Raw genomic sequence first — 57,671 nt, forward strand, 5'->3', positions numbered from 1 at the left:
TTCCTCAACAACGAAAACAACATCTGCACCTTTACCACCGTCGCCACCTGCTGGGCCACCTTTAGGTACATATTTCTCACGACGATACGCAACCATTCCGTTACCACCGTCGCCGCCTTTTACATATATCTTGACCTGATCTACAAACATTATTTCACCACACTTTTTTCAATTGGTTGTAATATAACTGAGACTTCTTCGTCTCGTACTGTATAAGAAATGGAATACCATTTATTGTTTTGGGTCGCAAGCCAATTCTGTAGTTCTTCTACACTCGTTAGCTTACCACGAAAATCAAAAAAGAAACGAGCATTCTCCGCGTCACATTCAATTGTGATACAAACATAATTTTCAACATATACGTCTAAACTATGCTGAAGCATTGAGAAAAATTGATTCGTCCATGTACATACAGTCTCATCTAAGTGAGATAAGTTATGTAATTTCCCTAATACTTCGTACTCCAATAAGCACGGCTGCTGTTTCCAATTATATGTTAAAATCCACTCTGAAAATAAAGGCATTGATAGCCCTATCAGATTGGATTCTTGTCTCGCTTCTTGGACAAAACGATCGATGAGACTATGAATCTCTTCCACTTTTCCAAGGGAAAGGTTTCCTTTCACCATCTGCATACGATTGAGCCAATCATGTCTTGAATGACGCAATGCATCTATAATTGTCCATTTTTCATTCATTTAGATACCCCTTAATATAGAAAAACTCTAACCTGCACTCAGGTTAGAGTTTTCCGTGAGTTCTTATGCTTCTTGAGCAACAGGATATACGCTCACTTGTTTGCGGTCACGGCCAAGACGCTCAAAGCGTACTACGCCGTCAACTTTCGCGTATAAAGTGTCATCGCCACCACGACCAACGTTAACACCTGGATAAATTTTTGTACCGCGTTGACGGTAAAGAATTGAACCACCTGAAACCGTTTGACCATCTGCGCGTTTAGCACCAAGACGTTTTGACTGAGAGTCACGACCGTTCTTTGTACTACCTACACCTTTCTTAGATGCGAAAAACTGAAGATCTAATCTTAACATACGTTACACCTCCTGCACTTTTTCTATTAAACGGATATACTTTCCGTAATCAAGTTCGATCGTCTTAAGCGAAACAACCAATCCTTCTAAAAGCGTTTGTGCTTTTTCTGCTGCATGAACGTCTAAATCATTAGGCAATTCATACGTTAAGAATCCGCCATCACTTCCGATTTCAATAGTTGCCTGCACATTACAAAGTTCTTCCACTGCATTTATAGAACCAAACACAACCGCTGTAGTTGCTGCACAGACAAGGTCTTGTCCATGTGGCGCATAATTGGCATGTCCAGTCATTTTAAATGATTGGATACTTCCTAATTTCGTGCGACTTATCGTAATTTTAATCATGTTAACCTGGATTAAGCGTTGATAGCTTCAACAACTAGCTTAGTGTAAGGTTGACGATGACCTTGTTTCTTACGATTGTTCTTTTTCGCTTTGTATTTGAAAACGATGATTTTCTTAGCGCGACCTTGTTTTTCAACTTTCGCAGTAACTGTTGCACCTTCTACAACTGGGCTACCAACTTTAACGTTTTCGCCACCAACGAAAAGAACTTTGTCAAAAGTAACAGTTTCACCAGCTTCAACATCTAATTTTTCAATGTAGATTGCTTGACCAGCTTCAACTTTAATTTGTTTTCCACCTGTTTCGATAATTGCGTACATACTTGCACCTCCTCTTAATTACTAAGACTCGCCAAAAACGAGGTAGACATAAATGTCTTTAGGGAACCTGTTTTGTGCGGTTGTAGCATATAGCCGTTTAGGTGCTATAAACTATAACATAAAGATGTTACCATAATTCATTGACTATTGTCAATGAAAGTTCTACTAACTATTTTTTCCGTTCTGCAATTTCTTTTTTACTTCCAAAACGGATAATAGCGTACTTTTCGATCATATCATCTTTGAAATAAATTTCAAATGGAATATTTTTTTGTAATTCTTTTCGCAAAAATTGTTTTTGTAATTCTTTAGGTGCAGCGATTAGTACTGCCTCATCCTCTATATCGCCATATGTAATTAGCTCTCTCTCTAACTCGTACGCAATTGTTTCATATGACATTACATATCCCGTTGCTTTGCACGGTACACACTCTTCTAGTAATACGTCGCGTAAAGAATGCTTCTTACGTTTACGTGTCATCTCCAAAATCCCTAACTCTGTAAAACCGAGCACCCTTGTATATGTGCGATCATTTTGCATAGCAGCCATGAGACATTCTCTTACCTTTTCTTTATCTTCTCTTCTTTTCATATTAATAAAATCAATTAATATCATACCACCGATATCACGCAATCTTAATTGACGTGCAATCTCTTCAGCTGCCGCCCCATTTGTACGAAGGACTGTATCTTGTAAATTTTGTTTTCCAGTAAACTTGCCCGTATTCACATCAATTACAGTCATCGTCTCCATTTGTTCCACAATTAAATAAGCACCATTCGGGAGCCACACAATTTTTTGAAGTGCTTTCTCAATCTCACGCTCTATTCCAAAATAGTTAAACATTGAAGATTTTTCATTATAAAAAGATACTTTTTCTTTTCCTACTTTTTCTTCTAATTCTTTCACTATACTTCTTGTATCTACAACTACTTTTTCAATCGTTTCAATTGGATTTTCTTGAAATACACGATCTAAAAAGGTGGCCGGTCGATGAAGTAACAACGGTGCCTTTCCCTGGCCCTCTTTTCTTTTTAACTCTTCATATAACTGCTGTAACCTTTGCATTTCAGCTTGTATTTCTTCAATTTCTCCTTTTTCAGAAGCAGAGCGGAAAATGTACCCTCCTGTCCCTTCTACCTCAATTTGGAGTAGCTGTTGCCTTCTTTTATTATTTTTTATCTTTCGAGAAACTGCACGCATTTCATCATATGGCATATACACGACATATTTCCCGGTAAATTCTATGTTTGCTGTCAATTTCGGCCCTTTCGTATCAATTGCCTCTTTCACAACTTGTACGAGTACCGCTTGCCCTTCATGTATACGATAGGAAGATGGTACATCATCATATGAAAGGTACGCATGTTTTTCTAAACCGATGTTTACAAATGCTGCGTTCATTCCAGCGATTGTTCTTACGATACGTCCGGCATAAATATGCCCAACAATCTCTTGTTCTTCATTTCGTTTCCATGAAAACTCAACAATTTTTTTCTTCTCTTCAATTGCAACGCGTTTTTCCGATCCTGCGTAGTTCATATATAACGTTTTCAAAATTCTTTCCTCACTTTATAATCTTCTTTGCTTTTACAATAATAAAAGGTTAGTGCTATCGTCAACACTAACCGATTAATTCTTCAACCGATGAAGTTGTTCGTTTTTCAGTAAAATACGCGTAGAGTAATTCATTTTCATCCAATGTGTAATGTTCTTTATATTTTCCATGGACGATAATAGAGTGCTTATACCCTCTACGAAATTTTGTGAAGATCGTATATAAACGATCTTCTGATTGCACTTCAATAGGTGCAATCTTTTCAATTCCTCTTTTGTTCCCATAATAACGTTCTAATAAAAAACGCATAAAGGCATACTGTTTTTGTTTCCACTCTTGATATAACGACACCGCTAAAAATATGAGTAGTACCCACATCATAATATTGTTACTATTCCAAAGTAACTGCCATATTAGTATTACACTAAAAAAAACACATGATAATTTCATCATCTTTTCATGTGCTTGTAAATAAGGAAAACGATATGATAATACGTTAAACAATACTTTCCCGCCATCAAGCGGCCAAATAGGCAGTAAATTAAATGCTAAAATAATTATATTATTCCACATAAAGAAATAATATAAATCCGCACCAAGCCAACCAGCTTCAAACACTATATAACCTACCGCCATCATCCAAATATGTTGTATAGGTCCTGCAATTACAACAACGAGTTCCTCTTTCAATGACTTATTCCCATGTTCCTCAAGCTCAGCCACACCACCAAACGGTAAAAGTTGAATCTTTTTAATACGCCAATTGTAGTGTGCCGCCGCAAAGGCATGCCCAAGTTCATGGATAAGAACGATACAAAATAACAGTAGTAACTCTTTAAAACGTGCTGTAAAAATACCAATGACAATAATAACCCAAAACAACGGATGCACTGAAATCTTCGTTAAAACTTCTCTATATTTAATCAAATGAAATCACCTGAATCGGGTCAATAAATTTTTCATTCTTTTTTATCGCGAAATAAAACTTACCATTTTTATTATCTGCATCATTATTCACCGTTCCAATTTTTTGTTTCTTTGAAACGTAATCATATAATTTCACTGACATGTCATTTAAATTCGCATACCACGATTCCGTTCCATCTGCATGCTGAATTTGAACTGTATTACCAAGTTCCTCTTTCTTTCCTGCAAAAACAACTAGCCCTTCATTCACTGACTCAACAGTTGCATTTGTAGCTGTTTGAACAAATACACCTTGGCCATTTTTTTGAAACCCTTGCATTACCTTTCCGGAAGCAGGAATTGCATAATCTTTTTGCTGAATGGTTCCTTCTTTTTTCTCAGTAGGTGAATAAAATACGAGCGGTTTTCCAAACTGCTTTTCGTACCATTTCGCTACAGTAGCAAACTGAAATTCTTCTTTCATCACTTTCTCTGTAACAGCTTTAGCACTATCGAAAGAAGAGGGTGCATTCTTATATAAAATAGCGATAGAAAGAACTAATATTGCTGATAACAAAACTTTGAAGAAAAATACTTCTTTTCGAAATAAAGGATGAATTTCTTTTTCTCCATCTTCAATAAATACTGTTTCACTATCAAAATTCCCTCCAGCAAAATATTGCTCTTCCTCCATCCTTTCTTGCTCTGCCTTCCTTTTCGCAATCCGTTTTTTAATTTCTTCTACACGTTTATTCTTCATACTGTCTCCTTTCTTTAAGCTAATTAAAATAGAAACAGTTGTATACAGTTTGTACATATGTATGAGCTAAGAAAGAAAGATATTCGTGTGAAGAAAAAAGAAAGCACTTCGCATATGCGCGAAGTGCTTTTAACGGATTCCAAAGAAGTTTTTCATCTTTGTAAATACCGATACCTTTTCTTGTTCAAATGCTTGCAATGGTACATTCTCACCCAACAAGCGTCTTGCAATATTACGATAAGCTAACGCTGCTTTTCCGCTCGGTTGCAACGCTACAGGTTCACCTGTATTTGTAGCACGAATAACTTCATCATCATCCTCGACAACACCAAGAAGCTCGATTGACAATGTACGTACGATTTCATCAACATCTAACATATCCTGCTCATGAAGCATATGACTACGCACACGATTAATAACAAGTTTTGGTGGTTCAATATCCTCTTTTTCTAAAAGCCCGATAATACGATCTGCATCGCGCATTGAGGATACTTCTGGCGTCGTAACAACGATTGCTTTATCCGCACCAGCTACCGCGTTTTTAAATCCCTGCTCAATCCCCGCAGGACAATCAATTAATATGTAATCATAATCTTGACGTAATACTTGTATTAATTCATCCATTTGTTCAGGTGTTACCGCTGATTTATCACTCGTTTGTGCTGCAGGTAATAAATAAAGATCATCAAAACGCTTATCTTTAATAAGCGCCTGAGGTAAACGGCAACGCCCTTCAACGACATCAACAAGATCAAATACAATACGATTTTCCAGCCCCATTACTACGTCTAAGTTTCGAAGACCGATATCTGTGTCAATTAAGCACACTTTCTTTCCAGATAACGCTAGGGCTGTACCAATGTTCGCAGACGTTGTAGTTTTACCTACTCCGCCTTTTCCAGATGTAATTACTATTGCCTCTCCCACAGCTATACAATTCCCCTTTCTAACTTTGTTAAATTAGGTCTAAGATGAGTGAGAAGTTGCAGTCGATCGACAACAATGTGATTGTTCTCATTAATATACGCACATTCTGCCGCCTCCGCTCCGTCTTCTTTCTCTTCCGGAGCCCGCATTGCCACATCACTAATTCGAAGTTGCATCGGGTTCATATCAGATGCAGCGATTACAGCATCCGAATCCCCATAATACCCAGCATGTGCAATTCCTCTTAATGATCCTACGACAAAAATATTCCCCCCAGCGATAACCGTTCCGCCTGGATTAACATCTCCAATTAACAATAAATTTCCTTTTACATGTAAAACTTGTCCAGAGCGAACAATTTTGGAAATAGGGACAATTTCTGTTTCTTCTTTCCAAGCTATTGCTTCTGCTTTCGTTATAACATCACTTTCAATTGAATCCACAACAAGATTCTTTTTATTACGAATTAACGTACGAATCTCTTCTTGTTGGACTTCTGTTAAATAACGATTTCCCACTTTCACATGCACTTCAATTAAAGAGCGCCCATCACCATCATAGTAATGTGTAGAAAGCTTTTCATCCAATTCCTCTAGTAATTCAGAGAATGAACAACAATCATCTAAATGAAGCGTTATTCCGTCTTTTGTCCCTTTTATTGTTACATTTTGTTGCTTTTTTTCTTCCACTAAAGTTCACCCCACCGATTCAATTCGACATAAAATTAGAAAATCCTTTTTTCTTTTTCTTCCATCGCTTTTGAAAGACGCACTAAATATCGTCTCAGTGGGAAACAAACTATCAATAAGAAAATTGCATTTAGCAATACAGTAGACAGGAGACGATCTGTGAAAAAGACATACGCTGACATATGAGTACGTCCTAACAAAGTTAAAAATCCATACACATAATACTCTAGTGCTACAATACCAGCTAGTACAATAGAAGCAACAATAAATAAATTTGATTGTAATACCTTCATCACACTATAAACTAAATAAGCTAAAATCGGATACGCAAAAATATATATACCGACAAGTTCTGTGTATACGGTATCAAATAAGAAACCAAATAAGAGTCCGTAATAAATCCCTTGGACCGGACTATAGTACACAGTAATAAAACATAACACAATTATAAAGAAATGAGGTGCTGCTATACTGTCTTTCCAAAAAACCTCTGTTGGAACGATAGTTGCAAACATATTTTCAAATAGAAAAACAAAAAGGAGCAAAAGAGGAAGAGCTGCTCTTTTTAAAATCTTCATCATCTCTTCTCCCCCTCCTATTCTAATGGCGCTGAAGGCGTTGCACGTTTAGCAACCACAATATGCTCTACGTCATTCAAGTCAGCGGCCGGTTTTACATAAGCTGTTTGTGTTAAGCCGTATGGATCTGGCTGCACATCAACGATTGTCCCAATTACAAGACCTTTCGGGAAAATATCACCAAGTCCAGATGTTACAACTAATTGATCTTTCGCTACCTTAGCATCAGAGCCAATCTTTGTGAAAAGAAGTAAGTGCTTTTCTTTGTCGTAACCTTCAATCAATCCGAAGATTTTCTCATCACCTTGTACGATAGCAGAAACACGATTTGTTCGGCTCATAGAGCTTAGCAATTCTACTGATGATGTAAACTGAGATACACTTTTCACTCGTCCAACTAGACCTTGTGAAGTTACTACAGCCATATCTTTTTTAATTCCTTGCTGTGCTCCTTTATCAATTCCGATTAAATCGTACCATTTATCTGGATTACGAGAAACAACAGTAGCTGGAATTTCAGTATATTGGCTATTTAACTCTTTTTTACCCGTTAACTCTTGTAACTTCTTGTTATCATCTTCTAATTGTTTTACTTTCCCTGATAAACCTGCATAATTATCTAATTTTGCTTTTAATTCTTTATTCTCTTCATACGTGCGCTTTACATCCTCTACATTTTCGAAGAATCCAGCTACGTATTTCGCTGGCTTTTGGAATACACGTTCTACAACACCGACAGTGTCTTTAACAAACTGCTCTGGCCATGTTAAACTGTTCCGTTCTTTCAATGAGATTCCAATCAATGCCACGAGAAGAATAATACTAACTAACAAAACAATTAATCTTTTGTTTAAGAAAAACTGTGGCACGTTCACACCCTCTTAATTTCATTGATTTTTATTTTGCAATATTATCGAGCAGCAGTTTTGAAAAGATCGATATTGTCTAATGCTTTACCCGTTCCAATTGCTACGCAATCTAATGGGTCTTCTGCAACAAGAACTGGCATATTTGTCTCTTCACTAATCACTTTATCTAAGTTACGTAGTAATGCTCCGCCACCTGTTAATACGATACCACGGTCCATAATGTCTGCCGCTAATTCAGGTGGAGTTTTCTCTAACGTATTTTTAACAGATTCTACAATTGCATCTACTGTATCTTTTAATGCATCTGCGATTTCTTCTGGCTGAATTAGTACTGTTTTTGGTAAACCACTTACTAAATCACGACCGCGAATTTCCATAGGCTCGATACCTTCTGGCTCGCCTGCAGAACCGATTTCTAATTTTAATGCTTCAGCTGTTCTTTCACCAATCATTAAGTTGTAGCTTTTCTTAATGTACTGAATGATTGAATCATCCATATCATCACCAGCAACACGAACTGATTGACTTGTTACAATACCACCTAAAGAAATGATTGCAACTTCTGTTGTACCACCACCGATATCAACAACCATACTACCAGTTGGTTCCCAAACAGGTAAGTTTGCACCAATTGCTGCTGCAAATGGTTCTTCAATCGGATAAGCATCACGAGCACCCGCTTGACGAGTCGCATCGATTACTGCACGTCTTTCTACAGCTGTAATACCAGACGGTACACATACCATTACGTATGGTTTACGTGAGAAGAATCCATTTGATTTTTGAGCTTGTTGAATGTAATATTTCATCATTGTTGCTGTCGTTTCGTAATCAGCAATTACACCGTCTTTCATCGGGCGAAGTGCCACAACGTTTCCTGGTGTACGACCAATCATTTGTTTTGCATCGCTACCTACAGCAACGATTTGTTTCGTATCAGTTTGTAATGCTACTACTGAAGGTTCACGTAAAACTACACCTTTTCCTTTTACATATACAAGCGTGTTCGCAGTTCCTAAATCTATTCCAAGATCGCGAGTAAAGCCACCAAATCCAAACATATTATTTATCTTCCTTTCTTGTTTTCACGGACTCATTTTTTCTTACTTTATATTATAAAAACAGTACGTTTTTTATATCTTTATCCTTCTTGTAGATAAATTTCTACAAAAAACTCATAAATCACATTATAAAACAAAATAAGTAAAAAGCATAGTCTTAAATATGACCTTTTTCCTTTAAACTCACGAATTTATGGTCACCTATTATAATATGGTCAAGCACTTCAATTCCGATAATCTGGCCACATTCTACTAAGCGTTTTGTTACTTCAATATCCTCTCGGCTCGGCGTGGGATCTCCTGAAGGGTGGTTATGAAGACATATGATAGAGGCTGCTGCACGGCGGAACGCTTCTTTAAAAACTTCCCTTGGATGTACAATTGATGTGTTTAAACTTCCAATGAAAATCGTTTGCCTATGTATAACTTGATTCTTTGTGTTCAAATATAAACATACAAAATGCTCCTGCTGCAGGAAGCGCATTTCTTCCATCATATATCTCGCACAATCTTCTGGGCTTCGAATGCTGTATCTATTTTGATATTCTAAACGTACCATTCTTCTACCAAGTTCAAAAGCAGCTATAAGCTGGGCTGCCTTTGCAATCCCAACACCATGTATACTGACAAGCTCTTCTAACGTTGCATCTTTCAACATACGTAAACCATCAAAGTGATGTAAAATTTTATCTGATAACTTTAAAACTGTTTCTTCTTTAGAACCTGTTCTGAGTAACACCGCAAGAAGCTCCCGATTCGATAAACTTCCTGCTCCTTCTAACAATAAACGCTCCCGTGGCTGTTCTTCTTTGACAACATCACGAATACCGTTCATTTCTCCACCCCTTTTATTTGTTCTCTCAAAGAAAATCCCATGCAATTTTACGCATGGGTTACATCAATATTGAATTGTTTTAATTCCCGAACAAGACGTGAAATCGGTAAACCAACTACACTATAATAGTCTCCTTGAATATGTTGAACAAAAATAGATCCTTTACCTTGAATTCCATAACTTCCTGCTTTATCAAGAGGCTCTTTTGATGCAACGTATGCGTCAATTTCCTCTTCTGTTAATTCCCAAAACGTAACTTCTGTACGCTCGTAAAAAGTGATTGTTTTGTCTTTTGTTATAATTGCAACCCCAGTATACACTTCATGTGTTTTCCCTGATAATAATTGCAACATTTCTTTCGCCTCAGCTTCATTAGAAGGCTTGCCAAGAATACGCGATTCATATGTAACAATTGTGTCTGCACCTAACACAATATGATCACTGTTATTTTCCGCTACCGCAGATGCTTTTTGCAGGGCTAGGGACATTACAATATCAGAAGGTGATGAATACGCACCAATCGTTTCTTCTACTTCACTTACAATGATTTCAAATGGTACATCCGCTAACTCAAGCAGTTCCTTCCTGCGAGGTGACCCTGATGCTAAAATAATTTTTCTCATATTTTCTCCTTCCTTTCTCACATGAAGCAGAATCATTTATATCAATCGTATCAAAGGAATAGTTTGTCCACAAATAAAAGAAATATTATTTTCTCTAAACAAAATAATACTTTTTCACTAAAATACGATTATATTCTTGCCATAGAGAAAGCACTTTGCTCTAAATTCAAAAGAAAAGAAAGAAGTACCTATACTTCTTCCTTCGTCATTTCATTATCCTATTATTTCACCTTTTGTGAAACAATTTTTTCATATGAAAGTATACCATCAATAATAACTTGATTTAATTTCGCCAAAGATTCCTTATCACCTTTTCCATCCTTCACTGTTTGCACAGCTACTGACGTATACATATACAATTTTTTTGCTTCTTCCTGCTTCATACTTTTTCCTTCTTTTTCAATTGCTTTCCACTCTTTTTCAATCGCACCTATATCTTTTGCATTACTTTTTCCACTAGCTTGTACGCTAGAAGCATATTTTGCTAAATGAGTATATAATGGCTGTACTTTTGTTAAAAATGCCCCAACTTCTTTATCATCTTTAAGTAACGCTTTATCTGTTATATCCCAGTTCTTTTTCAATACAGAGACATTATCATTTTTATACTGCGTCATTAATTGATTTATATCTTGTTCATCGCTAGCAATACCAACAACTAATGCATACTTATCACCGCTCGGTTTTAAAGCCGCTACGCCTCCATTACCTTTCCACTCTTCAAGAGCGGCCTGTCCCTTTTCTTCGGAAGAATAAATCCCTCCTTGAACAAAAAATAATTTCATTGGATCTAATGACGTTCCTGTCTGCGCTTTTTGTTTTTCCTCTTTTTGTGCTGGTGTTTGTTCTGACGTTCCACCCACCTTTGATTCTTCATTTTGCACCTGCTTCGAAGCTGTTACTTCACTTCCCCCTGTCGCTCCTTGCCCTTTAAGTAACTGTAACATTCCCATCCCAAATGCCGTACCAATAACAATCGCAGTTGCAACGATTGCAATTAACGTATTGCTCCACTTCTTTCGTTTTTTTTCCGTAGACACTAATTTCGCTTTTTGAAACGGAACAACGTTTTTCGGTCTTTCACTTTCTACTACCATCCATTCAAATTCATCTTTCTTCTTCTCTTCATACTTCGCTTCTGTTCCATTCACTTTCACTGAGATCGTTCGTGATTGCTTGTCCATACACTCACACCTCACCTCTTATCGTTGTCCGCATCATATCATATTCCTTTCACAAAAAAACGAGATATTTGTCAGAGGAATTCGCCAAATAACCCTATATATTTATCTTATATGTATGCATTTGACTTCATTTGTAGAACAAAAAAACTAGATAGCAAAGACTATCTAGTTTTTTTCGCGAATATATTTTCGAACTTCCGAAATGAAATAAAGAGAACCTGTTATGATAAAAACATCGTTTTCTCCAATCATTTTAACCTTCGTATCAATTGCCTCTTTCCAATTTTCAAAAACTAGTTTTGACTCTTTCTTTGCATACGATGCAAGAGTATCGGCAGAAATAGCTCGATCAAAGGCGAATGTTGTAAAAATAATTTCATCGGCAATTGTTTCTAATTGACCTACCATATTATGCAACTGTTTATCACCAAGGGCAGTAAATAAAACTATTACATTTTTATCTTTGTAATGTGATTCTACTGTTTTCACAAGACTTTCGATACCTTCTGGATTATGGGCGCCATCTATAATAACATCTGGATTACTTTGCAGTTTTTCAAATCGCCCAATCCAATACGCTTCCTGTAATCCAGTTCTTATTTCTTCTTCCTCAATTAAAAATGATAAGTATGTTTTGACATACATCACTGCCATAAGTGCAAGTGCTGCGTTTCCTACTTGGTGACTACCTTTCATTGAGATTCGCACATCTGCAAAAGTGGCGAAAGGACAAGTGAAATCGAACTGTTCTCCATCTTTGCTAGACTGTTTATGTAACGCTGTAAAATGGTTGCCTATCTCGTATAAGTTTGCATGATTTTCCTTTGCAACCTTTTGAATGACTTGCAATGCTTCCTCATCTTGTACACCAGTAATAACCGGAACACCAGACTTAATGATCCCCGCCTTCTCATATGCAATTTCTCCTAGTGTATTCCCTAAAATATGCATATGATCGTGGCCAATATTTGTAATAATTGTGAGAACAGGATGAATAACATTCGTAGAATCAAAGCGCCCTCCAAGCCCTGTTTCAAATAAAACAACATCACAGAAATTAACTTTACCGAAATAACAAATTGCCATAACAGTAATAATTTCAAACTCAGTTGCTTCCCCTAAATCCGTCTCATCTAGTTTTTCAACGACTGGCTTTACCATCTTTACAAGTTCAGTAATCTCTTCATCTGTAATTGGTGTTCCGTTCACACTAATACGTTCGTTAAATGTTTCAATATAAGGAGAGGTAAATGTTCCTACCTTATATTTTGCATCTTCTAACATGTAGCGCATATATGTTAACGTTGAACCTTTTCCATTTGTACCAGCAAGATGAACACATTTTATGTGACGCTCTGGATTTCCGAGCTCTTCTAGCATCCATCTCATTCTTTCTAATCCTGGTTTAATACCAAACTTCAATCGGCTATGAATCCACCCTATCGCTTCTTCGTATGTATGTATCACGTATGCTTTCCCCTTTCAAAAGACAACTTTCATACTCCTATTATACGCAAAGAAAAGAGACTCACCAATATAGTGAGTCTCTAAAAAATATTTTACTTTTCAAGATCTGCTAGACGTTGGCGAACTGCTTCACGTTTTTCTAGGTAGTCTTGCTCTTTCGCACGCTCTCCGTCAATAACTGCTGCAGGAGCTTTCGCTACGAAACCTTGGTTTGAAAGTTTCTTCTGTACACGTTCTACTTCTTTGTCAAACTTCTCAAGTTCTTTCTCAAGACGCGCTTTCTCTTCATCAAGATTGATAAGATCAGCTAACGGTAAGAATAACTCTGCACCTGATACGATTGCAGTCATTGCTTTTTCTGGCGCTTGTAAATCCGTTTGAATTGTTAATTCGCTTGGGTTACAGAAACGCTCAATGTAAGAGCTGTTTTTCGTAAGTTGAGCAAGTACAGCCTCATCTTTTGCTTTAATTTGCATTTGAACTTTTTTGCTCATTGGCGTATTAACTTCTGCACGGATGTTACGAACAGAGCGAATGATATCAACTAGAAGGTGCATTTCTGCTGCCGCTTCTTTATCTTGTAAATCTTCGCGAACTGTTGGCCACGCTGCTACTGTAATAGACTCGCCTTCATGCGGTAAATGTTGCCAAATTTTCTCTGTTACGAATGGCATGAATGGGTGTAATAGACGCATTGTTTGGTCTAATACGTAAGCTAAAATAGAACGAGTTGTTTTCTTAGCTGCTTCATCTTCACCGTATAAAGGAAGCTTTGCCATCTCAATGTACCAGTCACAGAAATCGTCCCAAATGAAGTTGTATAATGAACGACCAGCTTCACCGAACTCATATTTATCCATGTTACGTGTTACGCTTTCGATTGTTTCGTTTAAGCGAGTTAAAATCCACTTATCCGCAACTGATTTTTCACCAGTTAAATCGATTTCTTCATACTTCATATCATCCATGTTCATTAATACGAAACGTGATGCATTCCAAATTTTATTAATGAAGTTCCAAGTAGATTCTACTTTCTCCATGCTGAAACGTAAATCTTGACCTGGTGCACTTCCTGTTGATAAGAAATAGCGCATTGCATCTGCACCGTACTTCTCGATAACATCCATTGGATCAATACCGTTACCAAGAGATTTACTCATTTTACGTCCTTGCTCATCACGAACTAAACCGTGAATTAATACATCTTTAAATGGACGCTCGCCTGTAAACTCTAAACCTTGGAAAATCATACGAGATACCCAGAAGAAGATGATGTCATAACCCGTTACTAGTGCATCTGTTGAATAGTGACGTTTGAAGTCTGCTGCATCTTCATTTGGCCAACCAAGTGTTGAGAATGGCCATAGCGCTGAACTGAACCACGTATCAAGTACGTCGTTATCTTGATTCCAGTTTTCAAGGTCTGCTGGTGCTTCTGTACCTACGTATACTTCACCAGTTTCTTTATGATACCAAGCTGGAATGCGGTGTCCCCACCATAATTGACGAGAAATACACCAGTCGTGAATGTTCTCCATCCAGCGTAAATATGTGTTTTCGAAACGCTCTGGTACGAACGTTACTTTCTCTTCTTCTTTTTGTTGAAGCGCTACTGCCTTCTCAGCAAGTGGAGCCATTTTTACGAACCATTGTGTTGATAAGTAAGGCTCAACAACTGCACCACTACGCTCACTGTGACCTACTGAATGCATATGAGGCTCGATTTCTACTAATACGCCCGCTTCTTGTAAGTCTTTTACTAACGCTTTACGACATTCGAAACGATCCATGCCGTTATACTTACCAGCTTTTTCGTTCATCGATCCATCTTCGTTCATTACTAAGATACGTGGTAAGTCATGACGGTTACCTACTTCAAAGTCATTCGGGTCATGAGCTGGTGTAATTTTTACAACGCCTGTTCCGAAATCTTTTTCTACGTACTCATCAGCAATAATCGGAATCTCACGGCCTACGATTGGAAGTGTAACTGTTTTTCCGATTAAATGCTTGTAACGATCGTCTTCTGGATGAACCGCTACCGCTGTATCACCAAGCATCGTTTCTGGACGAGTTGTTGCAAGACGAATATGACCAGAACCATCTGTTAATGGGTAGTTCATATGGTAGAATGCACCTTGAACTTCTTTGTGAATTACTTCAATATCAGAAAGGGCTGTGCGTGTTGCTGGGTCCCAGTTGATAATATATTCACCACGGTAAATTAAGCCTTTTTCATATAATTGAACGAATACTTTATTAACTGCATCAGATAAACCTTCGTCTAATGTGAAACGTTCGCGAGAATAGTCTAGTCCTAAACCAACTTTCCCCCATTGTTGACGAATGTGAGACGCGTATTCTTCTTTCCACTCCCAAGCTTTTTCAAGGAACTTCTCACGGCCAAGATCGTAACGTGAAATACCTTCTTCACGAAGTTTTCCTTCTACTTTCGCTTGTGTTGCGATACCCGCATGGTCCATTCCTGGAAGCCATAATACATCGTATCCTTGCATACGCTTCGTACGAGTTAAAATATCTTGAAGAGTTGTATCCCAAGCATGACCTAAGTGTAACTTACCAGTTACGTTCGGAGGTGGAATTACAATTGTATACGGTTGTTTCTTCTCGTCTCCTGTTGCTTCAAAATATTTGCCTTCTAACCACCACTGATAAAGGCCTTCTTCAACGGACATATGATCATATTTAGTTGGTAAATTCTTTTCCGTGTTTGACATTATTTTCCCTCCTTAAAATAAAAAATGCCCCTCATCCAAAAAAGGACGAGGGACATCGCGGTACCACCTTTATTTACAAACAAATTCAGAATTTGCTTATACTCTTAATTTGATAACGGACAAATCCGTCTTTTCCTAATGAGAACTATTCCGTTCAGAAAAGATGCTCCAGGGCTACCTTCTAACATAACTATCTAGAGAATCTCCCAGCTAATGATTCTCCTCTCTGAAGACGTTTCTTGTTATACTCTTCCCCTTCAAGGCATTTATATGATTGTTAATTATTATATACAATAGTGTAAAAAACGAAACCCTATTCGTCAAGATAAATTTAAGACTACGAATTTTTTGATGCACAAAAAAGATAAGTAGAGGATGCTACTTATCTTTTTATCCGTTCCCTTGCTGGGCAGCTTGTAATTGCGAAAGGAAATATTCTATATTGCTAACGAGCCAATGCGATTGTTGCAAGCTCTTTACTCCAAGAAGTTCATTTTCCTCATTACGACTCTCTCTTCTTTTCTTATAAGACTGGATTTGCCGAATAAATTGTGATGGATACGTCATATACGCAAACATGAGTAGTTGCTCTTCTTTCGTAAAAGGAAAATTTTTTTGGTACATTTGATACCATTCAAACCGATCACTTCGCGCAATTGGATATGTGTTTAACGACCTAGAATAAAACCCTACTATATCTTGCACCGGTGTTGCAAACTTCGATTTTTCTAAACTAATAAAATAGCCGTTCCGTTCATAATCAAATAAAAAATGATTAAGTGATACGTTACCATGCACAAAAGTAATACGTGTTTTTTCTTTTTCTTTCATCGCATCGTTCCACTCATTTAATTGCTTCGTTGCGAACTCACGCGCCCTCATTACATGATGATAATACGTACAATATTGCAATTCAAACGGAGACATATACCATTTCGCTTCAGATTCTACAAGAAACTCTTCTAACATCTCACCATCATTTTCCCAACGATCGGATATATTTGTATAATGTTTCTCTAAATCTTCTTCTGTATACGTTTCTTCTTTTACCGTTTTTTGATGTAACGCTCCGAGAGTCTGGAACATTTTATGGTATTGATCATTATCCTCGCCGTTCCCTTCCGCACGTTCTAACCAAGGCATTAAATAATAATTATACGTACCGTCATTTAAAATATAATTTCCATCCGTCGCATGGTATATAGGTACATAATTCGAAAAACCTTTCTCCTTCAAATATTGAATATGATGCAGAAAGTTATTCCGCTCTAACTTTCTGCCTTCTATTTTCTTGAGTGCATATGGACCTTGATTCGTGTAAATTTTCATTACACTTCCGTGCTCTTCCATATGCTGCGTATCCAATCTATATTGCCTTACAATGGGTTCATAGCGATTTCGTAATTCCATATCCATACGAATAACCCTTTCTATTCAAAACATAGCCTTTAGAAAAATAAGTGAGTGAAAGCACTCACTTATTTCGCTTTTGCTCTTGAAACAGGAATATAAATAATTTGCCCTGCAGTTAAATATATATCTTCTGTTTGATTGACACGATATAAGTTTTGTACAGACGTTTCATAACGATCTGCAACAGATTCGATTGTATCTCCTTCTTGCACGAAATACATTCTTAACTTTGTAAATTCTTCTTCTGGTTCTTTCGTAAATATTTTCGTTAAATAAAGCGCATTTTCATCTCGCTGTGAGTAGGCTTCTTCTTCTTCTTGCTCTTCTTGCTTTTTCTTTTTCTCTTTTTCTTTCTTAAAATCTTTTCGTCCGAACAATTCAAATTGCGGCGTTGTTTCTTTCTCTTCTTCACGCTCTACAAATTCATGTTCTTCTATTTCCGCTTCCTCTACTTCCTGCTCTTTTCTTTCTTCTAGTTGGAACGGTTCAAATGCGTAATCTTCCCACTCATCTGATTCCTTATAAGCTGGTTCTTCTACGTGCGGCGTTGGTCTAGTTTCATACTCTTGTGCTGCATCATCCTCTAACTCAGCATACGCCGTTTCTTCCTCTTCATCTTCAATTCTTTCTTCATCACATAAACCTGTAATAGATATATCCGCTAATAATTGTAAGCAACCATTTTCCTTTAATTCATAATCAAATTCCTCGATAGATACATATAGTTCTTCAATTACTTTCACACGGTTTCTCGGAATTGATATTTCAAGCGGAAAGGAATGAACAAGTTCATTAACCCCATCTTCTCTTGTTTCTACATAATCAATTGACTTTGCTGGTGATAGATCTCTCAATGAATAAGCCGAATCATCTTGCCTTGCAACATACTCTCCCGTTAAATCTAATTGCCCTCTCACGATAACTTCATGATCAAGCTCTTCTATCTCAACGTCTGGATCTAACGAAATTGACAAAAGTTCTTCGACTTCCTGTCCTTTTTGGAACCAAACAGATTCTTTTAATGAAAAACGTAATGAATGATCTGTTGCCACTTCTTTTCCCCCTCCCAAACTATATGTCATTACAGATTTATGTACGGAAAGCTGACTTTATGAATAAAAAAAATCGCCCCCCTTATGGAGAGCGATTTTCTTTATTCAATTAAGCTTTTAATTTTGACATGGCAATCTCAGCAGCTGCAATTGTCGCTTCAATATCTGCATCACTATGCGCTGTCGATAAGAATAAGCCTTCAAATTGAGATGGCGGCAAGAATACACCTTGCTCTACCATTTCACGATAGTAAGCTGCAAAGAATTCTAAGTTTGAAGATTTTGCTGCATCGTAATTAATAACTTGTTCATCTGTAAAGAAGATACCAATCATAGAACCCGTACGGTTAATATGATGCGGAATGCCATGTTTTTCAGCCGCTTTACGTAAGCCAGCTTCTAACATTTCAGCTTTACGCTCGAATTCTACATATGATTCTGGCGTTAACTGTACTAACGTTTCATAACCTGCTGCCATTGCAAGTGGGTTACCTGATAAAGTACCTGCTTGGTAAATCGGTCCGCTCGGTGCAACTTGTCGCATAATTTCTGCTTTACCACCATATGCTCCTACTGGTAAACCGCCACCGATTACTTTACCTAAACAAGTTAAATCAGGTGTTACACCGTAATAACCTTGCCCACAATTATAAGCAACTCGGAATCCTGTCATGACTTCATCAAAAATAAGTAATGCACCGTTTTGCTCTGTTACTTCACGAAGACCTTCTAAAAATCCTGGTTGTGGAGGAACAACACCCATATTCCCTGCTACTGGTTCTACGATGACACAAGCAATATCATCACCGAATTGTTCGAAAGCGTATTTCACACTTTCTAAATCGTTATACGCTACTGTAATTGTATTTTTCGCTACACCTTCTGGTACACCAGGACTATCTGGTAAACCTAACGTCGCCACACCAGAACCCGCTTTAATTAATAACGAATCACCATGACCGTGGTAACAACCGATGAATTTCAAAATTTTGTTACGGCCTGTATAACCACGAGCTAAACGTAGCGCACTCATTGTCGCTTCTGTTCCTGAGTTAACCATACGTACAATCTCAATTGATGGTACGCGCTCAATAACAAGTTTCGCTAATTCATTCTCAATTTCCGTTGGAGCACCGAAGCTTGTCCCTCTTTCAGCAACAGATTTTAACGCTTCCACAACACGGTGGTTTGCATGACCATGAATTAAAGGACCCCATGATAATACGTAATCGATGTATTCATTCCCATCGATATCGTATACTTTAGAGCCTTTTCCACGCTCCATAAACAACGGATTCATACCGACAGACTTAAAGGCACGAACAGGGCTATTTACGCCTCCAGGCATTAAATCTTGCGCCTCTTCAAACGCCGCAATCGACTTATCAAACTTTTTCATTATTTAGCGCCTCCTTCTTGTAACCATCTTGCTGCATCTTTCGCATGATACGTAATAATTAAATCTGCTCCTGCACGTTTCATACTAATTAATTTTTCAAGTACAACTTCTTTTTCATTAATCCAACCATTTTGCGCTGCCGCTTTAATCATCGAATATTCACCACTTACGTTATAAGCAACGACTGGTAAATTAAAGTTATTTTTCACATCACGAACAATATCTAAGTAAGAAAGAGCTGGCTTTACAATTAAAAAATCTGCCCCTTCCATTACATCTGATTCTGCTTCACGGAATGCTTCCATACGGTTCGCTGGGTCCATTTGATATGTTTTACGGTCACCAAATTGTGGTGCACCATGCGCCGCATCACGGAACGGCCCGTAAAATGCTGATGAATATTTCACAGCGTAAGACATAACTGGTACATGCCCAAAACCATTTTCATCTAATGCGTGGCGAATCGCTGTTACAAATCCGTCCATCATGTTTGATGGCGCAATAATGTCCGCTCCCGCTTTCGCTTGGCTTACAGCTGTTTTCGCAAGAACTGCAAGAGACTCGTCATTTAAAATAATACCATCTTCGATTACACCGCAATGACCATGGCTTGTGAATTGACATAAACATGTATCCGCAACTACTACTAACTCAGGGAATTCACCTTTAATTTGCTGAATTGCACGTTGCACAATTCCATGATCACAATATGCTGATGATCCAACTTCATCTTTTTCAGCAGGTAAACCAAATACAATAACAGAACGGATACCTAAATCAACAACCTCTTGCATTTCAGCTTGCAATAAATCTAAAGACATTTGATATACACCTGGCATAGAAGGCACTTCATTACGAACATTTTCTCCTTCTAATACAAAAATAGGGTAAATAAAATCTTCCGTATGTAAAAACGTTTCACGCACAAGCGCACGCATATTACCACTTTGTCTTAAGCGACGATGACGATTAAATTGTAAAGAGTTCATAGATTTCTATCCCCATTCTTTTATTTTATCCCGCTATTTGCGGGCAGTAAGACCCTACTAATTAAAGTTTCACTTTATAGATTCACAAATACATTGTAGTAATGCTTCTACAGTGTACTCTTTCGGCATAATAATATGCGGAAAATAAAGGCTCGCCTCTTTTTCCGTAATAGGCCCTATACAAGCAATTGTACATTTTTTTGTCCATTCTCTCCAGTTTGTACCCTCAAGTAAACGAACAAAACTAGTAACAGTGGAAGGGCTCGTAAATGTAATAACGTCTACTTTCCCTACTTCTAACGCTTCTATCAGCTCTCGCTTTTTCTCTACATTTTCTTTCGTACCATATACGATTAGCTCATCTAGAGAAACACCAATTTGGCGAAGTGCAACTGGAATTACATCTCTTGCTAAATTCCCTTTCGGAAATAAAATGCATTCGTTTCCACTTAGTCTTTTTACAAACTCTTCTGCAAATACTTCTGCAACAAATGAAGTTGGAACAAAGTCCACTTTATAGCCCCGTTTTTCTAACTCTAACCTTGTCTTCACGCCTACTGCAGCAATTTTAGTCGTTACAGGGAGCTTCTTTCTCAAACGATCTAGAAAAAAAGCTACCCCATTTTTACTCGTAAAAATAACCCAGTCATACGAATGTAGTTGCCCTGCTATATGCTGAATCTGTCTATGAGACATACCTTCCATACGCAAAAGCGGAATTTCCAATGGAATTCCGCTCTTTTCTTTCACCGCTACACTCATTTGTTTTGCTTGATGCTGGGCACGTGTAATCAATACCGTTTTGCCAGCGAGAGCGTTCATATTTATTGTTGCCCCTTATTTGCAGCAAGAATGAGTTCTTTTGCGCCTTGTTTAATTAAACGGTCCGCAGCCTCTAATCCTACTTCCGCTGGATTAGTTCCTACTACTGTCTCTTTCAATAAAACAGAACCGTCCATAGAACCGACAAGAGCTGTTAATTCGATTGCATCGTTTTCTGTAAGGGTTGCATATCCAGCGATTGGAACTTGGCATCCACCTTCAAGTTTATGAAGAAATACTCGCTCTGCTGCCACTGTTTTTTCTGTTACTGCATCATTCATATGCGCTAACAGCTGTAGTAAATCCTTATCATCCTCACGGCACTCAATCGCTAATGCACCTTGTCCTACAGCAGGTACACATAACGTCTCATCTAAATGTTCTGTAATAACTTCATTATCCCAGCCCATTCTTTGTAATCCAGCTGTCGCTAAAATGATTGCATCGTAATCTTCTTCTTGTAATTTACGTAAACGTGTATCGATATTTCCACGAATCCACTTCACTTGTAAATCTGGTCTTGCAGCTAATAATTGTGCACTGCGTCTTAAACTACTTGTACCTAAAATAGCGCCTTCTGCTAACTCTTTAAACGATGCTCCGCTTTTTGAGATAAAAGCATCGCGAGGATCAACACGCTTCGGTGTACAACCAATCATTAATCCTTCTGGAAGTACGGCCGGCATATCTTTCATACTATGTACAGCCATATCAATTTCTTTCGTAAGTAACGCATGTTCAATCTCTTTCACAAACAAGCCTTTTCCGCCTACTTTTGAAAGAGTAACATCTAAAATAACATCACCTTTTGTGACGATTTCTTTCACTTCAAATTCATATGGTAAACCTAGCGCTTTTAACTGATCAATAAACCAGTTTGTTTGCGTTAATGCTAATTTACTCTTTCGTGACCCTACAATAATTTTGCGCATAATTCTCTCTCCTCATTATAAATACCAAAAGTGGAAGTTGGATAAACTGCTTAATAGAAAAATATTGATTAGCATTACGAGAAATGCTCCGATGTTCCACTGTACGATTTTCTTTCCTTGCAACACATCTGCCACTCGTAAATATAGGCCAGCACAATATACAAATAGAACGACAAAAGATCCGATCACTTTCGTATCATACCAATGGAAATTGTCCAATTTCGTATATCCCCATATGCATCCTAATAAAATAGCTAGTAAGAAAAATGGAACAGAAAATAAATTTAATCCGTAAGACATCGATTCTAGCTTCGGTAAATTCCCTAACCTTCTTAATCTCGCATTCCATTTTTTCTTTTTTAATAGGCGATATTGTAATAAATACATGATAGAAAAAATGAACGATACAGTGAAAGTTGCATAAGAAATAATAGCCATACCGACGTGTACATATACCAGTTCCGAAACTAATTGCTCCGCAAGTACCGGCGACATCTTTCCGAGCGGTGTAAAAATAGAAAAAGCGCTTACGCCAAATGCGACAACATTTGTAAAAAAGACTAGAAAGTCGATTCTCATAAATCGATTAATGACTAACGACATCGTAATCAATAACCAAACATAAAAATAAATCCCTGATAGTAAAGTTAATATAGGGTTCGTTTCTGAATCTGTAGCCCGAAGTAACATGAAGATAGACTGCAGAACCCATACAATCGAAAGTAACCAAAAAGCAAATCGGTTCGCCTTTCGGTTACTTTGGAAATAATCTATAAAATATAAACTAATGCTACAAGCATATAAAATAATTGCAATATGATAAATAATACTGTTATTTAAAAAACTCATCCGATCATCCTTCCAAATTATAAAGATGGAACGGATGGTGTCCACGCTCTTTTATGTTCTACTTCTTCCGCACTACTCTCTACGTCTTCCATTTCTAAATCGAAAATCTTTGCAAATAACGCTAATTTTTCGTCTGCTCCCTCTTCAGCAGCTATTTCTTTCGCTACTAAAATTGGGTCTTTTAATAATTGATTAATAATACTTTTCGTATGCTTACTAATTACCTTTCTCTCACGATCACTAAGATTCGGTATTTTGCGTTCCAAACTTTCCATCGTTTCACTTTGGATAGCAAGTGCCTTATCACGAAGAGCTGCTATTAACGGAACAACACCTAGTGTACTTAACCACGTTTTAAATAAAACAATTTCCTCTTCAATCATAAATTGAATTTTCTCTGCTTCTTTCAAACGCTCAGCACGATTTGCTTCCACTACTCCTTGCAAATCATCAATGTCATATAAGAAAGAACCTTCTAGTTCATCAATTGCTGGATCAATATCACGCGGCACTGCAATATCCACCATAAATAACGGACGACCAGAGCGCATTTTCTCTACCTTTGTCATCATCTCTTTCGTAATGACATACTCAGATGCACCAGTTGAACTAATTAAAATATCTGCTTCTAATAATGCACATTGCAATTCACTTAAAGGCTTTGCATGTCCCATATATTTCTCAGCCATTACTTCCGCTTTCGTAAACGTCCTATTCATGACTGTTACTTTTCGAGCACCGCTTCCATATAAGTTTTGCAGTGCCAGTTCACCCATTTTTCCAGCACCAAGAATAAGTACGTGACAATCTGTTAGCTCGCCGAATATTTTCTTCCCAAGCTCGACAGCAGCATAACTAACAGACATCGCACTTTCACCAATTGTCGTTTCTGAGTGCGCGCGTTTCGCTAACGTCACCACTTGCTTAAACAATTCATTAAAAATTGTACCTGTTGCTTTTACTTGTTGCGCTTCTAAAAAGCTATCTTTTATTTGACCTAAAATCTGCGTTTCTCCAACTACCATAGAATCTAAACCGCACGTTACGCGGAATAAATGATCTATTGCACCATCTTGTTCAAAAATAGTTAAGTATGGTGCGACTTCTTCTATTTCAAGCTGAAACCAATCAGCTAAAAACTTCTTAATATAATACCGTCCCGTGTGTAATTGATCGACAACAGCGTAAATCTCAGTGCGATTACAAGTGGATACAATGACATTCTCTAACACGCTCTTTTGATTTTGTAATGTAGTCATTGCTTGCTCTAGCTCTGCTGCCTGAAATGTGAGTTTCTCACGAAATTCTACAGGGGCTGTTCGATAATTTACACTAACAACAAGAATATGCACGCAGCATGTCCCCCTTCACCCGTTTTATCACTTTATCTACTATCATAATACAACTTTCCTCTTATGAATCTGACAATCGTGTGAACAACCGATTATTTTTTATTTATTCTCCGTATGTAATAAAGGAGATTCAGTAAAATTAATAAAGACTTTCTACTTTATAATGATTATAAATTAATAACTCTATTTGTACGTTACCAAAAAAAGCACTCATAATCAAGTGATGGAAACTATTCCATATGAATTATAACATCATCTTTCCTATCTTCTTTCATCATGAAGGAAAATATGTATGATTGTTCCAAATTGTAGCACAAACTTTTTCAATACAATGTATTTGACATTGTATTTCTTTTTCGTTATATTGATTTTACAAAATTAAATTGTGCACAACTTAATCAGAGGGGAGTTATGTATGACAGAGAATTCTTTACATCTAGATAATCAACTTTGTTTCTCCATTTACGCCTGTTCTAAAGAAGTAACCCGCTTTTATCGACCATATTTAGAAGAGATGGGTATTACGTATCCCCAGTACATTACTTTACTCGTACTATGGGAGCAAGATGGACTAACAGTAAAAGAAATTGGAGAACGTCTATTTTTAGATTCCGGTACGTTAACACCTATGTTAAAACGAATGGAATCATTAAATCTTGTAATACGCGTTCGTTCTAAAGAAGATGAGCGCAAAGTTTGTATTGAATTAACAGAACAAGGTAAAAATTTAAAAGAAAAGGCTTGTTCATTGCCGACAACAATGGCAACAAATTTAGGAATTACAGAACAAGAGTATCGTTCTTTATTAATTCAATTAAATAAACTAATGGAAACAATGAAAACAATAAATGATAGAAAAGGGGAATAAACATGGATAAATTATATACTGCTTCAGTAACTGCTACAGGTGGAAGAAACGGAAAAGTAGTTTCAGATGATGGCATATTAAATCTTGATGTAAAAATGCCGAAAGCACTAGGTGGTGCAGGCGGAGAGGCAACGAATCCAGAACAACTATTTGCTGCTGGTTATGCCGCTTGTTTTGATAGTGCATTACAACTTGTCATTCGTACAAAACGTGTGAAAGTAGAAAGTACAGAAGTAACTGCTCACGTTTCTATCGGAAAAGATACAGATGGTGGTTTTGGCCTATCTGCTGTACTTGATGTACACGTTGCTGGCGTTTCTCACGCTGAAGCACAAGAACTTGTAGAAGCTGCTCACGGTGTATGTCCTTATTCGAAAGCAACAAGAGGAAATATTGAGGTTACATTAAACGTAAAATAAAAAAATGTAGTAAATAAAAAAAACGCGCGACATTCGTCACGCGTTTTTTGTTTTTGTCATTTTATGAATTGCCTTCCACGCTTCTTCTTTTCCAAGTCCTGTTTCAGAAGAGAATAGAACAATTTCATCGCCAATTTCAACAGCAAGCGTTTCTTTTACAACTTTTAAATGCTTTTGCCATTTCCCTTTCGGAATTTTATCGGCTTTCGTCGCAATAATAATTGTTGGGATTTCATAATGCTTTAAGAAATCATACATCATCACGTCATCGTTTGTTGGTTGGTGACGTAAATCAACTACTAATACAGCTGCGTCTAATTGCTCACGCGTTGTAAAGTATGTTTCAATCATCTTGCCCCATGCTGCGCGCTCTGATTTAGATACTTTCGCATATCCATAACCTGGAACGTCAACAAAATGCATCATCTCATTGATTAAGAAAAAGTTCAGCGTTTGCGTTTTCCCTGGTTTAGAAGAAATACGTACTAACTTTTTACGATTTAAAATTTTATTAATAAAGGAAGACTTCCCGACATTTGAACGACCTGCTAATGCAATTTCTGGTAAATCACTGTCTGGATATTGTTCTGGTTTAACAGCACTAATTACAATATCTGCTTTTGTTACTTTCATTGTTTCACTCCTACTAATGCGTGCTCCAATACTTCATCTAAATGAGATGCAAGCACAAACGTAAGGTTTTCTTTTACGCTTTCTGGAATATCATCTAAATCTTTCTCGTTTTCTGCTGGCAAAATAATTTTTGTTAAGCCTGCGCGGTGAGCACTTAATGTTTTTTCTTTTAAACCACCAATTGGTAATACACGACCACGAAGTGTAATTTCACCTGTCATCCCCACTTCTTTACTTACAGGAATACCTGTTAGTGCAGAAATAAGTGCCGTTGCCATCGTAATACCTGCCGACGGTCCATCTTTTGGAACTGCTCCTTCTGGAACATGAATATGAATATCATTTTTCTCATGGAAATTCGGATCAATCTGAAGTTCTTCTGCACGAGAACGAATATAGCTAAACGCTGCTTGTGCGGATTCTTTCATAACATCCCCAAGTTTCCCTGTTAAAATTAATTTCCCTTTACCTGGCGCTACAGACACTTCAATCGCTAGTGTATCGCCGCCTGCTGCTGTATACGCTAACCCTGTCGCCATACCAACTTGGTCTGTTTTTTCAGCTTGCCCATAACGGAATATGTGCTTACCAAGTAAATCAACAATGTTTTTCTCTGTTACTACAATACGCTTGCGTTCTGCTGTAACGATAATTTTTGCTGCTTTACGACAAACTTTTGCAATTTGGCGCTCTAGTGTACGAACACCAGCCTCACGTGTATAATAACGAATAATTTCAAGAAGCGCTTCATCACGTACTTGTAAATTACCTTTTCGTAAGCCATGCTCTTTTAATTGTTTCGGCAATAAATGTTCACGGGCAATGTGAACTTTTTCAAGTTCAGTATAACCAGCAATCGAAATAATTTCCATACGGTCAAGCAATGGACCTGGAATACTTGAAAGTGTATTCGCAGTGGCTACAAACATAACTTTCGATAAATCATATGGTTCTTCAATGTAATGATCACTAAAGTTATGATTTTGTTCTGGGTCTAACACTTCAAGTAATGCTGCTGATGGATCTCCACGGAAATCGTTAGACATTTTATCAATCTCATCTAATAAAAAGACTGGATTAACTGTTTTCGCCTTTTTCATACCTTGAATAATGCGTCCTGGCATCGCTCCAACATACGTACGACGGTGACCACGGATTTCAGATTCATCACGTACACCACCAAGGGATACACGGACAAAATTACGATTTAATGATGTTGCAATTGAACGCGCTAACGAAGTTTTCCCGACTCCAGGAGGTCCTACTAAGCAAAGGATAGGTCCTTTTAATGAATTCGTTAACTTCTGTACAGCTAAATATTCAAGTACGCGCTCTTTCACTTTCTCAAGACCGTAATGATCTTTGTTCAAAATCTCTTCAGAATGAGCAAGATCAATCATATCTTCTGTTGCTTCTGTCCACGGCAGAGCTAATAACCAGTCCATATAATTACGAATAACACCGCTCTCAGCAGAACTTGCTGGTAATTTTTCATAACGGTCTAATTCTTTCAGTGCAGCCTTCATTGTTTCTTCCGGCATTCCCGACTGTTCAATCTTCTCACGAAGTTCTTCAACTTCCCCGCCCTTACCTTCTTTATCGCCAAGTTCAGTTTGAATCGCCTTCATTTGCTCACGTAAGAAATATTCTTTTTGCGTGCGCTCCATTGAACGTTTCACTTTTTGTCCAATTTTCTTTTCTAAACTAAGTAACTCTTGTTCATCTTGAATAATTGAAATAAGTGTATGTAATCGTTCCTTCACAGATACAATCTCTAAGATTTCTTGTTTCTGCTTCGTTTTAATTGGCAAGTGAGAAGCAATTAAATCAGATAATCTTCCTGGCTCTTCTACATCAGCTACCGTTGCAAATGTTTCATTTGAAACTTTTTTCGAAACTTTAATATATTGTTCGAAATGCTCCAGTAATGTGCGCATAAGAGCTTTCTCTTCTAGATCATCTTCCACTTCTTCCGTTACCGTTTTGATGGAAACTTGCACTATATTTTCTTCTTCGATAAACTCTACTACTTCAGCTCTATGTAAACCTTCTACAAGGACACGAAGCGTACCGTTCGGCAATTTTAACATTTGCTTCACTTTCGCCACTGTACCTACACTATATATGTCATCTTCTTTCGGATCATCGATATTCATTTCTTTTTGCATCGCTAAAAAGATGATATTTTCATCCATTGCCGCCTGCTCTAGTGCTTGTATCGATTTATCACGTCCTACATCAAGATGCAGAACCATCGTTGGATATACGAGAACGCCTCTTAATGGTAGGAGGGGTACGATTCTTTCATTCGTATTCATACTAGACATAGCACCTCCATAATAAATTAAACTCCTGTTCAACTATTTTATATTACAATACATCTAGATGCAATTGCAGAGATTTTCCGCAATTGTAAATCCCTCGTTTTTCTCCCTGTTAAAAAGGAAAAAAGACTCCGCTTAAGCATACAAACTTAAACGAAGTCTGGCAAATTTTATTATCGTTCATTCTCACATGGATTGTGCATCTGTTTCATCTACAGTAGTATGTATATCAATGTCTCGATGCATATTTTCCTGCATAAATGTTAACTCAAATACTTCTTTTAACTTACGAACAGGAATGATTTCAATTCCTTTTATTGTGTACAAAAACGGTTGCATGTTTTCAGCAGGAATAATAACTTTCTTCGCACCTGCTTTTTTCGCAGCTTTTATTTTTGCGTACACACCACCAATAGGTTTCACTTCACCGTGTATACTTATTTCACCGGTCATCGCTACTTCATTATTCACATACGTACGATGCACTGCTGAATATACACCCGTTGCCATAGCAATACCTGCAGAAGGCCCATCAATTGGGATACCACCTGGAAAATTAATATGTATATCGTATCCTTCTGGCAACACATCTAGAGAACGAAGTACCGTTAATACATTATCTACAGAACCTTTCGCCATACTTTTACGGCGAATGGATTTCGTTTGACTACCAATACTTTCCTCTTCAACAATTCCGGTAACATTTACCGATCCTTTATCTTTCGCCTTGATTGCTGTTACTTCAATTTCTAATAACGCGCCTGTATTTGGTCCGTATACAGCAAGTCCATTTACAAGGCCGATTCTTGGAATAGGATAAATACGTTTTTCATATTTTGGTGTAAGTTGGCTAGAGTGAACAACCCACTCTATATCTTCATCTTTAATGAAAGAACGTTCTTCATTTATTGCCATTCCAGCAGAAATTTGCACAAGATTAATCGCTTCTCGTCCATTTCTTGCATACATCCCAATCATTTCAATACCATTTTCGCCCATTTGCATTTCCACTTTGTCAGCTGCATTCTTCGCTACTTTTTGAATCTCTTCTGTATCTAACTCACGGAAAAATACTTCTAAGCAGCGTGACCGAATAGCAGGAGGAATCTCCTCCGGCGAACGTGTCGTCGCCCCAACTAAGCGAAAATCAGCTGGTAAACCTTTTTGAAAAATGTCATGAATATATGTTGGAATCATCGTATTCTCTTCACTATAGTATGCACTTTCCAAAAACACTTTCCGGTCTTCTAGCACCTTTAACATTTTGTTCATTTGAATCGGGTGTAGTTCACCAATCTCATCAATAAACAAAATACCACCATGTGCATCTGTTACCGCACCTTTTTTCGGTTGCGGAATACCCGCTTGCCCCATTGCACCAGCACCTTGATAAATCGGATCATGTACCGAACCGATTAAAGGGTCTGCAATACCACGTTCATCAAACCTAGCTGTCGTCGCATCCAGTTCAATAAATGTTGCATTCGTGCGAAATGGAGATTTTGGATTTCGTTTTGCTTCCTCTAAAACAAGACGTGCTGCCGCTGTCTTCCCAACACCTGGTGGACCATATATAATCACATGTTGCGGGTTCGGGCCACAAAGAGCCGCTTTTAACGACTTAATCCCGTCCTCTTGCCCTACAATATCTAAAAAGGATGTAGGACGCACCTTTTCCGCAAGCGGCTCTGTTAAAGAAATCTCGCGCATTTTACGAAGCTGTTCTAATTCTTTTTTCGATTCTCGATCAATTGAAACTTTTTGTGTTCGCTGATTTCGAAGTAAATGCCAAAAATACAATCCGACAATTACACCAAAAACAAGTTGAACAAGTAAAAATATATTTGTCCAGCTCATCATTTATTTCCTCCCGCAATGTTTTATCTCTTAGTATTTCCGCGGAGGAACATAGCTAAACATAAAGAAAAACAGCAATTATAAAAATTGCTGTTTCTCCTTCGCACTATGCAGATGTTTTTGTATCAAGTACAGTACCGTCTTGTAACACCAATTTTGGTGGTGCATTATCAGCTACTGTTTCTTTCGTAAGAATACACTTCTCAATATCTTTGCGAGATGGAAGTTCGAACATTACATCCAGCATTAAGCCTTCAATAATAGAACGAAGTCCACGAGCACCTGTTTTACGTTCAATTGCTTTTTTCGCAATTTCAATTAGTGCGCCTTCTTCAAACTCTAACTCAACATCGTCAAGCTCCAATAGTTTTTGGAATTGCTTAACAAGTGCATTTTTCGGTTTCGTTAAAATATCAACAAGAGCATCTTCATCAAGCGGCTCTAGGTTCGCAATAACTGGAAGACGACCGATAAACTCTGGAATTAAACCAAATCTTAAAAGGTCTTCTGGTAATACGTGAGATAAAACATGCTTCTCATTTACATCAGCATTTTTCTTCTCAGCACCAAATCCAATTACTTTTTCACCAAGACGACGTTTAATAATTGGCTCGATGCCATCAAACGCTCCACCACAGATGAATAAGATATTCGTTGTATCAATTTGAATAAACTCTTGGTGCGGATGCTTACGACCACCTTGAGGTGGAACACTTGCTACAGTACCTTCTAAAATTTTCAGAAGCGCCTGCTGCACACCTTCACCAGATACATCACGTGTAATTGATGGATTTTCGGACTTACGTGCCACTTTATCAATCTCATCAATATAAATGATTCCTTTTTCCGCTTTTTCTACATCATAATCAGCTGCTTGGATTAATTTTAGTAAGATGTTTTCTACATCTTCCCCAACATATCCAGCTTCTGTTAAAGATGTTGCGTCCGCGATCGCAAATGGAACATTTAAAATACGCGCTAATGTTTGTGCCAATAATGTTTTACCACTACCAGTTGGCCCAATAAGTGAAATATTACTCTTCGCTAATTCTACATCATCAATTTTGCTGTTAGAATTAATGCGTTTGTAATGGTTATATACCGCTACCGCTAGTGCTTTTTTCGCGTTATCTTGTCCGATGACATACTCATCTAAGATTTCACGAATTTCTACCGGTTTCGGTACATCTTTGAATTCTACTTCTTCGTCCTTCGCAAGCTCCTCTTGTACAATTTCAGTACAAAGTTCGATACACTCGTCACAAATGTAAACACCTGGACCTGCAACTAACTTTCGAACTTGCGTTTGTGTTTTACCACAGAAAGAACATTTTAATTGACCTTTTTCATCATTAAATTTAAACATATTTTCACACCCCTTACAAAGTGCTAACCTCTTGCCTTCGTATGTACACGATAAATGTATCGTATGTAAATACATATTATGTCACTACGTGGCGAGAAATACAAATAATATGACTAGTTATGTACAAATAAAAAAATTTTAAAACTTTTGAAATATGTATATTCGACTTGTAAAGGAAGTTTTCCTTCTTCATCGAAAAGTTTTATAAATATATTTCTATATTTATAAAACAAGGCACGATTAAAATCGTGCCTTGTTATTTTATTATGCAGCGTTTTCTACTAAGAAATCTACAGCTTTACGCACTTTAAGATCTTCAGCTAAAGCGTCTACACTTCCAAGAGCTTGCTTGATAGCGTCTACTGGCATACCGTACATTTCAGCCATTTTTTCAACTTCTGCAGTTACTTCTTCTTCAGTAACTTCGATGTTTTCAGCTTCAATGATAGCTTCAAGAACAAGGTTGATTCTTACGCGTTTTTGAGCGTCTTCTTTCATTTGCTCTTTTAACTTGTCAGCGTCAGTACCTGTGAATTGGTAGTAAAGCTCAAGGTTCATACCTTGTTGGCTTAAACGTTGCTCGAATTCACGAACCATACGATCTAACTCAGTGTCGATCATAGCTTCTGGAATTTCGATTTCAGCGTTAGCAGCAGCTAATTCTACTACTTCGTCACGTACTTTGTGCTCAGCTTCGTGCTTTTTGCCTTCTTCTAAGTTTGTACGAAGTTTTGTTTTTAATTCATCAAGAGTTGCAACTTCTTCGTCAGCTTCTTTAGCGAACTCGTCGTTTAACTCAGGAAGTTCTTTTGTTTTGATTTCGTGAATTGTTACTTTGAATGTAGCTGGTTTACCAGCTAATTCAGCAGCGTGGTACTCTTCTGGGAATGATACTTCAACTTCTTTAGAATCACCAGATTTAAGACCAATTACTTGCTCTTCGAAACCTGGGATGAATGTACCAGAACCGATTGCAAGAGAGTAGTTTTCGCCTTTTCCGCCTTCAAATGCTTCGCCATCAACGAAACCTTCGAAGTCGATTACAGCTGTATCACCGTTTTCAACAGTTCCTTCTTCTTTAACAACTAGTTCAGCTTGACGCTCTTGTAAAGATTTTAATTCGTTCTCTACATCTTCGTCAGTTACAGTTGTTTCAACTTTTTCTACTGCTAAACCTTTGTACTCACCTAATTTAACTTCAGGTTTCACTGTAACTTTTGCAGTGAAGATAAGGTTAGCATTTTTTTCGAACTTCTCGATGTTGATTTCAGGATGATCAACTGGGAAGATACCAGCTTCATCAATCGCTTCACCGTATGCTTTTGGTAAGATGATATCTATAGCATCTTGATATAAAGATTCGATACCAAAGCGTTGTTCGAATAACGGACGAGGCATTTTTCCTTTACGGAAACCTGGTACGTTGATTGTTTGTACTACTTTTTTGAATGCAGCGTCGATAGAGTTGTTTACTTCTTTAGCATCAACTTCGATTGTTAAAACGCCTACGTTACCTTCTAATTTTTCCCATTTTGTAGCCATTTATTCTTTCCCTCCAACTATAATAATGTATGCACATACCTCTATAGATTAAAATCTTCATTATCTCTTTTTTGAAATAACAAAAGTACAAATAATCCTCTAGCAAAAGCTTTCAGATATAATGTTCCAATCTACTAATTGTCTAAAAGACAACTACGGTATATTTTGTTCGAGAATAATATGAAACATATTAAGTAAGAGAATTACACTTCTCTTCTCTTACAAACAGGCAGATTTCTGCCTTTTGCAACCCTTACATTATAACATAGAATATGCTCGTTTCAAGAACCGAACGATTCTTTTTCATAATTATACGGGCAAATATCCTTCTCTTTCAACACGTAATAACCATTGATAGGCAATATGAAACTCTTCTAATTCAATATTATACGCTGTCATAAGCTCTTCTTCATTAATAGTCAACCCGAAACGCTTTCTTCCAATTCTCTCTAAAACAGCAGCCCAAATCTCTACTTTATCCATTAATAGAGCGAATGGAAAAATGCTAATTCGCAATTCTTTCCAATATGTAACCATCGCTTCAAATATATCGGGATAATTTTGCTCTAATCGGCTTGATAATGTATGTATAATGTTATCGGATTGCTCCTCATTATGACCTGTAAATGCTGGAATCACCTTCATCGTATTTCCAAACTTTTCTACCTCTATTTCTTCTTCTATTTGATTTTCTATCATTTTATACAAAATAGAAGTTTTCAAATAAGGGTGTTGTTTTTCGTCTATTAAAAATTTCTTTAAAATAGGTAATGCAAGATCCAAGTCTTTTAACGAAAGTTGCTGAATTGCTCTTAGCTTTTGTCCAAAGTTTTCTCCAAACATTTCATTAGTAAACTCATCTAATTCAAAATTCGAATCGACTAGTGACGTATCTACTTCATTTAACATACCTTCTGCAAATAAAGCGAGCTGTGCTAATTTTTCCTTTTGCTCAGGCATTATATCTTTCGTTTGCAAAACTTTTTCGACGGTTTCAATAACACCTTCATAATCATTTGTTTGAACTAAAATCGTCACATATGTTTCAAGAATATCACCAAATAATACAGCTCCTGTTTCAAGTAACTGTTCACATTTGTCTTTCGCTTCTTCCATATGCTTTAATTCTAACAAACAAATAACAGAAGCAAGTTCCGTTTGTTCCGTTTCTGCATTATACTGACGTAATATTTCAAAGCAGCGCAATGCATCTTCGAATTTCCGCTCTTTCAGTGCTAAAAAACCTTCATCAATATATCGCTCTGATAGCTGCGGAAACAATACGACCGTATTTTCTTTTTTATCCATACGTCCGCCTCTTTTTCTAGATTTTAATTATCTTTAAAGTAAATATATCAAATGAGTAATGAGAACACAACATCCCAAAACCCTTTGTTTGAAATATGAAAATATTTAATTTTCATATTTCAATATAAACAAATCCTTACTAAAAATTAAAAATGTGCAAACAAAAATCCTCAGCAATTCAGGCAGAGGATTCATCATTAATGGAAAGCTTTTATAATAGTGGGGTATATAACAAGGGTAATAATTTGGAGAACAATAATTGCCATAACAATCATGCTAAAATAGAAGATTGGTTTACTTCGCTTCATTAAAAACATAATAATAAGCATCGTACACGCAAACAAACTTAAGAAGAACAAACTCGTTGTCGAACTAAGTATACCACTCGGGACAAAGAACAATAACACTACACTACAAGTACCTATAATTCCAAATAACCATTCCATTCATTCACTCATTCCCTTTCCCTCTCATGGCAGTTTTTTGACTAAGCGATTAAATGTTTTACAACATCAACTACATACGTTAATTTCTCATACGCTACAAATCCAAAAGCAACTGTTAAACCCGTTACGATTAATCCCTTCATCATTTCTTCCTCCTCGTTTTATCGTTGTTACCTTTATTATAGAGGATTAGCAATTTGTTACCATCGAACTTCCTTACAGTTACCTTACAGAATTGTAAGATTTACAAAGTGTATAAAAAAACACCTCATATCACTTGAGGAGCTTTCACGGAATTTCTCTATACTCACTTGCAAAATCAACTTTTCTCTCAGCACCTTTTTACATATTTTCAAAATAATATTCATTACTGTCTTTCACTTACCTTCAAATATTTTTAATTATAAGAAAACACTTCATTAAAATCGTGTTAATATATTTTTGTACAATTAAGAACTTAAAAGGGGGATTATATATATGTTTAAAAAAATGGCTGCAGATGTATTAGGACTAAGCGATGTAGGATCTGTCATCACACCGAAAGATTACGATAAAGTTGATGCTGATGATTATGTGATGCATGAAGACGGGGAAAAAATTTATTTTCTAATTAAATCAAAATCAGATGAATATTGTTTTACAAACAAAGGATTACTCCACTTAGATGGTACAAGCGCAACGAGTAAAAAACGCACACTACGCCGCTTTAGCTATAGTAAATATCAAATTAAAAACGTAGCACTTGAAACTGCCGGAACAATTGATTTAGATATAGAAATTAAGTTCCAAATGGGAGATGAGCATTATTCAATTGATGTTCATAAAAAACATATTGAAGAATTAAAAGATTTATATAAAGCTTTACTTAAAATAGAAGAAATCGCATACGACAACGATATTACATTGCAGTATGCACATAAAAGTCTAGATATGGCATCTAACGCTTTCAGCCGTATTTCAAACGCACAAGTAAATTTAGCAGAGCAGTTTAAAGAAATGAATGAAATCGCCTTTAACTGGCTCGTTGATACGAAGAAACAATATCACTTGAAAGATTATGGTTTTGTATTTGAGAAGTTTATTAATAACTAAACAAAAACCCTTGTTATCAAAAGATAACAAGGGTTTCTTGGCGCCCCAGGAGAGATTCGAACTCCTGAGCACCCATTTCCGTACTATTTTATATATTTTGATCGCAGTCTTAATATATCTTCGCCTTCGCGAATGCCTGCCGATCCCTTCCTCACATTTTTTACGACAGTCCAATCCGGGTTAGTTTCATCACCGATGTTCTGTACTGTAAAGTTGCCATCACCATATTTTCGGTGACCTTCTGCCAATTTCTCCGTTAAATCATTCTCATTTGATCTCGCCATCTTTGCGCCATCTCCCTTTTTTATACAACCTTCTTAAACTGTCCAACCCATCACACGTCCAGTCAATTGGAGATTCTCGCTTTCCGCTTCTATTAATTGTAACACACTGTCGGGGATAAGTTTCGATCACAGCTGCTCAATCGTACTAGAATTGTAAAAAGTTTTATAACATTCTAAGTGATTAATTAGGGGAATCTGGATATGAATTCGAGTTCCATCATAAACCTATTGATTCTTTAAATTAAATATGAGGAACAGGGCGCATAAACGGCGCTCTTTTTAATGCACTTTAATCTGTTGTATATAATAATTATCATATGTTACGTTATATTTTTTACACTTCTTGCACATACATCAATTTTTAGACAAACAAAAAACCTTGTTATCAAAAGATAACAAGGTTTTTTGTTAGCGTCCCAGGAGAGATTCGAACTCCCGACCGTACGCTTAGAAGGCGTATGCTCTATCCGGCTGAGCTACTGGGACATGGAGCGGGTGAAGAGAATCGAACTCTCGACCAGAGCTTGGAAGGCTCTTGTTTTACCACTAAACTACACCCGCATATGTTATTTTGTTTTTCTTCGTTAGCGCTGTTGCCCTATCGACAATATTTATTATATGTATAACCATACATAAAGTCAACACCTTTTTTAAAAGAGGATAATTTTTCTTATCCTCTTTTAAAAACTGCTTGTTCAACTAGTTGTCCGTCTAATGTTTCAAAACGAACTTCCATTTGATTTTCATCCATTTCTAATAAAGCAAATGTCTTTTCTACACGCTGACGTGGTAATAAAACACTGCCTGGATTAATAAATAAAACGCCGTCAATTAATTCTGCACCTAATACGTGAGAGTGTCCGAAGCATGCAACTTGCGCCCCTACCTCTTCTGCGTGGTACGCTAATGTTTGTAATGTCATTTTCACGTTATGACGATGTCCGTGCACAACTACGAAACGAATGCCATCTACATCAGTTACAATTTCATCTTGAAAGTTAGCATAATCACAGTTCCCTTTTACAACATGGAAACCTTGCAGCTCTTCATGAGCAGGCGTTAGCTCTGAATCACCGCAATGAATCATGATATCTACTTTCCCTTCATATTTCTCTTTTAACTGCTGTAATTCCTTCACAGAGCTATGACTATCGCTTACGATTAAAGCTTTCATCAATCTCTCTCCCTTATTCTCCTAAAAACCATTCAGGGATTTTTTCTTCTAGCTTACGAAGAGCACGTCCGCGGTGACTAATGGCATTTTTCTCATCTGAGCTTAGTTCCGCCATCGCTTTTTTATATTCTTCTACATAAAAAATCGGATCATATCCAAAGCCGTTGTCTCCGCGGCGCTGTTCTAAAATATACCCTTCACACGTCCCATTTACAATGACAGGCTTTTTATCACCTTCAGGGAAAGCCACTGCTAATGCGCAGTAGAAGCGAGCTTTACGCTTATCAAACGCTATCTCATTTAATTCTTGTAACACTTTATCAATATTCGCTTGATCATCCTTCGGCTCTCCAGCAAAACGAGCTGAATACACACCTGGCTTTCCATTTAAGGCATCTACAATAAGACCTGAATCATCCGCAATTACAATCGCATTCAGCTGTTTGCTCAGACTATCCGCTTTTAAGATTGCATTTTCTTCAAATGTTTCACCAGTTTCTTCGACTTCTTCAATATGAGGAAAATCGTGTAATGATTTTACTTCTAAATCAAATCGCTCAAATAACTCAGCAAATTCACGCACTTTCCCCATATTTTTTGTCGCTACAACAACTTGTTTCATACTTTCCACCTCTACTCTATATGAGATACGATGTCGCCTAACGCTTCTTTTTGCATGTCAATCAGTTGGAAAATACCTTGTTCCGCAGCATCAAGTAATTCATTTAACTGTGCTCTGCTAAACGTCGCTTCTTCTCCAGTTCCTTGCACTTCAACAAACTGACCTTTTCCAGTCATAATTACGTTCATATCCACATCTGCTTTAGAATCTTCTGCGTAGTTTAAATCTAAAACAACACCTTGTTCTTCAACAATCCCTACTGACGTTGCTGCTAAATAATCTTTTACTGGAATTTTAGATACTTTTTCTGCTTGTAATAACTTCTCAAACGCTAATACCATTGCTACATATGCACCTGTAATAGAAGCAGTTCTCGTTCCGCCATCCGCTTGAATAACATCACAATCAATCCAAACTGTTCTTTCACCAAGTGCTTCTAGGTCAACTACCGCACGTAAAGCTCGTCCAATTAAGCGCTGGATTTCCATTGTACGTCCTGTTACTTTCCCTTTACTTGACTCCCTAATTGTACGTTGTTCTGTTGCACGTGGAATCATCGCATATTCAGCTGTTACCCAGCCCTTTCCTTCTCCACGCATAAACGGAGGGACACGCTCTTCAATTGTCGCTGAGCAAATTACCTTTGTATCCCCAACCTCAATTAATACTGATCCCTCTGGATTTTTTAAATAATTCGTATGAATAAGTATATGGCGTAATTCTGTTTTCTCTCTACCATCTACTCGCATAAAAATAACCTCCTCATAACTACTTGTTAGTATAGCCAAATTTAAATGTATGATATGTATACAATAAAAGAAGGGGAACTCAAAAAGCAATTCCCCTTTCTTACTTAAGTATATCAAATTATTGACGATTAAAAACTACCTGTATTCACGTTTTCTGGACGATCTACAGGTTTTATTAACTTTCCGCCCTTTTCATCTATAAGATTTGCTTTACCATTTACTTCAATAGAAACACTTTTCACGCCTTTCTTTTCTGTTAAAGATAAAACTAACGACTTCAATACGTAATTTGAAACCATATTTTTATCTGGGTTTATAAATATATTTTCGTTAAAGTTTAATGTAAGATTTCCATCTTGTAATTTCGGGTTCGTAATAAGCTTAACTCCTGGATTAAAATCATTTAAAAGTGACTGATGAATCGGTCCTTTTACAAGCTCATCTATAATTGCTGCGTAATCATTTTCTTTTCCTTCTACAACGCGGCGTGTTACGGGTACGTAGTATTGCTGTTTATTATTATTTTGTGCCATAAAATAAAGTGTAACTGGTTTTGTATTTGTTACATCCGCTACTTGCTCGTCATCGAAGTTGATACCGTTAGCACGGCTCACCCCTTCACCAAGCGGGGTACCACCAACAGGCATCTTCGCCAATTTCTCACCATTTATTTGGAACTGCACTTGTTTTACTTCTTTAAATTGCGTCAACGTCCACGCTATTGACTCAACAATTTGACGTTCTTCTTCTTTTGCATAGTTTTTCATTTCATTAGAGAAATCAATGACTGCCGTCCCATCTTTTTTCAAATCCAAGGTCATCGATGTATTTGCTGGAATAACTGCACGGAACCCATTCGGTAATAAATTCGTTACCGGTCCATCTTTCACAAGGTACTCTAACGTTTGCTGAATAACCTCATTTGCTTTCGGAGTAGGTACAGCTAACGTTTGTGGTACAACATAACCATTTTTATCAACAAGGTATAGTTCTCTATTCACCATTTGTCCTTGCTTATCTTTCTTAGCTACTTCTTTCTTTCCACCCTCTGTATACGTAACTTGTTTTGGCGGATCAATTTGTTCCGTTGCTTTCTCCTGATTTATAAAGCCACACCCTGTTAGTAAAACAGCGCTTACAGTAGCACCAACAACCCATTTAAAAGTGGATTTAGGCATGCCATTCCCCCCTAAAATCTAAGTTTGTACTATTATGTATACGAGCTGTTTCATGTTTTAGAACAAGCTGTGCTTCTTCTAAACAAAAAACTCCTGATTTCTCAGGAGTTCACTTATATGAATTCTACTATTATTCTTTTTCTAAATAAATATGTTTCACATTTTCAATCGGTTGACCGAACCATTTTGATGCAATTTCTTTAAATAGACCTATTTTTCCTGTTGTTAAGAAGAGATGATCACTTTGTTCCTCTCCCTCATTCAACATTTTACTATGGTATAAAATTGTACTTACTTCGCGTGCTGTTTCATCACCTGAACTAATGAGTTGCACTTTATCTCCCATTACTTTTTTAATAACAGGACCTAAAATCGGATAATGTGTACAACCTAAAATAAGTGTATCAATATCAGTATTTTTCAGCGGTTGCAACGTTTCTCTTACAACTTCATATGCCATTTCACTTTCAAAATTGCCACTCTCTACAAGCTCAACGAAAGGTGGACATGCTAAACTTTCTACCATAACACGGTTATTAATAGACTTTAACGCTTCTTCGTATGCACCACTTTTCACCGTTCCAATCGTTCCAATAATCCCAACATGATACGTGTTTGTCACTTTTAAAGCTGTACGTGATCCTGGGTGAATAACTCCTACCACTGGAATTGGTAATTGTTTCTGCATCTCTTCTAATACAACCGCAGTTGCTGTATTACACGCAATAACTAACATTTTGATATTCAAATCTAGTAAATGCTCCGTCATTTCCCACGTAAATTGACGCACTTCTTCTCGAGAACGTGGACCATAAGGGCAACGTGCTGTATCCCCTAAATATATAATGCGCTCTTTCGGCAACTGACGAATTAATTCCTTCGCTACTGTTAAACCGCCAACTCCTGAATCGATAACACCGATTGCTCTATTCAACTTCATCACCCGTTTTCTCATTCATCATCTTATTTTATCATTATATTTTACACACTTTAAGTTCGCTCACTTAAAGTGCTTCTGTATGAAAATTTTCATTTGTACCTGTATAGACTAGGACCTTTTTTATTTTGCTCCTTTTTTTCATAATTTGCAAGACAGAAAAATAACCGACCTTCTATACGAAAGTCGGTTTCTTCTATAATAAAGTACGTATTTATTGCTCCATCTTTTTTTGAAAAGAAGACATTCCTATTAATAAGAAGAAATGAGCAGAAATTAACATGACAATTAAAATAAAATTCAAACGATAACTATTTGTAGATTCCATAATTTTGCTCGCTACAGCTGGTCCAAATGCCATACCGAAAAAGTTAATTAAATTGTATAAACCAAGACCGACTCCAACTTTAGCTGGATGTAATGTTTTCGGTATAAATGTGTTTACTGATACTTGAATAGCTGAATAACTCATAAACGTTAAAATAATCGCCAATACAATAACAGCAATGTTCCCGTTTGGAATAAGCCCTAAAATTAAAAAGCCAACGATCATAATGGCAGACGCTACATAAATCATATTCACATTTCCAAACGAAGGGACAATCTTTCCAGTAAGAAAACTAGATACAATACCAAAGAGTGATGCAACAAACAGTGCAATTCCGATAACGAATGGAGATAATCCGTGCTCTCTTCCTAACAATAATGGTAATAATAATAAACTAGCACATAGCGCCACATTCATTATAAATCCGACCGCTATTAAACGAAGAAATGGTTTATTTGTAAACAACTCAATATCAATAAATGGATGTTCCGCGTTCTTCATACGAACCGTGAATAAAAATAAGAAAGCAGCCGATAACACAAATAGCCAACTATTAATATTTACCCCTAATAAAACAGTCGTAATGAATGCAAATAATAACGCCGCTCCGGTGTAATCAAAATGAAACGCTCCATCCGTATGCTGCGCTTCTTCCGGCATAAATTTTAAAAGCAAGAAAATCCCCACTACTGAAATAACCATAAATAAAAATAAATATGGCCACCCCAATGTGTTCGTAATAGCCCCGCCAACTAAAGGACCAATACCTATTGCTAATGCAATAGAAGAACTAATCATCGCTAACGCACCAGGCTTCTTAGCAGGAACAACTAATTTCGCCACTGCAATCATACTAAGTGCAATAAACGCCGCTCCTCCACTCGCCTGCACTAACCTTGCAAGAATGGTAATCGTATAAGATTGATTCACAAATCCAATAATAGAACCCGCTACAAATATGATAATTGAAATAATTAATAGTTTTTTCACGCTATAACGATCAGCCAGCTTCCCATATATCATCGAGCCGATACCGACAACTAAGGAATACCCTACTACAACCCAACTTACCTTCGATTGGCTAATGGATAAATCACGAGCCATATCCTCTAACGCTACATTAAATAAAACTGCATTCATCGGTCCTAATAAAACGATAAAACATAATGTGAAAACAAACCATTTTGAATGGTTACTTATATCTTTCCCCATGTGTAACACCTCTCCTGATTGTAGTAACTGTAAATAAAAATGAAAAATAAAGTTGTTTAGCTCCTCTATTACCACTAAACAACTTCATCAAATGTATATATTCATCGCGCGACAAACTGAATTTGAAACGAAACATGTACGTTGTTCGATATTCATGGAACTATCATAATTTCAGCATTACAGTTTGTCAACGAAAAATATACAAAGTAAACTAATTAAGTGTTTTTAGTTTACTTTGTATAAAAATTGTTATACACTAATTTCGAATCCGATATAAGGAGGACTGACATGTTTATGCAAGTTTGCAATTTCTAACTCAATAAAACCAAATAAAAAACTTTTATATAGAAGAAACATTACAGGAGGATTATGATGAAGAAAAAAATGTTAGTCGTATTAACGAGCGTAGAAAAATATCCAAATTTAAATCGAGCTACTGGTCTTTGGCTTGGTGAAGCTGTCCATTTCGTTAAAAAGGTAGAAGACGCTGGTTACGAAGTAGATTATGTCAGCCCACAAGGTGGCTATACACCGATTGATCCGCATAGCTTAGCAATGGCGGAGAGCATCGATTGGGAATGGTATCAAAAGAAAGAATTTATGAATCGTCTCGGTTCTACAATGAAGCCGAGTGAAGTAAATCCAGAAGACTACGCTGTTATTTATTACGCAGGCGGTCACGGTGTAATTTGGGACTTCCCAGAAAATAAAGAACTTCAAATGATTAGCCGCAACATTTATGAAAATGGCGGAATTGTTTCCTCTGTTTGTCACGGAGCTGCTGGTTTATTTCATATCACATTAAGTAATGGAGAACGTTTAATTAGCGGCAAAAAAGTAACAGGATTTTCAAATGAAGAAGAAAAGCTAGCTGAATTAGATCAATTCGTTCCATTTTTAACAGAAGATGAACTCATTAAAAATGGAGGGCTTTACGAAAAAGCTACGCAGCCTTGGGAAGCTTACGCTGTAGAAGATACTCGTGTTATCACTGGTCAAAACCCAGCTTCAGGTGGCCCAGTAGCTGAATTAGTATTACAACACGTAAACAAATAACAGGTAATAAAAAAAGCAGGTTTTCCATTACTATAGGAAAACCTGCTTTTTTACGAAATCATTTGCAAAATAGCAATAACTTCTTTTTCAACTTCCGAATCATCAATTGCTTCTATATACTCTGGTTTAAACAGTTGATACTTCTTTAGTTGATAAAAATCAAGTATCGCTTTTTTTAACGTAATATCGTACTGAATACAAAAAGAATGATCTATAATACGTCTTAACATCACGTCATCTTGCACCATAAATAATTGTGCGTTCATTTTATTAAAGTAGCCTTGTTCCATACCAGCTTCAAAAAACATTTGCAAATTATGATTACGATTTTGTTGTGCAGCGACTAACTGATCAGATAAGTGCGGATATGCCTCTTTCAAATCTTGTAAAAAAACATCAGAAATATATGTCACACATTTTAAAGAGTGGATAAACGTCTTTTGGAAACGTTCTGCAAAAGACATACTTTCATCTTGATTATCCGCATCTCCTTCAAGAAGATAGTTCATAAAATCTTCTACCACAGCTTCAATAATCTCATCTTTTGAAGAAAAACGTTTATATAAAGTAGCTTTACTAATATCCATATATTTCGCAATTTCATCTATTTTCAATTGGCTAAAACTCGTTCTTCTAATAACGGGCTTTATTTTATTAATATAAGTGTTTGCACACGCAACTTTTCTCATGAAAAGAGCCTCCCCTTTTGTCCATACAAAATAGTATAGCAAATTCACGATTAATTATAAATGAAGTCACTATACGCAATACATCTTTTTAGTTTAAGGAGTCATTTATACTATAGAAAAAATGCCCGCTACCTTTATGAGTAACGAGCACTTTTTCTATACTTTATTTACAGCTCTTCTTATAGCTTTCCCTATTTCCATACTAGACTGCGGATTTTGCCCTGTAATTAAACGCCCATCTACTACGACATGTGGCGTGAATTTTGGAGCAACATAAAACAAAGCCCCTTCTTCTTTCAATTTACTTTCTAATAAAAACGGCACTCGCTTTTCTAAATGTACAGCTTTTTCCTCATCATTCGTATAACCTGTTATACGCTTACCGGCAACAAAAAACGAGCCATCTTTATTTTTCACACCGACTAAAGAGCTTACGCCGTGACAAACAGCCGCTACAATCCTGTTATTGTTGTACATATTCTCAATTAAATTTGCAACATACGGATTACCTGGAAAATCTACAATTGCCCCGTGCCCACCACCAAACAAAACTGCATCATAATCCGAAAAATGAACCTTTGAGATCGGCTTCGTATTTTGCAATAAAGAGGCAACATGCTTAAACTCACGAGGTATCCCGTTCGGAATCGACACTCTATCAATAGGTACTCTACCACCCTTTATCGACACAATATCAACATCGAAATTAGCCTTTTTAAATACATGATAAGGAGCTGCGAGCTCTTCCAGCCACAAACCAGTCGGGTGTCCATTCATATCATGAGCGCTTGTTGAAACTAACAATATCCTTTTCAACATATCCCCTCCTTACTACCTATTTATGTATAGAGTGTTCTTATCATTCTTATAGAACAAGAAACAGACAGAAAAATAGCCGACTCTTCATATAAAAGTCGGCTTTCTTTTTATAGTTCGAGCTCTCCCATGCGAAGAAGCTCAACAACTGCTTGTGAACGTCCTTTAACTCCTAGCTTTTGCATTGCGTTTGAGATGCGTAACTTTTGCGCAAAACGAAACAACCTATATATCAACTTCGATTCCTTCGACTAACTTGCATAATTGCATTTCCTAAATCATTAGATCTAATTTGCTGATTTGTCATTGAAAAACTTAGCCCTGGTGATGAATTATATTCACTATTTTTGTTTCAATAACCCCTTCCCATCCAAAGCTAGCCATTCCTAAATACGATGCGAAAGTAAACAGTGGGCCTAGAACTGCTTGTGCTGCTCCGTATCCAGCTAAAGTGTAAATATCCACACAGGTATTTCTACAACTAATCCTTTTAATTTAGCCATATTAATTTCTTCAGTAGCTTTTTTATCATTATCTTTCAAAAGAAAGAAGTGAGCACTAGCACCAGCTAATAACAAAACAACAGTTAATATAAGAATTATTTTTAAGAGAGTGCCCTCTTTCTTAAACACATATGCATACAGTATAAAACATCTCTAAAAATTCAAATTTTCATCCCCCCCAAAAAAACAGGATAGACAACTCCAAGGAAAATAACAAGCACGAGTGCGGTATAATGCCACACTCGTGCTTAAGAAATGTATAGGACGAAAATCTTACCGATTCTATGTACGAATTTCCAAATAAATTTTTACTATTAAAAAAACAAAAGTGCTAATTTACATGTTCAGCTTCATAGAGCGCTAAGCATTCCTTAAACGACATGGTCCCGTGTTCTTCCAAATATCCATCAAAAATCTCTAACCATTCTAATGTAAGGTATTTTTCTGGAACATTGGTATTCGCTATTCCCTCGTCGAGGTCTGCTTGCAGAGACTTCAACCAATCATTCTTTTTCACAAGAGCTTTTTCAATAATAGCTTTATTTTCAGAATGACGACTGATTTCTTTCGTAAACGTTGTGATATATTCATTGTATTTTCTTCCATATTTAATCCGATTTAAAAAGGAAGATTTCAAGTCAGCTATAAAACCTTCATATTCTTTTATTTTATTGCATTCAGATTCTAAGTCACTTTCTAAACTGTCTATTTCTTTTTTGGCTTTGACAATGTACCCCAAATCAGTATACATCGCTCTAATATTCAGATAATCAAAGTGTTCTTCTTTTAATTCTTTTTTATCCAATGCTTGCTGTGAGTTATCTGACAAAAAGTTGTCCCCCTAAAAACTATTCAATAACGAAAAATTACTTCATTCTATAAATCTCTTCCGCAGTTTTCACATGTTTCGTGCGTATCCCAATTTAATGTCCCACACTCACGGCATGTAGTCACACCCGCGAAACGAACAAACAATTTCTTTAACATCTTCATAAAAATCACCTCCCGATAGCATTATATACAAATAACCTTACATTTGAATAGTTATATTTAAAAATTGTTTTTTTCATAAAGAATTTTGTTGAGTTTCTCTAAAATACTTTTTTGAAAAACCTAACGGCCTGTCCTAATGGTACTTTAATGGAAGAGATTGCATAAAGTGTTTATTAGAAAATAAGACTTATCTGTATAGAGAGTATACGGATAAGTTATTTTTTTATATAGAAGTTGTTTTTTCATTATATGTCTGAAAATGTTGGATATGAAAAGTTGCTTTAACTATTATTTGGAGCGTATAAACTGAACAATAGCAAAAGAACGTTTCTGCCGAGAAAGTATATTTATGGATAGTGAGTTCTATCGCTGCGACCTCCACATATTTTTTCATTCCAACGTACCATGTTTCCTTTCCTTTTACAAAATTTTTCTTAAATTAAAATTTCTTATAACAGATTGTGTTGTTTTGTATGATTCAATTCACCCCTTTCACCCTTTCTTCGTTTGAAATATGATAACTAAAAAAATAGATATTTGTTAAAAAAAGGAATAAATTCCATGTCCAGCAAGCTAAGAGCTCAGAGTTCACCTTAAAATAAAAATATTACTATATCTATTTATTAAATAGTTCAAAATGCAAGAATATTAATGTATACTTATTCGGGTGCAAATTATAATACATATTTCAAAAGGAGAATAACTTTGAACAAAACAAACAGTGATTCTATTTCATTAGAGAATCAAGACATTATCTGTGACATCAATGAATTATTACCAAAACTCGAGGAACTGCAACAGGAATATGAAGAAGATGAACGTCAAAAAGAACTAGAGGATGAAGCTTGGGAGAAACGTTACAATAAGGCGGAAGCTGAATTCAACAAGAGAAGCGAAGACATGCTGGGTATGGTTAAACCTTTTGATGTTGATAAACACGTCGCTTTACTAAGTGTTGGGGTTTTATTTTTAATGTGTGTCATCAGCCCATTCTCCTTTTTTGTAAATGCCCTACTGGCGTTTTTAATATGGGGCTTCTTTATGTTTATTGGAATGCCTGTTACTTCAATACTTGATAAAAAAGCTGAACGACGTAAAGAGCAAATTAGAAAAGAGTTACAAGAAATTAAATACCGAGAATATCGCATTCTATTTCAACAAAAGCCAAGTCATGGTTATTGGAACGTACAATACGATTACACTAGACAAGTGCACAAACGATTAAAAGAACAACACCCTCAATTCGAATCCATGCTATTCAAGGATTACGCTGGCGGATTTTCGAAAACGATTGATATATTCAAAGAAGTCCGCTATTTGTTAAAAAGCGGACAAGCGCAAACATACGAAGATGCAACAAGAATGATGTGGGATTACCTCGATGAAAAGTGGGACCTAGAGTTAGAATATGGGAAAACCAGTGGATATGTTGAAGAAAAGGGTCCAGCCCGTGTATACCAAGAAAATCGAGAAGAATCAGCGAGTGAGATGTATACAAAACAAAGCGCAGCAGAATCTGATGTACTGCACGAAGAATGGCTAAAAGAGCACTATAAAAAAGGACAAGAAAACTTAGATAGAGAAATCAGAGGGCAACTAGAGCATGACGCTATCCATGCACGTCAGTGGGGAAGTGATCGCCAAACAGTGCGGCACTATGACGATCAACTGGGCCGTGGTTATCATGAACGCCTAGAAGAAGATCGAAAATATGGATATGGAGAAGATGATAAGATGTCGGATGTAGGTGGAGATCTCAAATAAGGTCAGAAGAGGCGAATGAGAACAAAGTAAATATCCAGCGAACTATATATCTTTATATAAAGAAAAAACAGATTAAAAGGCGGGAGAAATTTGAAAAAATTCTTGATGAGTATTTCTATTTTATTAATCGCAACCTTATTATTCGGTTGCAGTAACGAAACATTCGATAAAGCGGTAGAGCAGGGAAAATTAGCACTGGCGAATAAAGAGTACGAAAATGCAAGCGCTTCATTTGAAATTGCATTAAAAGAAAAAAAGGACGAGGAAGTTCAAACCTTACAAAAGCAAGCATCCAAAATGGCAGTAGCGCTGGCCGAAAAAGAGAAACTCGACATCGACAATGCAATCAAGTTATTCGATCAAGTTGCAACCATGAAAGATGGTTTAGAGACGGTAAAAAACGAAGCGAAGAAGGAGAAAGAAACACTCACTCAATATAAGGATAAACGTGAGAATTATAATAAAGAACTACAAACAGCGCAAGACCTTCTAAGCGAAAAGAAATTTGATGAATCAAAGGTAATATTGACAAAAATACAACAAGAAACAACTTCAGATAAGATTTTAAAAGAACAAAATCAAAAGGTAACGGAACAGTTAGAGAAGCTTGAAAAAGAGAAAAATGCAGCTGTGGAAGAAGAAAAACGACAAGAAAAGCAGAAAAAAGCAGCGGAGCAAAAGAAGCAACAGCAAGCAAAAGAGCAACAAACAAAAGAACAACAACAAGCAAAAGAGCAACAAGTAAAAGAGCAGCAAGTAAAAGAGCAGCAAGTAAAAGAGCAGCAAGTAAAAGAGCAGCAAAAGCAAACCGCTCAAAGCAGCAAACAAAAACTCTCGCCTAAAGATGCAGAAAACAAAGTTAGAGCTAGTTTAAACTTGTCCAACAATTCTAAAGTTTACTGCGAATACGATGGCGATAAAGCTGAAGCTGAAGAGTATGTCATACATGTATATACAAATGTGCAATACGAAGACGACGAAGAAGGCGGACATACAGTAACTTATGGTTGGTTCAATGTGAATGCTAATACTGGTGAAGTTCATAAAATGGAATTTTGAAATGATTAAAATTCCCCTTGTAACTTCAATATAATAAAGAAATCCTGTTCTATCCAGAGCAGGATTTCTTTATTGGTCCTGTACTAGCATTCTTGCAATCAAGAGGCAAAGCAGCTTAAATTTAGGGTTTCGCCGCATCGCCATCTAGTTAAAAATTCATCGTACTTCAAAATCTTAGCTTGATGGAAATAGGGATAAACTCCAAAACAAAAAACATAAAGTATTGCTGCGCATTGAATTCGGCAGTACCTTATGTCTTCTCAAAAATATACACAATACCTACTGTTCCACCCTGATGAATAGTAATCGTTTCAATTAATGTTTAAAACACACCAGAAATAAAAAAGCTACCTCCATGCAATACTAATCCATTAAAATCTAAACCATTTACAGTTTTAAGAAACTTGTCATATCCACTTAGTAAATCAGCATTAAACTTTTCTTTCACCTATTCTCTTAACCTTTAAAATTTTGCATCTGTTACTAGTCTCTTCACATAATAGTTATTCAGATTTATTCATTATGAAGCGCATATAATTTCTTGTCATCGTGACGGATTCTCTCCCTTACTTCCTTAAGCTCAAGAACCTTTACGCACTTCAAAATATAAACAGAAAAATAGCCGACTCTTCATTTAAAAGTCGGCTTTCTTTTTATAGTTCGAGCTCTCCCATGCGAAGAAGCTCAACAACTGCTTGTGAACGTCCTTTAACTCCTAGCTTTTGCATTGCGTTTGAGATGTGGTTGCGTACTGTTTTTTCACTGATAAAAAGTTCACCTGCAATTTCCTTCGTTGTTTTATCTTGAACCAGTAATTCAAATACTTCTCTCTCTCTCTTTGTGAGTAACGGTTTAGATTGATACGCTTTTTCCTTCAACTGGTATAACCCTCCTTGCTTAAGCCAGAGCCGTGTATGTGTAAGTTGGGTGTTTATTTAGTCAAGATATTGTATGAACGAAATGTGCAGGTGGTGAATGAAAATGGGCTTTATTTCACATGTTATTTTAGACTTTTATACAGTGCGCACACTGTTTGTATCCACTCACTTTTCTGTACGCCATATTTGTTCTAGTAATATGCTGACAACAGTACCTACGAATAAACCATTTCCGAATATATATTGCATAACAGACGGCAATGATTGAAGTGCTCCAGACGGTAAAAACATAACACCGCTTCCAAATAATACAGCAACTCCTAAAATCGTTACATTCCTTTCACTCATCGGCACTTGTTTTATATTATGAAATCCAATTCCAATTAGCTGTACGAACGAAGCCATTAAAACCGCAGATGCGACAGCGGATGGCAATGATGCTAAGTAACGAATAATACTCGGACACAGCGACATTACGACTAGTAACATACACGCTAGTAAGAACGATCGTATATATTTCTGTTTTGTTAAACGTATAAACCCTGCCGTTGCTGGTAATGGCACGACACCTACAGTTGAAAATACAGAAGAAATGATATGCGAAATCCCTCCAACCCACGTTCCATCCTTCAACTGTTTCTGTTCAATAGTCCCTTTTTGAATGGTAGCTTGATTAATTGCTATAATAGCTGCCACTGTATTAGAAACTAAAATACATACCATAACGAAACTTGATACAGCCATACCTGTATTCCACTTTGGAAGTCCCCAAGCAAATATTTGTGGAAGTTGCACAAAATGAGTTACTTGAGATGGAATCGTCACTTTTCCTGCAATTAGAAAAAGAATCCACCCACTAATTAATCCGATTAAAACCGCATAACTTTTGACAAAACCTTTTCCGAAGGTAGATAGTATAATAACGAAAAGAAATATGCTAAATGCAATTATCGCTGTAAATCCATCGATTTGAGAAACAGTAGCAGTAATTCCTAGCATCCCTTTTAGGAATACACCACTTAATTGTAAACATAATAAAAGTAAAAACGTCCCTGTCACAAGCGGCGTAAATAAAAATAAAATACGTCCTATAAAACCAGTTACTCCTAATCCTATTAAAATAACACCGGAAATTATCATTCCTAATTCTAAAATTTGCAACGTACTATGTAATTGTTCTTGTCCGGCCGTTGCGTAAGCAAGTACGGTAAATACTCCAACCCAAGATCCAGCTGGTCCATCCGCAATTGGTAGTCTATGTCCAAGCCAGCCTTGTAAAAAAGAAGAAATACCAACTACAAAGAATGTACGCTGCATTAAATAAAATATTTCTTCCGTCGTAAGATGAAATAATCCGCCAACGACAATTGGTAATGCGATTGAATTCGCTAATAAAAATATAAACCATTGCAAAGTTCCCATAATATGATTTTGATTATGTTGATTGTCCAATTTTTTCATCCTTCCTAGCTAACCTATAAGAAATATATTGTAAGCATAAAAAAGAAGGGTTCTACACTCACAATTAGAACCCTCATCAAAACATTCAAACGATTCTTTTACACAAGATTATTTAATTCCACCTCACTTAAATTTCCAACAACAACATTCCCTTTATGCACCACTAAACGCTTCTCTGTTTGACGTGCCACCGCTTCAGCAGTACATGTTGCATTCGTCAAAACAAAACTCGCTTCATCTCCTACATTCGGCCATGCTCGCTTCCCTTCATTGTTTAACGTTTCTTTTCCTCCCGCAATAAAGCGAAGTGCTTTTCCTAAAGACCTTTCATCACTCCATCCAAAACGTTCCGCTAATCGATTTGCCTTTTGCAGCATATCACCCGTTCCAAACGGTGACCAATGATCTGTAATACTATCATTTCCTAATGAAACTTTCACACCTTTTTTATCTAATAACGGAATTGGGATTACTTGTTTCCCAATTGGCACCGTTGAAGTAATATCAATGTTTAAAGCAGCTAGTCTTTCCGCCACTTCTTCAGCTTCTTTATCCGTAACACCACCAAGTCCAAGCGCATGACTAATCGTTACGCGCCCTTGCCATCCCGCTTCTTCTGTTAGACTTGCTAATCTCTTCATCGTAAACGTTCCAAGATTATTCGCATCATGCAGATGAATATCAACATCCGCATTAAATTCTACTGCGATATCCATAATAGTATGTAATGATTTTTCAATATCTTTATCCACTGTAGCTGGATCTACTCCACCGACTAGATTCGCACCCATACGCATCGCATCTTTCACAAGTTGCACAGAATTACTACGCAATAATCCATGTTGCGGAAAAGCAACAATTCTACCAGAAACCTGATTTTTATATGTTTCCAATGCCGCTAACGTCGCCTCCAAATTACCAAGTCCAATTACCGGATCCACATTACAATGCGTTCTTATATTCGTTGCACCATTTCGGAGCAATAACGTTAACATATTTTCCGCCCTATCTTGAGCAGTTGCTAATTGCTTCGGCAAAATTTCCTCTTCTTCATTAAAACGTGTGAAAATATTCTCTGCTGGCATACATGCCTTCCAAGGACCACTATAATAGGTTTTATCAATATGAATATGCATCTCTTCGAAAGCAGGCAAAATCAATAAACGATTGGCATCAAAAATTGATACCCCTTCCTCTTGAACAGCCCCTACTATTATTTTTTTAATTCGTCCATCTTCAATGAGTAAACTACATAACTCTGTTTCTGTTTGGGAAATTCTCCCCTCTTCATATGTATACCCTGATTCAAGCATTACATTAGTCAACCAATATACTGTCATCTCTATTCCCCCACCCTTTATTAAAAGTTACCTCATACCTCTTACTATAATTTTAATATCAACTGAAAATTAAGACAATTAATACGACTGTTTCCTAAAAAAATTGTAATACAACCGCATAGTCTTCTCATAAATTTCCATATAGAATAGAAGTATATAGTTTGCTAAAAAAGGAGTGAATTGGAAGATGTCAAAAAGATTATATAAATCCGAAACTGATAAAATGCTATTTGGTATATGCGGTGGTTTAGGGGAATATTTTGATATTAGCTCTACCCTCATTCGCATACTTTGGGTCATTGCTGTTTTATGTTTTGGGACTGGTTTTTTAGTTTATTTTATTTGTTTATTACTTATGCCACGTTCGTACTAGTGGCATCCTGCATATACTTAATCGAAATATAAAAAATCACCTATAGAATTCTATAGGTGATTTTTTTATGAAGAATATTTCATCGTTAAATGCAATACTGCAACTTCATCTTCTTCATTTCTATAACTATGTTTTTTGTTCGCTTCAAATTGAATAGAGTCAAACTCATTCAATTCGTATACATCGTTTTCCACTTGAATCGATACTTTCCCTTTCATTACCGTTACAAGCTCAATAGCACCTTCATGATGAGCTTCTGGTTCATATATACTATTCGCCCTTAAACAAGCACGATGCATTTCCATTCCTGTTTCTTTCGTATAACGGAACATCGTTTCTAAATGCCATGCTTGTCCCACATCTACTGCAAATCCTTCTCCGCAGCGTGCAACAGCTACAGGTTCTCCAACAACCATCAATCTGGATAAAGGAATCGATAACCCTTTCGTTATTTTCCAAATGACAGCTAACGTCGGATTTGTTTCTCCTCTTTCAATCTTTCCTAATGTTAATTTACTAACTCCTGTTTTTTGGGCTAATTCTTCTAAACTTAATTTTTGTTCATTTCGAATTTGTCTTAATAACTGACCTACTTGCTGAATGACCTCTTTCGTTTGCATATCCTCATGTTCTTTCATCTATAAAACCACCTTAAAGTATAAAATAGTTTACTTTTATTATTTTTAAGTATATCATACTATACATAATCATCAATTTCCGAAAGGAGTGCTACACTTCATGCGCGCAATTTTATTAGGCCTTTTATCATCAGCCTTTTTTTCCGCAACCTTTATTATTAATAGAGCAATGAATGTATCTGGAACGAGCTGGGCTTGGACAGCTTCCTTCCGTTTTTTATTCGCTCTCCCTATTTTATTCCTTATCGTTTTATTTCGCAAAAACTTAAGGGGTTTATGGGAAGAATTAAAGAAACATCCATTAGCGTGGATCGGATGGGGTTCCGTTGCTGGTATTGGTTTCTATTCTTTATTAAGTTTCGCAGCTGTCTTTTCTCCAGCTTGGCTCGTTGCGGGAACTTGGCAAGTTACGATATTCGCAGGCTTACTCTTATCACCATTATTTTTCGTTAAAATAGAAACGAAATCAGGAACAAAACTTGTACGCGGAAAAATTCCACTTCGTAGTTTATATGTTGCATTATTTATTTTACTTGGTGTAATTTGTATGCAAGCGACTGCAGCAGGTCATATTACAATGACTCAGTTTATTTCAGGATTTTTACCTGTAGTGGTAGCTGCTTTCTTATATCCATTCGGCAACCGAAAAATGATGGAGCTTGTTGGCGGCCGTCTCGATACGTTCCAACGCGTATTAGGAATGGCAATAGGCAGTCTTCCTATAACAATTTTACTTGGTATATATGGATTTTCTACTACCGGTATTCCAACATCAAGCCAAATGCTGCAAGGATTTTTGTTAGCATTATGTTCTGGCGTAATTGCAACGATGACATTTTTCTTTGCAACTGACTTAGCAAAAGATAACCTCGCCCTACTTGGAGCTGTTGAAGCAACGCAAGCTGGAACGATGGTCTTTACCGTGCTTGGCGAAATTGTTTTCTTGAATGGTTCATTCCCTGGTGGGCTTTCCCTACTTGGAATGATTATTATTATGTTAGGAATGGTTGCAAATAGCATTTTAAATCGATCTGTTCCAATCGTTAAGCAGAAAAAACAGCATAAAAAGGAGTATGGTTCTATCCCAAAGAACCATACTCCTTTTTTATTGTCCCCCTATTTCGCCTTATCAGAATAGTATTTCATTAGCTGTTTATACTAAAACCTATGTTATAATACGTTTCATGCGCAATATTAGGAGGTAAATTATGTTAAAAAAAGCAATCGCTGAATTTATTGGTACATTTGTACTTGTATTATTCGGAACTGGAGTAGCTGTCATTGGCGGCGGAATTGAAGGAATTGGAACATTAGGAATCGCTATGGCTTTCGGTCTATCTATTGTGGCTATGGCATATAGCATCGGAACAATTTCTGGATGTCACATTAACCCAGCAGTATCAGTAGCTATGTTCATCAACAAAAGAATGAACGCTATGGAACTTTGTTATTATGTATTAGCTCAAATTTTAGGTGGTTTATTAGGAACTGCAACGTTAGTAACGATTTTACGCTCTGCTAAAACACCTTTAGATAATTTAGGACAAAATGGTTTTGGAACTCTTGGTTTATCTGGAGCATTTCTAGTTGAATTCATTTTAACTTTCGTATTCATTTTAGTTATCGTTGCTGTAACAGGTAAAAAAGGAAGTTCTTCTCTAGCAGGATTAGTAATTGGTTTCACATTAGTTTTAGTTCACTTATTAGGAATTCCGTTAACTGGAACTTCTGTTAACCCAGCTCGTAGTATCGCACCAGCTTTATTCGCTGGCGGAGAAGCACTTTCTCAACTATGGGTATTCATCGTTGCACCAATTCTTGGTGGTATCGTAGCAGCTATTGTTGGTAAATTTATTTTAAATACTGAAAAATAGAATTTTCAATATTTCTGAATAAAAAAAGGCGAGCCCTCATTATGAGGTTGCTCGCTTTTTTACTCTTTCATTTTGGACTTTAAGTTTGTAACTAATTGATCTACCGTTACATTTGCAAGTACGTTTTCCATCGCTTCTTGCGCTTGCATTAAAATAATTTCTAATACTGATTGAATATTAGCTCCTACTGGACATTCAATGTTGGGATTTTCATGGAAGGAAAATAGCTGTCCTTCTTCTACAACTTCCACTGCTTTATATACATCAAGTAATGTAATTTCTTCTAAATCACGAGCAAGTGTCGTACCACCTTTACCAGCTTGTACATCAACAAGTCCTGCTCTCTTCAACATTCCCGTAATGCGACGAATCACAACTGGATTTGTATTCACACTACCAGCAATCCATTCAGAGGTACAGCGAGAGTTTCGATCTATCGCAAGTAACGTTAACATATGAACACCTACTGTAAAACGACTACTAATCCCCATCTGCACACCCTCCTTTGTATTCATTCTATTAAAAGACGACTCTTATTATTATATACTATTTTTAATTTATACATAAAGAAAAAGCATGATTCCAATAGGAAATCATACTTTTCTCTCATTATTGACGCTTTATAAACTTCGCTAAATCTTTAAATTTCACTTTATCTGAGTAATTCATTACACCGTTTACGTAAATGCGGCTTGTAAGCATATTGATGATAACGATAGTCACCAATAAAATTACTAACGTCACACCAATTTCTACAGCGCCTGCTTCACCAGCTACAAGTCTTGAAAATGTAACCATAGGTGTAAAGAATGGAATATATGAACTAACTACAGCTAATGTACTATTAGGATCAAATAATGATTTAATACTAATGAAAAATGCTGCTATACCTAACATTGTAATTGGGAACGAAAGAGATTGCACATCCTCAATTTTTGATACAACAGCCCCAACTGCTGCATATAGCATTGCATATAGTAAGTAGCCCGTAACAAAATATACAACGAACATACTAATTACTACCGCATCCAATTTAGAGAAGTCTAGTGTAAGTCCTATTAAAGATGCGTTTTCTAAGTCTACCCACCCTAATAAATATGGTACAAGAAACCCGAAGGAAGCAATAACTAGTAATAGTAAAGCACTAGAAACAATTGCTAAAAT

Annotated in this window: 59 protein-coding genes, 2 tRNA genes, 2 pseudogenes and 2 other annotated features (2 of these 65 running past the window's edge); of the genes and pseudogenes, 9 read left to right on the forward strand and 54 right to left on the reverse strand. The window is 36.6% G+C overall.

Annotation, left to right across the window (positions count from 1 at the left end; genetic code table 11):
* From obgE to hemA, 26 genes are all read right to left on the reverse strand, one after another.
* On the reverse strand, positions 1–150 hold the 5' portion of the coding sequence (gene obgE / locus FOT98_RS05710) for a GTPase ObgE (protein ID WP_000497121.1). The gene continues 1,137 nt to the left of window position 1, outside the view; the window shows 150 of its 1,287 coding nt (coding positions 1–150); the start codon lies at positions 148–150; its stop codon lies beyond the left edge, outside the window.
* Complete coding sequence (locus FOT98_RS05715) at positions 150–698, reverse strand: sporulation initiation phosphotransferase B (protein ID WP_061677164.1); 549 nt, start codon at positions 696–698, stop codon at positions 150–152. Before FOT98_RS05715 ends, obgE begins: the two co-directional genes overlap by 1 nt.
* Positions 699–761: 63 nt before the next feature.
* A complete protein-coding gene (rpmA, locus tag FOT98_RS05720) occupies positions 762–1,052 on the reverse strand; it encodes a 50S ribosomal protein L27 (protein ID WP_000944957.1) in 291 nt (96 codons plus the stop codon).
* Positions 1,053–1,055: 3 nt separating this feature from the next.
* Positions 1,056–1,400: a ribosomal-processing cysteine protease Prp gene (locus tag FOT98_RS05725; RefSeq protein WP_063261272.1), complete on the reverse strand. Its 345-nt coding sequence runs from the start codon at positions 1,398–1,400 to the stop codon at positions 1,056–1,058.
* Positions 1,401–1,411: 11 nt separating this feature from the next.
* Positions 1,412–1,720, reverse strand: a complete 309-nt coding sequence (rplU, locus tag FOT98_RS05730) for a 50S ribosomal protein L21 (protein ID WP_000270907.1) — start codon at positions 1,718–1,720, stop codon at positions 1,412–1,414.
* Between the two features lie 14 nt (positions 1,721–1,734).
* Positions 1,735–1,812: a sequence feature (ribosomal protein L21 leader region), on the reverse strand.
* Between the two features lie 77 nt (positions 1,813–1,889).
* Positions 1,890–3,278: an Rne/Rng family ribonuclease gene (locus FOT98_RS05735; protein WP_063261273.1), complete on the reverse strand. Its 1,389-nt coding sequence runs from the start codon at positions 3,276–3,278 to the stop codon at positions 1,890–1,892.
* 67 nt (positions 3,279–3,345) lie between these two features.
* Positions 3,346–4,206, reverse strand: a complete 861-nt coding sequence (gene spoIVFB, locus FOT98_RS05740) for a stage IV sporulation intramembrane metalloprotease SpoIVFB (RefSeq protein ID WP_063261274.1) — start codon at positions 4,204–4,206, stop codon at positions 3,346–3,348.
* Complete coding sequence (spoIVFA, locus tag FOT98_RS05745) at positions 4,199–4,945, reverse strand: stage IV sporulation protein SpoIVFA (RefSeq protein ID WP_063261275.1); 747 nt, start codon at positions 4,943–4,945, stop codon at positions 4,199–4,201. The genes spoIVFB and spoIVFA overlap by 8 nt, the downstream gene beginning before the upstream one ends.
* A 129-nt stretch (positions 4,946–5,074) precedes the next feature.
* A complete protein-coding gene (gene minD, locus FOT98_RS05750; RefSeq protein WP_000503310.1) occupies positions 5,075–5,872 on the reverse strand; it encodes a septum site-determining protein MinD in 798 nt (265 codons plus the stop codon).
* Positions 5,873–5,874: 2 nt separating this feature from the next.
* Entirely contained in the window at positions 5,875–6,561 is a 687-nt protein-coding gene (gene minC / locus FOT98_RS05755) for a septum site-determining protein MinC (RefSeq protein ID WP_000391511.1), read from the reverse strand.
* Positions 6,562–6,596: 35 nt separating this feature from the next.
* Positions 6,597–7,142, reverse strand: a complete 546-nt coding sequence (mreD, locus tag FOT98_RS05760; protein ID WP_061677153.1) for a rod shape-determining protein MreD — start codon at positions 7,140–7,142, stop codon at positions 6,597–6,599.
* 14 nt (positions 7,143–7,156) lie between these two features.
* Positions 7,157–8,008, reverse strand: a complete 852-nt coding sequence (gene mreC, locus FOT98_RS05765; RefSeq protein ID WP_061677151.1) for a rod shape-determining protein MreC — start codon at positions 8,006–8,008, stop codon at positions 7,157–7,159.
* Positions 8,009–8,049: 41 nt separating this feature from the next.
* Positions 8,050–9,069, reverse strand: a complete 1,020-nt coding sequence (gene mreB / locus FOT98_RS05770; protein WP_000466737.1) for a cell shape-determining protein MreB — start codon at positions 9,067–9,069, stop codon at positions 8,050–8,052.
* A gap of 157 nt (positions 9,070–9,226) precedes the next feature.
* Positions 9,227–9,904, reverse strand: coding sequence for a DNA repair protein RadC (gene radC, locus FOT98_RS05775; RefSeq protein ID WP_001013378.1), 678 nt, complete (start codon positions 9,902–9,904; stop codon positions 9,227–9,229).
* Positions 9,905–9,951: 47 nt separating this feature from the next.
* Positions 9,952–10,527, reverse strand: a complete 576-nt coding sequence (locus FOT98_RS05780; protein ID WP_063261276.1) for a Maf family protein — start codon at positions 10,525–10,527, stop codon at positions 9,952–9,954.
* 221 nt (positions 10,528–10,748) lie between these two features.
* The gene (locus FOT98_RS05790; RefSeq protein ID WP_063261277.1) at positions 10,749–11,711 is read right to left on the reverse strand and encodes a hypothetical protein; all 963 of its coding nucleotides are present in this window, start codon (positions 11,709–11,711) and stop codon (positions 10,749–10,751) included.
* Between the two features lie 165 nt (positions 11,712–11,876).
* Positions 11,877–13,178, reverse strand: coding sequence for a bifunctional folylpolyglutamate synthase/dihydrofolate synthase (locus FOT98_RS05795; RefSeq protein WP_063261278.1), 1,302 nt, complete (start codon positions 13,176–13,178; stop codon positions 11,877–11,879).
* Positions 13,179–13,270: 92 nt separating this feature from the next.
* Positions 13,271–15,916, reverse strand: a complete 2,646-nt coding sequence (locus FOT98_RS05800) for a valine--tRNA ligase (protein ID WP_063261279.1) — start codon at positions 15,914–15,916, stop codon at positions 13,271–13,273.
* A gap of 38 nt (positions 15,917–15,954) precedes the next feature.
* Positions 15,955–16,186, reverse strand: a binding site (T-box leader).
* A 120-nt stretch (positions 16,187–16,306) separates the two neighbouring features.
* On the reverse strand, positions 16,307–17,332 hold the full coding sequence (gene ysxE / locus FOT98_RS05805) for a spore coat protein YsxE (protein WP_063261280.1): 1,026 nt from the start codon (positions 17,330–17,332) through the stop codon (positions 16,307–16,309).
* 62 nt (positions 17,333–17,394) lie between these two features.
* Positions 17,395–18,411, reverse strand: coding sequence for a stage VI sporulation protein D (gene spoVID, locus FOT98_RS05810; protein ID WP_140384206.1), 1,017 nt, complete (start codon positions 18,409–18,411; stop codon positions 17,395–17,397).
* A gap of 79 nt (positions 18,412–18,490) precedes the next feature.
* Complete coding sequence (hemL, locus tag FOT98_RS05815; RefSeq protein WP_063261282.1) at positions 18,491–19,780, reverse strand: glutamate-1-semialdehyde 2,1-aminomutase; 1,290 nt, start codon at positions 19,778–19,780, stop codon at positions 18,491–18,493.
* Positions 19,780–20,769, reverse strand: a complete 990-nt coding sequence (gene hemB, locus FOT98_RS05820; protein WP_001087079.1) for a porphobilinogen synthase — start codon at positions 20,767–20,769, stop codon at positions 19,780–19,782. Before hemB ends, hemL begins: the two co-directional genes overlap by 1 nt.
* Positions 20,770–20,838: 69 nt before the next feature.
* The gene (gene hemD, locus FOT98_RS05825) at positions 20,839–21,591 is read right to left on the reverse strand and encodes a uroporphyrinogen-III synthase (RefSeq protein WP_063261283.1); all 753 of its coding nucleotides are present in this window, start codon (positions 21,589–21,591) and stop codon (positions 20,839–20,841) included.
* A 2-nt stretch (positions 21,592–21,593) separates the two neighbouring features.
* Positions 21,594–22,523: a hydroxymethylbilane synthase gene (gene hemC / locus FOT98_RS05830; RefSeq protein ID WP_063261284.1), complete on the reverse strand. Its 930-nt coding sequence runs from the start codon at positions 22,521–22,523 to the stop codon at positions 21,594–21,596.
* A gap of 15 nt (positions 22,524–22,538) precedes the next feature.
* Positions 22,539–23,372 (reverse strand): cytochrome c biogenesis protein, encoded by an 834-nt coding sequence (locus FOT98_RS05835; protein WP_000008998.1) that lies wholly within the window; start codon positions 23,370–23,372, stop codon positions 22,539–22,541.
* Between the two features lie 17 nt (positions 23,373–23,389).
* Positions 23,390–24,724 (reverse strand): glutamyl-tRNA reductase, encoded by a 1,335-nt coding sequence (gene hemA, locus FOT98_RS05840; protein ID WP_063261285.1) that lies wholly within the window; start codon positions 24,722–24,724, stop codon positions 23,390–23,392.
* A gap of 415 nt (positions 24,725–25,139) precedes the next feature.
* On the opposite strand from hemA, the gene FOT98_RS05845 reads away from it, so the two are divergent.
* A complete protein-coding gene (locus tag FOT98_RS05845) occupies positions 25,140–25,592 on the forward strand; it encodes a MarR family winged helix-turn-helix transcriptional regulator (protein WP_063261286.1) in 453 nt (150 codons plus the stop codon).
* 2 nt (positions 25,593–25,594) lie between these two features.
* Positions 25,595–26,011 (forward strand): organic hydroperoxide resistance protein, encoded by a 417-nt coding sequence (locus FOT98_RS05850; RefSeq protein ID WP_061677128.1) that lies wholly within the window; start codon positions 25,595–25,597, stop codon positions 26,009–26,011.
* A gap of 36 nt (positions 26,012–26,047) precedes the next feature.
* Here FOT98_RS05850 and ysxC read toward each other — a convergent pair whose 3' ends face one another.
* The 7 genes from ysxC to FOT98_RS05885 form a co-directional block, all read right to left on the reverse strand.
* Positions 26,048–26,644 carry a ribosome biogenesis GTP-binding protein YsxC gene (gene ysxC / locus FOT98_RS05855; RefSeq protein ID WP_000869114.1) on the reverse strand — a complete coding sequence of 199 codons (597 nt, stop codon included), beginning with the start codon at positions 26,642–26,644 and terminating at the stop codon, positions 26,048–26,050.
* Positions 26,641–28,971, reverse strand: a complete 2,331-nt coding sequence (gene lon / locus FOT98_RS05860) for an endopeptidase La (RefSeq protein ID WP_144290971.1) — start codon at positions 28,969–28,971, stop codon at positions 26,641–26,643. The genes ysxC and lon overlap by 4 nt, the downstream gene beginning before the upstream one ends.
* A gap of 183 nt (positions 28,972–29,154) precedes the next feature.
* Positions 29,155–30,825 (reverse strand): ATP-dependent protease LonB, encoded by a 1,671-nt coding sequence (lonB, locus tag FOT98_RS05865; RefSeq protein WP_061677509.1) that lies wholly within the window; start codon positions 30,823–30,825, stop codon positions 29,155–29,157.
* A gap of 106 nt (positions 30,826–30,931) precedes the next feature.
* On the reverse strand, positions 30,932–32,191 hold the full coding sequence (gene clpX, locus FOT98_RS05870; RefSeq protein ID WP_063261287.1) for an ATP-dependent protease ATP-binding subunit ClpX: 1,260 nt from the start codon (positions 32,189–32,191) through the stop codon (positions 30,932–30,934).
* A gap of 264 nt (positions 32,192–32,455) precedes the next feature.
* Positions 32,456–33,733, reverse strand: coding sequence for a trigger factor (gene tig / locus FOT98_RS05875; RefSeq protein ID WP_063261288.1), 1,278 nt, complete (start codon positions 33,731–33,733; stop codon positions 32,456–32,458).
* A 309-nt stretch (positions 33,734–34,042) separates the two neighbouring features.
* Positions 34,043–35,041 carry a hypothetical protein gene (locus FOT98_RS05880; RefSeq protein WP_061677122.1) on the reverse strand — a complete coding sequence of 333 codons (999 nt, stop codon included), beginning with the start codon at positions 35,039–35,041 and terminating at the stop codon, positions 34,043–34,045.
* Between the two features lie 197 nt (positions 35,042–35,238).
* Complete coding sequence (locus tag FOT98_RS05885; RefSeq protein ID WP_001983650.1) at positions 35,239–35,487, reverse strand: hypothetical protein; 249 nt, start codon at positions 35,485–35,487, stop codon at positions 35,239–35,241.
* 477 nt (positions 35,488–35,964) lie between these two features.
* Between FOT98_RS05885 and FOT98_RS05890 the strand changes: the two genes are divergently transcribed.
* A complete protein-coding gene (locus FOT98_RS05890; RefSeq protein WP_063261289.1) occupies positions 35,965–36,579 on the forward strand; it encodes a PH domain-containing protein in 615 nt (204 codons plus the stop codon).
* A gap of 83 nt (positions 36,580–36,662) precedes the next feature.
* Here the strand turns inward: FOT98_RS05890 and FOT98_RS05895 are convergent, their stop codons facing one another.
* The 9 genes from FOT98_RS05895 to FOT98_RS05935 all read right to left on the reverse strand — a co-directional run bounded on the left by FOT98_RS05895 (position 36,663) and on the right by FOT98_RS05935 (position 43,063).
* Positions 36,663–36,863, reverse strand: a complete 201-nt coding sequence (locus FOT98_RS05895) for a hypothetical protein (protein ID WP_000124458.1) — start codon at positions 36,861–36,863, stop codon at positions 36,663–36,665.
* 412 nt (positions 36,864–37,275) lie between these two features.
* A tRNA-Arg gene (locus tag FOT98_RS05900) sits at positions 37,276–37,349 on the reverse strand.
* Between the two features lies 1 nt (position 37,350).
* Positions 37,351–37,424: transfer RNA gene (locus tag FOT98_RS05905), tRNA-Gly, on the reverse strand.
* A gap of 109 nt (positions 37,425–37,533) precedes the next feature.
* Positions 37,534–38,037 carry a metallophosphoesterase gene (locus FOT98_RS05910; protein WP_061677117.1) on the reverse strand — a complete coding sequence of 168 codons (504 nt, stop codon included), beginning with the start codon at positions 38,035–38,037 and terminating at the stop codon, positions 37,534–37,536.
* 13 nt (positions 38,038–38,050) lie between these two features.
* Positions 38,051–38,659 (reverse strand): XTP/dITP diphosphatase, encoded by a 609-nt coding sequence (locus tag FOT98_RS05915; protein ID WP_063261290.1) that lies wholly within the window; start codon positions 38,657–38,659, stop codon positions 38,051–38,053.
* An 11-nt stretch (positions 38,660–38,670) separates the two neighbouring features.
* The gene (gene rph, locus FOT98_RS05920) at positions 38,671–39,408 is read right to left on the reverse strand and encodes a ribonuclease PH (protein WP_063261291.1); all 738 of its coding nucleotides are present in this window, start codon (positions 39,406–39,408) and stop codon (positions 38,671–38,673) included.
* A gap of 128 nt (positions 39,409–39,536) precedes the next feature.
* Positions 39,537–40,586 carry a spore germination protein GerM gene (gene gerM / locus FOT98_RS05925; protein WP_001126753.1) on the reverse strand — a complete coding sequence of 350 codons (1,050 nt, stop codon included), beginning with the start codon at positions 40,584–40,586 and terminating at the stop codon, positions 39,537–39,539.
* A gap of 130 nt (positions 40,587–40,716) precedes the next feature.
* Positions 40,717–41,526 (reverse strand): glutamate racemase, encoded by an 810-nt coding sequence (racE, locus tag FOT98_RS05930; protein ID WP_000774001.1) that lies wholly within the window; start codon positions 41,524–41,526, stop codon positions 40,717–40,719.
* Positions 41,527–41,737: 211 nt separating this feature from the next.
* The gene (locus FOT98_RS05935; protein WP_063261292.1) at positions 41,738–43,063 is read right to left on the reverse strand and encodes an MFS transporter; all 1,326 of its coding nucleotides are present in this window, start codon (positions 43,061–43,063) and stop codon (positions 41,738–41,740) included.
* 372 nt (positions 43,064–43,435) lie between these two features.
* On the opposite strand from FOT98_RS05935, the gene FOT98_RS05940 reads away from it, so the two are divergent.
* Positions 43,436–44,119: a type 1 glutamine amidotransferase domain-containing protein gene (locus FOT98_RS05940; protein ID WP_063261293.1), complete on the forward strand. Its 684-nt coding sequence runs from the start codon at positions 43,436–43,438 to the stop codon at positions 44,117–44,119.
* A 50-nt stretch (positions 44,120–44,169) separates the two neighbouring features.
* Here the strand turns inward: FOT98_RS05940 and FOT98_RS05945 are convergent, their stop codons facing one another.
* From FOT98_RS05945 to FOT98_RS05965, 5 genes and pseudogenes are all read right to left on the reverse strand, one after another.
* Entirely contained in the window at positions 44,170–44,808 is a 639-nt protein-coding gene (locus FOT98_RS05945; protein ID WP_063261294.1) for a TetR/AcrR family transcriptional regulator, read from the reverse strand.
* Positions 44,809–44,964: 156 nt separating this feature from the next.
* Positions 44,965–45,627: a type 1 glutamine amidotransferase domain-containing protein gene (locus FOT98_RS05950; RefSeq protein ID WP_063261295.1), complete on the reverse strand. Its 663-nt coding sequence runs from the start codon at positions 45,625–45,627 to the stop codon at positions 44,965–44,967.
* A 107-nt stretch (positions 45,628–45,734) separates the two neighbouring features.
* Positions 45,735–45,821: pseudogene (gene gerE, locus FOT98_RS32250) on the reverse strand (spore germination transcription factor GerE); the annotation flags it as partial.
* Positions 45,822–45,939: 118 nt separating this feature from the next.
* A complete protein-coding gene (locus tag FOT98_RS32255) occupies positions 45,940–46,089 on the reverse strand; it encodes a hypothetical protein (protein ID WP_186292094.1) in 150 nt (49 codons plus the stop codon).
* Between the two features lie 369 nt (positions 46,090–46,458).
* Positions 46,459–46,956, reverse strand: a complete 498-nt coding sequence (locus tag FOT98_RS05965) for a hypothetical protein (protein WP_235607968.1) — start codon at positions 46,954–46,956, stop codon at positions 46,459–46,461.
* Positions 46,957–47,825: 869 nt separating this feature from the next.
* Between FOT98_RS05965 and FOT98_RS05970 the strand changes: the two genes are divergently transcribed.
* Together FOT98_RS05970 and FOT98_RS05975 are read left to right on the forward strand one after the other, a co-directional pair.
* Positions 47,826–48,884, forward strand: a complete 1,059-nt coding sequence (locus FOT98_RS05970) for a hypothetical protein (RefSeq protein ID WP_063261297.1) — start codon at positions 47,826–47,828, stop codon at positions 48,882–48,884.
* Positions 48,885–48,974: 90 nt separating this feature from the next.
* On the forward strand, positions 48,975–49,943 hold the full coding sequence (locus FOT98_RS05975) for a hypothetical protein (RefSeq protein ID WP_144290972.1): 969 nt from the start codon (positions 48,975–48,977) through the stop codon (positions 49,941–49,943).
* Between the two features lie 352 nt (positions 49,944–50,295).
* Here FOT98_RS05975 and FOT98_RS33400 read toward each other — a convergent pair.
* The 4 genes and pseudogenes from FOT98_RS33400 to FOT98_RS05995 all read right to left on the reverse strand — a co-directional run.
* A pseudogene (locus FOT98_RS33400) lies at positions 50,296–50,391 on the reverse strand (YrhA family protein); the annotation flags it as partial.
* Positions 50,392–50,596: 205 nt separating this feature from the next.
* The gene (gene gerE, locus FOT98_RS05985) at positions 50,597–50,821 is read right to left on the reverse strand and encodes a spore germination transcription factor GerE (RefSeq protein ID WP_000659484.1); all 225 of its coding nucleotides are present in this window, start codon (positions 50,819–50,821) and stop codon (positions 50,597–50,599) included.
* Between the two features lie 165 nt (positions 50,822–50,986).
* The gene (locus tag FOT98_RS05990; RefSeq protein ID WP_063261299.1) at positions 50,987–52,282 is read right to left on the reverse strand and encodes a purine/pyrimidine permease; all 1,296 of its coding nucleotides are present in this window, start codon (positions 52,280–52,282) and stop codon (positions 50,987–50,989) included.
* Between the two features lie 98 nt (positions 52,283–52,380).
* Positions 52,381–53,622: an amidohydrolase family protein gene (locus FOT98_RS05995; RefSeq protein WP_063261300.1), complete on the reverse strand. Its 1,242-nt coding sequence runs from the start codon at positions 53,620–53,622 to the stop codon at positions 52,381–52,383.
* Positions 53,623–53,809: 187 nt separating this feature from the next.
* Between FOT98_RS05995 and FOT98_RS06000 the strand changes: the two genes are divergently transcribed.
* Positions 53,810–53,995: a PspC domain-containing protein gene (locus FOT98_RS06000; RefSeq protein WP_000044433.1), complete on the forward strand. Its 186-nt coding sequence runs from the start codon at positions 53,810–53,812 to the stop codon at positions 53,993–53,995.
* Positions 53,996–54,060: 65 nt separating this feature from the next.
* Here the strand turns inward: FOT98_RS06000 and FOT98_RS06005 are convergent, their stop codons facing one another.
* Positions 54,061–54,633 (reverse strand): helix-turn-helix domain-containing protein, encoded by a 573-nt coding sequence (locus FOT98_RS06005; protein ID WP_063261301.1) that lies wholly within the window; start codon positions 54,631–54,633, stop codon positions 54,061–54,063.
* A gap of 100 nt (positions 54,634–54,733) precedes the next feature.
* Between FOT98_RS06005 and FOT98_RS06010 the strand changes: the two genes are divergently transcribed.
* Both FOT98_RS06010 and FOT98_RS06015 read left to right on the forward strand, forming a co-directional pair.
* A complete protein-coding gene (locus FOT98_RS06010) occupies positions 54,734–55,771 on the forward strand; it encodes a DMT family transporter (RefSeq protein WP_144290973.1) in 1,038 nt (345 codons plus the stop codon).
* Between the two features lie 70 nt (positions 55,772–55,841).
* Positions 55,842–56,507 (forward strand): MIP/aquaporin family protein, encoded by a 666-nt coding sequence (locus tag FOT98_RS06015; RefSeq protein ID WP_000913204.1) that lies wholly within the window; start codon positions 55,842–55,844, stop codon positions 56,505–56,507.
* Between the two features lie 59 nt (positions 56,508–56,566).
* Here FOT98_RS06015 and FOT98_RS06020 read toward each other — a convergent pair whose 3' ends face one another.
* Both FOT98_RS06020 and FOT98_RS06025 read right to left on the reverse strand, forming a co-directional pair.
* Positions 56,567–56,998, reverse strand: coding sequence for an Rrf2 family transcriptional regulator (locus tag FOT98_RS06020; RefSeq protein WP_000512998.1), 432 nt, complete (start codon positions 56,996–56,998; stop codon positions 56,567–56,569).
* 118 nt (positions 56,999–57,116) lie between these two features.
* Positions 57,117–57,671, reverse strand: the final stretch of a protein-coding gene (locus FOT98_RS06025) for an ABC transporter permease (protein WP_063261303.1). 666 nt of this gene lie beyond the right edge of the window; 555 of the gene's 1,221 nt are visible here — the last part of the coding sequence; the start codon falls outside the window, past its right edge; its stop codon occupies positions 57,117–57,119.

This window comes from Bacillus sp. HY001 (assembly GCF_007558965.1).
Lineage (GTDB): Bacteria > Bacillota > Bacilli > Bacillales > Bacillaceae_G > Bacillus_A > Bacillus_A mobilis.

Coding starts and splice junctions, on each gene's coding strand:
- FOT98_RS05715 (WP_061677164.1), bottom strand. CDS start 698: ATGAATGAAAAATGGACAATTATAGATGCATTGCGTCATTCAAGACAT.
- rpmA (WP_000944957.1), bottom strand. CDS start 1,052: ATGTTAAGATTAGATCTTCAGTTTTTCGCATCTAAGAAAGGTGTAGGT.
- FOT98_RS05725 (WP_063261272.1), bottom strand. CDS start 1,400: ATGATTAAAATTACGATAAGTCGCACGAAATTAGGAAGTATCCAATCA.
- rplU (WP_000270907.1), bottom strand. CDS start 1,720: ATGTACGCAATTATCGAAACAGGTGGAAAACAAATTAAAGTTGAAGCT.
- spoIVFA (WP_063261275.1), bottom strand. CDS start 4,945: ATGAAGAATAAACGTGTAGAAGAAATTAAAAAACGGATTGCGAAAAGG.
- mreD (WP_061677153.1), bottom strand. CDS start 7,142: ATGATGAAGATTTTAAAAAGAGCAGCTCTTCCTCTTTTGCTCCTTTTT.
- mreB (WP_000466737.1), bottom strand. CDS start 9,069: ATGTTTGGATTTGGTGGCTTTACTCGCGATCTTGGAATAGATTTAGGA.
- radC (WP_001013378.1), bottom strand. CDS start 9,904: ATGAACGGTATTCGTGATGTTGTCAAAGAAGAACAGCCACGGGAGCGT.
- FOT98_RS05780 (WP_063261276.1), bottom strand. CDS start 10,527: ATGAGAAAAATTATTTTAGCATCAGGGTCACCTCGCAGGAAGGAACTG.
- FOT98_RS05790 (WP_063261277.1), bottom strand. CDS start 11,711: ATGGACAAGCAATCACGAACGATCTCAGTGAAAGTGAATGGAACAGAA.
- FOT98_RS05800 (WP_063261279.1), bottom strand. CDS start 15,916: ATGTCAAACACGGAAAAGAATTTACCAACTAAATATGATCATATGTCC.
- ysxE (WP_063261280.1), bottom strand. CDS start 17,332: ATGGATATGGAATTACGAAATCGCTATGAACCCATTGTAAGGCAATAT.
- spoVID (WP_140384206.1), bottom strand. CDS start 18,411: ATGACATATAGTTTGGGAGGGGGAAAAGAAGTGGCAACAGATCATTCA.
- hemL (WP_063261282.1), bottom strand. CDS start 19,780: ATGAAAAAGTTTGATAAGTCGATTGCGGCGTTTGAAGAGGCGCAAGAT.
- hemB (WP_001087079.1), bottom strand. CDS start 20,769: ATGAACTCTTTACAATTTAATCGTCATCGTCGCTTAAGACAAAGTGGT.
- hemD (WP_063261283.1), bottom strand. CDS start 21,591: ATGAACGCTCTCGCTGGCAAAACGGTATTGATTACACGTGCCCAGCAT.
- hemC (WP_063261284.1), bottom strand. CDS start 22,523: ATGCGCAAAATTATTGTAGGGTCACGAAAGAGTAAATTAGCATTAACG.
- FOT98_RS05835 (WP_000008998.1), bottom strand. CDS start 23,372: ATGAGTTTTTTAAATAACAGTATTATTTATCATATTGCAATTATTTTA.
- FOT98_RS05845 (WP_063261286.1), top strand. CDS start 25,140: ATGACAGAGAATTCTTTACATCTAGATAATCAACTTTGTTTCTCCATT.
- FOT98_RS05850 (WP_061677128.1), top strand. CDS start 25,595: ATGGATAAATTATATACTGCTTCAGTAACTGCTACAGGTGGAAGAAAC.
- ysxC (WP_000869114.1), bottom strand. CDS start 26,644: ATGAAAGTAACAAAAGCAGATATTGTAATTAGTGCTGTTAAACCAGAA.
- lon (WP_144290971.1), bottom strand. CDS start 28,971: ATGTCTAGTATGAATACGAATGAAAGAATCGTACCCCTCCTACCATTA.
- lonB (WP_061677509.1), bottom strand. CDS start 30,825: ATGAGCTGGACAAATATATTTTTACTTGTTCAACTTGTTTTTGGTGTA.
- clpX (WP_063261287.1), bottom strand. CDS start 32,191: ATGTTTAAATTTAATGATGAAAAAGGTCAATTAAAATGTTCTTTCTGT.
- tig (WP_063261288.1), bottom strand. CDS start 33,733: ATGGCTACAAAATGGGAAAAATTAGAAGGTAACGTAGGCGTTTTAACA.
- FOT98_RS05880 (WP_061677122.1), bottom strand. CDS start 35,041: ATGGATAAAAAAGAAAATACGGTCGTATTGTTTCCGCAGCTATCAGAG.
- FOT98_RS05885 (WP_001983650.1), bottom strand. CDS start 35,487: ATGGAATGGTTATTTGGAATTATAGGTACTTGTAGTGTAGTGTTATTG.
- FOT98_RS05890 (WP_063261289.1), top strand. CDS start 35,965: ATGTTTAAAAAAATGGCTGCAGATGTATTAGGACTAAGCGATGTAGGA.
- FOT98_RS05895 (WP_000124458.1), bottom strand. CDS start 36,863: ATGGCGAGATCAAATGAGAATGATTTAACGGAGAAATTGGCAGAAGGT.
- FOT98_RS05910 (WP_061677117.1), bottom strand. CDS start 38,037: ATGAAAGCTTTAATCGTAAGCGATAGTCATAGCTCTGTGAAGGAATTA.
- FOT98_RS05915 (WP_063261290.1), bottom strand. CDS start 38,659: ATGAAACAAGTTGTTGTAGCGACAAAAAATATGGGGAAAGTGCGTGAA.
- rph (WP_063261291.1), bottom strand. CDS start 39,408: ATGCGAGTAGATGGTAGAGAGAAAACAGAATTACGCCATATACTTATT.
- gerM (WP_001126753.1), bottom strand. CDS start 40,586: ATGCCTAAATCCACTTTTAAATGGGTTGTTGGTGCTACTGTAAGCGCT.
- racE (WP_000774001.1), bottom strand. CDS start 41,526: ATGAAGTTGAATAGAGCAATCGGTGTTATCGATTCAGGAGTTGGCGGT.
- FOT98_RS05935 (WP_063261292.1), bottom strand. CDS start 43,063: ATGGGGAAAGATATAAGTAACCATTCAAAATGGTTTGTTTTCACATTA.
- FOT98_RS05940 (WP_063261293.1), top strand. CDS start 43,436: ATGAAGAAAAAAATGTTAGTCGTATTAACGAGCGTAGAAAAATATCCA.
- FOT98_RS05945 (WP_063261294.1), bottom strand. CDS start 44,808: ATGAGAAAAGTTGCGTGTGCAAACACTTATATTAATAAAATAAAGCCC.
- FOT98_RS05950 (WP_063261295.1), bottom strand. CDS start 45,627: ATGTTGAAAAGGATATTGTTAGTTTCAACAAGCGCTCATGATATGAAT.
- FOT98_RS05990 (WP_063261299.1), bottom strand. CDS start 52,282: ATGAAAAAATTGGACAATCAACATAATCAAAATCATATTATGGGAACT.
- FOT98_RS05995 (WP_063261300.1), bottom strand. CDS start 53,622: ATGACAGTATATTGGTTGACTAATGTAATGCTTGAATCAGGGTATACA.
- FOT98_RS06000 (WP_000044433.1), top strand. CDS start 53,810: ATGTCAAAAAGATTATATAAATCCGAAACTGATAAAATGCTATTTGGT.
- FOT98_RS06005 (WP_063261301.1), bottom strand. CDS start 54,633: ATGAAAGAACATGAGGATATGCAAACGAAAGAGGTCATTCAGCAAGTA.
- FOT98_RS06010 (WP_144290973.1), top strand. CDS start 54,734: ATGCGCGCAATTTTATTAGGCCTTTTATCATCAGCCTTTTTTTCCGCA.
- FOT98_RS06015 (WP_000913204.1), top strand. CDS start 55,842: ATGTTAAAAAAAGCAATCGCTGAATTTATTGGTACATTTGTACTTGTA.
- FOT98_RS06020 (WP_000512998.1), bottom strand. CDS start 56,998: ATGGGGATTAGTAGTCGTTTTACAGTAGGTGTTCATATGTTAACGTTA.